The sequence below is a fragment of the Variovorax sp. GW823-FHT04F07 genome, assembly GCF_058795995.1.
In genome coordinates this window covers 1-54,198 of the sequence record NZ_JBXAIG010000011.1, presented here as the reverse complement: position 1 = coordinate 54,198, position 54,198 = coordinate 1, and the positions used below count along the sequence as shown (strand labels likewise).

At 69.2% G+C, this 54,198-nt stretch carries 53 protein-coding genes and 1 pseudogene (1 of these 54 only partly in view); 31 read left to right on the top strand and 23 right to left on the bottom strand.

All coding sequences use genetic code 11. The features are described from left to right. Both boxC and AC1RAA_RS30380 read right to left on the bottom strand, forming a co-directional pair. Positions 1-862, bottom strand: partial view of a 2,3-epoxybenzoyl-CoA dihydrolase gene (boxC, locus tag AC1RAA_RS30385; protein ID WP_095743080.1) — the 5' portion only. 812 nt of this gene lie to the left of the window's left edge; only the first 862 of its 1,674 coding nucleotides appear in the window; it begins with the start codon at positions 860-862; the stop codon falls past the left edge of the window. 458 nt (positions 863-1,320) lie between these two features. Next, on the bottom strand, positions 1,321-2,265 hold the full coding sequence (locus AC1RAA_RS30380) for a helix-turn-helix transcriptional regulator (protein WP_062470316.1): 945 nt from the start codon (positions 2,263-2,265) through the stop codon (positions 1,321-1,323). A 168-nt stretch (positions 2,266-2,433) separates the two neighbouring features. On the opposite strand from AC1RAA_RS30380, the gene AC1RAA_RS30375 reads away from it, so the two are divergent. The 9 genes from AC1RAA_RS30375 to AC1RAA_RS30335 all read left to right on the top strand — a co-directional run bounded on the left by AC1RAA_RS30375 (position 2,434) and on the right by AC1RAA_RS30335 (position 11,460). Next, complete coding sequence (locus tag AC1RAA_RS30375; protein ID WP_062470313.1) at positions 2,434-2,928, top strand: 4-hydroxylaminobenzoate lyase; 495 nt, start codon at positions 2,434-2,436, stop codon at positions 2,926-2,928. Beyond that, entirely contained in the window at positions 2,925-4,475 is a 1,551-nt protein-coding gene (locus AC1RAA_RS30370) for a 3,4-dehydroadipyl-CoA semialdehyde dehydrogenase (protein ID WP_492729951.1), read from the top strand. Before AC1RAA_RS30375 ends, AC1RAA_RS30370 begins: the two co-directional genes overlap by 4 nt. Positions 4,476-4,505: 30 nt before the next feature. After that, complete coding sequence (locus tag AC1RAA_RS30365) at positions 4,506-6,059, top strand: benzoate-CoA ligase family protein (RefSeq protein WP_492729953.1); 1,554 nt, start codon at positions 4,506-4,508, stop codon at positions 6,057-6,059. Further along, the gene (locus AC1RAA_RS30360; protein WP_492729955.1) at positions 6,056-6,880 is read left to right on the top strand and encodes an alpha/beta fold hydrolase; all 825 of its coding nucleotides are present in this window, start codon (positions 6,056-6,058) and stop codon (positions 6,878-6,880) included. Before AC1RAA_RS30365 ends, AC1RAA_RS30360 begins: the two co-directional genes overlap by 4 nt. After that, positions 6,877-8,052 (top strand): ABC transporter substrate-binding protein, encoded by a 1,176-nt coding sequence (locus tag AC1RAA_RS30355; RefSeq protein ID WP_070061398.1) that lies wholly within the window; start codon positions 6,877-6,879, stop codon positions 8,050-8,052. Before AC1RAA_RS30360 ends, AC1RAA_RS30355 begins: the two co-directional genes overlap by 4 nt. A gap of 105 nt (positions 8,053-8,157) precedes the next feature. After that, complete coding sequence (locus AC1RAA_RS30350; RefSeq protein WP_062470301.1) at positions 8,158-9,030, top strand: branched-chain amino acid ABC transporter permease; 873 nt, start codon at positions 8,158-8,160, stop codon at positions 9,028-9,030. Beyond that, positions 9,027-10,010 carry a branched-chain amino acid ABC transporter permease gene (locus tag AC1RAA_RS30345; RefSeq protein WP_095743074.1) on the top strand — a complete coding sequence of 328 codons (984 nt, stop codon included), beginning with the start codon at positions 9,027-9,029 and terminating at the stop codon, positions 10,008-10,010. The genes AC1RAA_RS30350 and AC1RAA_RS30345 overlap by 4 nt, the downstream gene beginning before the upstream one ends. Further along, positions 10,007-10,759 (top strand): ABC transporter ATP-binding protein, encoded by a 753-nt coding sequence (locus AC1RAA_RS30340; protein WP_492729958.1) that lies wholly within the window; start codon positions 10,007-10,009, stop codon positions 10,757-10,759. The genes AC1RAA_RS30345 and AC1RAA_RS30340 overlap by 4 nt, the downstream gene beginning before the upstream one ends. Then, positions 10,759-11,460 (top strand): ABC transporter ATP-binding protein, encoded by a 702-nt coding sequence (locus AC1RAA_RS30335; protein ID WP_139703457.1) that lies wholly within the window; start codon positions 10,759-10,761, stop codon positions 11,458-11,460. The genes AC1RAA_RS30340 and AC1RAA_RS30335 overlap by 1 nt, the downstream gene beginning before the upstream one ends. Positions 11,461-11,476: 16 nt before the next feature. On the opposite strand, the gene AC1RAA_RS30330 is transcribed toward AC1RAA_RS30335, so the two are convergent. Next, positions 11,477-12,388, bottom strand: a complete 912-nt coding sequence (locus tag AC1RAA_RS30330; protein WP_492729960.1) for a LysR family transcriptional regulator — start codon at positions 12,386-12,388, stop codon at positions 11,477-11,479. A 107-nt stretch (positions 12,389-12,495) separates the two neighbouring features. On the opposite strand from AC1RAA_RS30330, the gene AC1RAA_RS30325 reads away from it, so the two are divergent. From AC1RAA_RS30325 to AC1RAA_RS30315, 3 genes are all read left to right on the top strand, one after another. Next, a complete protein-coding gene (locus tag AC1RAA_RS30325) occupies positions 12,496-13,236 on the top strand; it encodes an SDR family NAD(P)-dependent oxidoreductase (RefSeq protein ID WP_492729962.1) in 741 nt (246 codons plus the stop codon). Positions 13,237-13,267: 31 nt separating this feature from the next. Beyond that, positions 13,268-13,492: a tautomerase family protein gene (locus AC1RAA_RS30320; RefSeq protein ID WP_095948466.1), complete on the top strand. Its 225-nt coding sequence runs from the start codon at positions 13,268-13,270 to the stop codon at positions 13,490-13,492. A 161-nt stretch (positions 13,493-13,653) separates the two neighbouring features. Continuing rightward, the gene (locus tag AC1RAA_RS30315; protein WP_492729965.1) at positions 13,654-15,606 is read left to right on the top strand and encodes a sigma-54-dependent Fis family transcriptional regulator; all 1,953 of its coding nucleotides are present in this window, start codon (positions 13,654-13,656) and stop codon (positions 15,604-15,606) included. Positions 15,607-15,612: 6 nt separating this feature from the next. Here the strand turns inward: AC1RAA_RS30315 and AC1RAA_RS30310 are convergent, their stop codons facing one another. Next, the gene (locus AC1RAA_RS30310) at positions 15,613-16,827 is read right to left on the bottom strand and encodes a glycosyltransferase (protein WP_492729967.1); all 1,215 of its coding nucleotides are present in this window, start codon (positions 16,825-16,827) and stop codon (positions 15,613-15,615) included. Continuing rightward, positions 16,824-17,471 (bottom strand): TetR/AcrR family transcriptional regulator, encoded by a 648-nt coding sequence (locus tag AC1RAA_RS30305; protein ID WP_492729969.1) that lies wholly within the window; start codon positions 17,469-17,471, stop codon positions 16,824-16,826. The genes AC1RAA_RS30310 and AC1RAA_RS30305 overlap by 4 nt, the downstream gene beginning before the upstream one ends. A gap of 226 nt (positions 17,472-17,697) precedes the next feature. Between AC1RAA_RS30305 and AC1RAA_RS30300 the strand changes: the two genes are divergently transcribed. Continuing rightward, on the top strand, positions 17,698-19,512 hold the full coding sequence (locus AC1RAA_RS30300; RefSeq protein ID WP_492729972.1) for an NAD(P)-binding domain-containing protein: 1,815 nt from the start codon (positions 17,698-17,700) through the stop codon (positions 19,510-19,512). A gap of 40 nt (positions 19,513-19,552) precedes the next feature. Here the strand turns inward: AC1RAA_RS30300 and AC1RAA_RS30295 are convergent, their stop codons facing one another. Together AC1RAA_RS30295 and AC1RAA_RS30290 are read right to left on the bottom strand one after the other, a co-directional pair. Further along, complete coding sequence (locus AC1RAA_RS30295; protein WP_070061409.1) at positions 19,553-20,263, bottom strand: Crp/Fnr family transcriptional regulator; 711 nt, start codon at positions 20,261-20,263, stop codon at positions 19,553-19,555. Positions 20,264-20,277: 14 nt separating this feature from the next. Continuing rightward, positions 20,278-20,658 carry a DUF1090 domain-containing protein gene (locus AC1RAA_RS30290; protein WP_070061410.1) on the bottom strand — a complete coding sequence of 127 codons (381 nt, stop codon included), beginning with the start codon at positions 20,656-20,658 and terminating at the stop codon, positions 20,278-20,280. 165 nt (positions 20,659-20,823) lie between these two features. Here AC1RAA_RS30290 and AC1RAA_RS30285 point away from each other — a divergent pair, with 165 nt between their 5' ends. From AC1RAA_RS30285 to AC1RAA_RS30265, 5 genes are all read left to right on the top strand, one after another. Beyond that, the gene (locus AC1RAA_RS30285; protein WP_307582554.1) at positions 20,824-21,744 is read left to right on the top strand and encodes a beta-keto acid cleavage family enzyme; all 921 of its coding nucleotides are present in this window, start codon (positions 20,824-20,826) and stop codon (positions 21,742-21,744) included. Positions 21,745-21,777: 33 nt separating this feature from the next. After that, on the top strand, positions 21,778-22,986 hold the full coding sequence (locus AC1RAA_RS30280; RefSeq protein WP_492729976.1) for an ABC transporter substrate-binding protein: 1,209 nt from the start codon (positions 21,778-21,780) through the stop codon (positions 22,984-22,986). Beyond that, the gene (locus AC1RAA_RS30275) at positions 22,983-23,930 is read left to right on the top strand and encodes a 3-hydroxyacyl-CoA dehydrogenase NAD-binding domain-containing protein (protein ID WP_492729978.1); all 948 of its coding nucleotides are present in this window, start codon (positions 22,983-22,985) and stop codon (positions 23,928-23,930) included. The genes AC1RAA_RS30280 and AC1RAA_RS30275 overlap by 4 nt, the downstream gene beginning before the upstream one ends. Before the next feature lies 1 nt (position 23,931). Continuing rightward, a complete protein-coding gene (locus AC1RAA_RS30270; RefSeq protein ID WP_492729980.1) occupies positions 23,932-25,740 on the top strand; it encodes a feruloyl-CoA synthase in 1,809 nt (602 codons plus the stop codon). 82 nt (positions 25,741-25,822) lie between these two features. Then, positions 25,823-26,608 (top strand): crotonase/enoyl-CoA hydratase family protein, encoded by a 786-nt coding sequence (locus tag AC1RAA_RS30265; protein ID WP_492729984.1) that lies wholly within the window; start codon positions 25,823-25,825, stop codon positions 26,606-26,608. A gap of 1 nt (position 26,609) precedes the next feature. Here AC1RAA_RS30265 and AC1RAA_RS30260 read toward each other — a convergent pair whose 3' ends face one another. Continuing rightward, complete coding sequence (locus tag AC1RAA_RS30260) at positions 26,610-27,998, bottom strand: aminotransferase-like domain-containing protein (protein WP_062481803.1); 1,389 nt, start codon at positions 27,996-27,998, stop codon at positions 26,610-26,612. A gap of 137 nt (positions 27,999-28,135) precedes the next feature. Between AC1RAA_RS30260 and AC1RAA_RS30255 the strand changes: the two genes are divergently transcribed. From AC1RAA_RS30255 to AC1RAA_RS30245, 3 genes are all read left to right on the top strand, one after another. Beyond that, positions 28,136-29,422, top strand: coding sequence for a hydroxymethylglutaryl-CoA reductase, degradative (locus AC1RAA_RS30255; protein WP_492729988.1), 1,287 nt, complete (start codon positions 28,136-28,138; stop codon positions 29,420-29,422). Positions 29,423-29,515: 93 nt separating this feature from the next. Then, complete coding sequence (locus AC1RAA_RS30250) at positions 29,516-29,971, top strand: hypothetical protein (RefSeq protein WP_095743059.1); 456 nt, start codon at positions 29,516-29,518, stop codon at positions 29,969-29,971. 41 nt (positions 29,972-30,012) lie between these two features. Continuing rightward, entirely contained in the window at positions 30,013-31,356 is a 1,344-nt protein-coding gene (locus AC1RAA_RS30245; protein ID WP_095948533.1) for a tripartite tricarboxylate transporter permease, read from the top strand. A 156-nt stretch (positions 31,357-31,512) separates the two neighbouring features. Here AC1RAA_RS30245 and AC1RAA_RS30240 read toward each other — a convergent pair whose 3' ends face one another. Further along, entirely contained in the window at positions 31,513-32,850 is a 1,338-nt protein-coding gene (locus AC1RAA_RS30240; protein ID WP_492729991.1) for an AsmA family protein, read from the bottom strand. 87 nt (positions 32,851-32,937) lie between these two features. Here AC1RAA_RS30240 and AC1RAA_RS30235 point away from each other — a divergent pair, with 87 nt between their 5' ends. The 5 genes from AC1RAA_RS30235 to minE all read left to right on the top strand — a co-directional run bounded on the left by AC1RAA_RS30235 (position 32,938) and on the right by minE (position 36,872). Then, the gene (locus tag AC1RAA_RS30235; protein ID WP_056574715.1) at positions 32,938-33,360 is read left to right on the top strand and encodes a hotdog fold thioesterase; all 423 of its coding nucleotides are present in this window, start codon (positions 32,938-32,940) and stop codon (positions 33,358-33,360) included. 158 nt (positions 33,361-33,518) lie between these two features. Beyond that, positions 33,519-34,805: a solute carrier family 23 protein gene (locus tag AC1RAA_RS30230; RefSeq protein ID WP_070061419.1), complete on the top strand. Its 1,287-nt coding sequence runs from the start codon at positions 33,519-33,521 to the stop codon at positions 34,803-34,805. A 131-nt stretch (positions 34,806-34,936) separates the two neighbouring features. Then, entirely contained in the window at positions 34,937-35,713 is a 777-nt protein-coding gene (minC, locus tag AC1RAA_RS30225; RefSeq protein ID WP_492729994.1) for a septum site-determining protein MinC, read from the top strand. A gap of 68 nt (positions 35,714-35,781) precedes the next feature. Continuing rightward, positions 35,782-36,597: a septum site-determining protein MinD gene (gene minD, locus AC1RAA_RS30220; protein WP_492729996.1), complete on the top strand. Its 816-nt coding sequence runs from the start codon at positions 35,782-35,784 to the stop codon at positions 36,595-36,597. Between the two features lie 2 nt (positions 36,598-36,599). Next, complete coding sequence (gene minE, locus AC1RAA_RS30215) at positions 36,600-36,872, top strand: cell division topological specificity factor MinE (protein ID WP_056574726.1); 273 nt, start codon at positions 36,600-36,602, stop codon at positions 36,870-36,872. Positions 36,873-36,896: 24 nt separating this feature from the next. Here minE and AC1RAA_RS30210 read toward each other — a convergent pair whose 3' ends face one another. From AC1RAA_RS30210 to AC1RAA_RS30200, 3 genes are all read right to left on the bottom strand, one after another. Further along, a complete protein-coding gene (locus AC1RAA_RS30210; protein ID WP_492729998.1) occupies positions 36,897-39,806 on the bottom strand; it encodes an SEL1-like repeat protein in 2,910 nt (969 codons plus the stop codon). Positions 39,807-39,896: 90 nt separating this feature from the next. Continuing rightward, complete coding sequence (locus AC1RAA_RS30205) at positions 39,897-40,796, bottom strand: alpha/beta fold hydrolase (protein WP_492730000.1); 900 nt, start codon at positions 40,794-40,796, stop codon at positions 39,897-39,899. Between the two features lie 216 nt (positions 40,797-41,012). Then, a complete protein-coding gene (locus tag AC1RAA_RS30200; RefSeq protein WP_062473724.1) occupies positions 41,013-41,615 on the bottom strand; it encodes a TetR/AcrR family transcriptional regulator in 603 nt (200 codons plus the stop codon). Positions 41,616-41,793: 178 nt separating this feature from the next. Here AC1RAA_RS30200 and AC1RAA_RS30195 point away from each other — a divergent pair, with 178 nt between their 5' ends. Both AC1RAA_RS30195 and AC1RAA_RS30190 read left to right on the top strand, forming a co-directional pair. After that, positions 41,794-42,738, top strand: a complete 945-nt coding sequence (locus tag AC1RAA_RS30195; protein ID WP_062473726.1) for a CysB family HTH-type transcriptional regulator — start codon at positions 41,794-41,796, stop codon at positions 42,736-42,738. Between the two features lie 113 nt (positions 42,739-42,851). Beyond that, the gene (locus AC1RAA_RS30190) at positions 42,852-43,121 is read left to right on the top strand and encodes a hypothetical protein (protein WP_070061423.1); all 270 of its coding nucleotides are present in this window, start codon (positions 42,852-42,854) and stop codon (positions 43,119-43,121) included. 81 nt (positions 43,122-43,202) lie between these two features. Here the strand turns inward: AC1RAA_RS30190 and AC1RAA_RS30185 are convergent, their stop codons facing one another. Further along, positions 43,203-43,664, bottom strand: a complete 462-nt coding sequence (locus tag AC1RAA_RS30185) for an RcnB family protein (RefSeq protein WP_492730002.1) — start codon at positions 43,662-43,664, stop codon at positions 43,203-43,205. A gap of 146 nt (positions 43,665-43,810) precedes the next feature. Then, a complete protein-coding gene (locus tag AC1RAA_RS30180; protein WP_492730004.1) occupies positions 43,811-44,401 on the bottom strand; it encodes a dihydrofolate reductase family protein in 591 nt (196 codons plus the stop codon). A gap of 110 nt (positions 44,402-44,511) precedes the next feature. Here AC1RAA_RS30180 and AC1RAA_RS30175 point away from each other — a divergent pair, with 110 nt between their 5' ends. Continuing rightward, positions 44,512-44,934 carry a winged helix-turn-helix transcriptional regulator gene (locus tag AC1RAA_RS30175; protein ID WP_062473733.1) on the top strand — a complete coding sequence of 141 codons (423 nt, stop codon included), beginning with the start codon at positions 44,512-44,514 and terminating at the stop codon, positions 44,932-44,934. A gap of 4 nt (positions 44,935-44,938) precedes the next feature. Here AC1RAA_RS30175 and AC1RAA_RS30170 read toward each other — a convergent pair whose 3' ends face one another. Genes AC1RAA_RS30170 through AC1RAA_RS30145 form a run of 6 tightly spaced genes read right to left on the bottom strand, consistent with a single transcriptional unit; the run spans position 44,939 to position 51,136 of the window. Continuing rightward, positions 44,939-45,832, bottom strand: coding sequence for a VOC family protein (locus AC1RAA_RS30170; RefSeq protein WP_492730006.1), 894 nt, complete (start codon positions 45,830-45,832; stop codon positions 44,939-44,941). Positions 45,833-45,869: 37 nt separating this feature from the next. Continuing rightward, positions 45,870-46,715, bottom strand: coding sequence for an ABC transporter ATP-binding protein (locus tag AC1RAA_RS30165; protein WP_492730008.1), 846 nt, complete (start codon positions 46,713-46,715; stop codon positions 45,870-45,872). Then, positions 46,712-47,560 carry an ABC transporter ATP-binding protein gene (locus AC1RAA_RS30160; RefSeq protein WP_492730010.1) on the bottom strand — a complete coding sequence of 283 codons (849 nt, stop codon included), beginning with the start codon at positions 47,558-47,560 and terminating at the stop codon, positions 46,712-46,714. Before AC1RAA_RS30160 ends, AC1RAA_RS30165 begins: the two co-directional genes overlap by 4 nt. Then, on the bottom strand, positions 47,544-48,101 hold the full coding sequence (locus AC1RAA_RS30155) for an OsmC family protein (protein WP_070061429.1): 558 nt from the start codon (positions 48,099-48,101) through the stop codon (positions 47,544-47,546). Before AC1RAA_RS30155 ends, AC1RAA_RS30160 begins: the two co-directional genes overlap by 17 nt. Positions 48,102-48,118: 17 nt before the next feature. After that, on the bottom strand, positions 48,119-49,948 hold the full coding sequence (locus AC1RAA_RS30150) for an ABC transporter permease (RefSeq protein WP_492730012.1): 1,830 nt from the start codon (positions 49,946-49,948) through the stop codon (positions 48,119-48,121). Beyond that, positions 49,949-51,136: an ABC transporter substrate-binding protein gene (locus AC1RAA_RS30145; protein ID WP_447739812.1), complete on the bottom strand. Its 1,188-nt coding sequence runs from the start codon at positions 51,134-51,136 to the stop codon at positions 49,949-49,951. 161 nt (positions 51,137-51,297) lie between these two features. Between AC1RAA_RS30145 and AC1RAA_RS30140 the strand changes: the two genes are divergently transcribed. Then, the gene (locus tag AC1RAA_RS30140) at positions 51,298-51,939 is read left to right on the top strand and encodes a GDSL-type esterase/lipase family protein (RefSeq protein ID WP_492730014.1); all 642 of its coding nucleotides are present in this window, start codon (positions 51,298-51,300) and stop codon (positions 51,937-51,939) included. On the opposite strand, the gene AC1RAA_RS30135 is transcribed toward AC1RAA_RS30140, so the two are convergent. After that, entirely contained in the window at positions 51,917-52,378 is a 462-nt protein-coding gene (locus tag AC1RAA_RS30135; protein WP_492730016.1) for a hypothetical protein, read from the bottom strand. The two genes, AC1RAA_RS30140 and AC1RAA_RS30135, sit on opposite strands and share 23 nt — an antisense overlap. 96 nt (positions 52,379-52,474) lie before the next feature. On the opposite strand from AC1RAA_RS30135, the gene AC1RAA_RS30130 reads away from it, so the two are divergent. After that, positions 52,475-52,852, top strand: a complete 378-nt coding sequence (locus tag AC1RAA_RS30130; protein ID WP_492730017.1) for a MerR family transcriptional regulator — start codon at positions 52,475-52,477, stop codon at positions 52,850-52,852. Positions 52,853-52,907: 55 nt separating this feature from the next. Here the strand turns inward: AC1RAA_RS30130 and AC1RAA_RS30125 are convergent, their stop codons facing one another. Together AC1RAA_RS30125 and AC1RAA_RS30120 are read right to left on the bottom strand one after the other, a co-directional pair. Further along, positions 52,908-53,546, bottom strand: coding sequence for an SMI1/KNR4 family protein (locus tag AC1RAA_RS30125; protein ID WP_492730581.1), 639 nt, complete (start codon positions 53,544-53,546; stop codon positions 52,908-52,910). Between the two features lie 33 nt (positions 53,547-53,579). Further along, positions 53,580-54,092: pseudogene (locus AC1RAA_RS30120) on the bottom strand (class IV adenylate cyclase); the annotation flags it as partial. Positions 54,093-54,198: the final 106 nt, after the last annotated feature.

Below are 54,198 nucleotides of genomic sequence, written 5' to 3'. Positions count from 1 at the left end.
TGGGTGCCTTCACGGTGATCGTCGCGGTGCGCTTGCTGCGGTCGATCTGCACGTTGACGTTGGCGTACGCGATGCCGTCGGCGCTGTCGGTGCGTTCGACGCGGGTCAGGGCCACGCCCTTGGCGCCGGCGGGGCGGTCGCTGCCGGCGGCGAGTTGGGTGGCGCGTTCCTGCACGGCGGCGGGGAACTGTGCGGGCTTGGCCACGGCATCGACCAGGCGCCAGTCGACCGCGCGCTGGCCGCGCACGCCTTCGACGCTGGTGCAGAAGATGTCGGCGAGGTCGTGGCGCACGTGGCGCTTGTCGGTCACGCGGGTCAGGCCGCCGGTGCCGGGCAGCACGCCGAGCAGCGGCACTTCGGGCAGCGAGACGGACGAGGAGCGGTCGTCGACCAGCAAAATTTCGTCGCAGGCCAATGCCAGCTCGTAGCCGCCGCCGGCGCAGGCGCCGTTCACGGCCGCGAGGAACTTCAGGCCCGAGTGCTTGGAGGTGTCTTCCATGCCGTTGCGCGTCTCGTTGGTGAACTTGCAGAAGTTCACCTTCCAGGCGTGGCTGGAAACGCCGAGCATGAAGATGTTGGCGCCGGAGCAGAAGATGCGGTCCTTGCCGCTGGTGACGATCACGCTGCGCACTTCGGGGTGCTCGAAGCGGATGCGGTTGAGCGCGTCGTTCAGCTCGATGTCCACGCCCAGGTCGTAGCTGTTGAGCTTGAGCTTGTAGCCGGGGCGGATGCCGCCGTCTTCCGCGATGTCGAGCGTGAGGCGCGCAATGGCGCCGTCGAAGCTCAGCGACCAGTGGCGGTACTGGGCGGGTTCGATGCGGTAGTCGACGCGCTGGGGCGCCTGGAGCGTGGTGTCGGTCATGCGGAAGTCTCCTGTGGGGCTGTGTTCAGAAAACCGTGAACAGGAATAATAATGCACTTCCTTGTTCCGATGACATGCATCATGCTGCATGCAAACAGGCAAGTCAATGCCTGTTGTGCTTTTTTTCAGATTTCAGGATCGGGCAGGGCTTGTGCGGGGCGCACGACGGATCAGGGGGTGTGCGCAGGACACCGGGTACTTCCCTCCGCGAATGTCCCCCGGGCTTCGCCCTCCTCCTTGATTTCGCTGCGGGAAGCACCCAGTGCCCTGCGCACGGGGGCACGCGGTCGGTTCACGGCCGATCAACAACTGCTCTGAAACGCTCACGCCGATGGGGTGCCTTGCGCAGCGAAATTAAGGGGGAGGCCGCAGGCCGGAGGACATTCGCGGAGCAAGGTACCCCGTCGGCGGGAGCGTCGCCCTGAACAGCGAACGCCCCAACGCCAGCAAGCGAAAACTCAGGCCAACCCCATCGACTGCCGGGCAACCGCGCGCAGTGCCTGGAAGCTCTGCGGCAACGTCTTCCCACTGGTATCGACCGACAGATCGGCCTTCGAATAAAAGGCGGCGCGCCCATTCAGGATGCGCCGCAGGTCTTCCATCGCTTCCTTGCTGGCGGCCATCGGGCGGGTGTCGCCCTGCGCGGCCACGCGGCCCATGTGCTCCTCGGGCGCGGCCTGCAGCCACACGGTGGTGCAGTGGGCGAGCAGCTCGTTGAAGGTGGCCGGGTCGGACACGATGCCGCCGGGCGTGGCGATGACCACCTCACTGTAGATCTGCACCGCTTCTTCCAGCGCGCGGCGCTCGTAGCGGCGGTAGGCGTTGGTGCCGTACAGGTCGTGGATTTCTCGCACGCTGCAGCCCGCGAGCTTCTCGATCTCGCGGCTCAGTTCGATGAACGGAATTTCGAGGTCTTCGGCCAGCATCTGCCCCAGCGTCGACTTGCCCGCGCCGCGCAGCCCCACGAGCGCGATGCGCCGGTGGCGCGCCGGGTCGACCGAGGCCGTGCCCAGCATCTCGCCGAGCGCCACGCGCACGCGGCGCAGGTCGGCCTCGCTGCGGTGCTCGAGCAATTCGCGGATCAGCAGCCACTCGGGCGAGCTGGTCGTCACGTCGCCCACCAGCTCGGCCAGCGAGCAGTGCAGCGCCCCGGCCACCTGCTGCAGCACCAGGATCGATGCATTGCCGATGCCGTATTCCAGGTTCGCCAGGTGGCGCTCCGACACGTCGGCCGACAGGGCCACCGCCTTGCGCGTGAGGCCGCGCTGCGCGCGCAGGTTGCGCACGCGGTCGCCCAGTGCCACCAGCAATGGGTTCTTGGCCTCCCCGGCCACGGCGGCGCCGTGGTTGCCGGTGCCGCCCTCGGGCGCGGTGGCCAGCACCGCGTCTACATGCTCGTTCATGCCATTCCTCGTTCTTCGCCGGGATTGTGCGCGCTCAGGGTAAACACCATAGATGCACTATATTGCTTGACACCTGTTGTCTCGCTGCTTATTGTTCGATCACACGCAAGATACTGCACACACAGACTTCCTGCAAGAAGACGATAGTTCATCCGTTCGAGGCCCACGATGTCCGACACCCCCACGCCCGCCACCGGCAAGGCGGCATTTCACCAGCTGATCGCCGACCTGACCGCCGAGATCGCCGGCCAGCCGCTGGACGCCACACTCGACCAGTGGCTCAACGCCACCCACGGCGCCGGCAGCGCCCGTTTTGCGCAACTGCGCCAGGCCTGCATCGGCGGCGTCGCCGAAGGCTGGCTGTGCGATCGCGAAGGCGGCGGCATCAAGTACGGCCGCGTCTTCAAGGCCGAAGACGCGCTGCACCGCTTCTCGGTCGACGTGGTCGACATGCAGGACCTCGCCGGCCCGCACCACACGCACCCCAACGGCGAGATCGACCTGATCATGCCGCTGGACGACACCCCCGCCGCCACCTTCGACGGACGGCCCGCGGGCTGGTGCGTCTACGGGCCCGGCACCGCACACCGCCCGACCGTGGCCCAGGGCCGCGCACTCGTCCTCTACCTGCTGCCCGAAGGGCAGATCAAGTTCACCCCATGACCGACCTTCTCGCCAACCACGTCGCCGGCCGCTGGCAAAGCGGCACGGGCGCCGGCACGCCCCTGTTCGACCCGGTGCTCGGCACCGAACTCGCGCGCGTCGACGCCACTGGCCTCGACCTGCCCGAGGCCTTTGCCTTTGCACGCGAACAAGGCGGCCGCGCGCTGCGCGCCCTCACCTACCGCCAGCGCGCCGGCCTCCTCGCCGCGCTCGTGAAGGTGCTGCAGGCCAACCGCGACGCGTACTACGAGATCGCCACCGCGAACTGCGGCACGGTGAAGAACGACTCGGCCGTCGACATCGACGGCGCGATCTTCACGCTGGGCCAGTACGCGAAGTGGGGCGATGCGCTCGGCGACGTGCGCGCGCTGCGCGACGGCGAGGCCGTGAAGCTCGGCAAGGAGCCCGTGTTCCAGTCGCAGCACCTGCAGGTGCCGACGCACGGCGTGGCGCTGTTCATCAACGCCTTCAACTTCCCCTCGTGGGGCCTGTGGGAAAAGGCCGCGCCCGCGCTGCTGTCGGGCGTGCCCGTGATCGTCAAGCCCGCCACGGCCACCGCCTGGCTCACGCAACGCATGGTGAAAGACGTGGTCGATGCGGGCGTGCTGCCGGCCGGCGCGCTGTCGGTCATCTGCGGCAGTTCGGCCGGCCTGATGGACCAGCTGCAGCCCTTCGACGTGGTCTCGTTCACCGGCTCGGCCGAGACGGCCGCCGTGATCCGTTCGCACCCGGCCGTGGCCGAGCGCTCGGTGCGCGTGAACATCGAGGCCGACAGCCTCAACAGCGCCCTGCTGCTGCCCGGCGCCGCGCCCGGCAGCGAGGCCTTCAACCTCCTCGTGCGCGAAGTGGTGCGCGAGATGACGGTCAAGTCGGGCCAGAAGTGCACCGCCATCCGCCGCATCCTGGTGCCGGCCGAGGTGTACGACGCCGCCGCCGAAGCCATCGGCGCGAAGCTCGCGGGCGTGACCGTCGGCAACCCGCGCAACGAGAGCGTGCGCATGGGTTCGCTCGTGAGCCGCGCGCAACTGAACGCGGTGCGCGACGGCCTCGACGCCCTGGCCACGCAGACCACCGTGCTGCACGACAGCAGTAACAAGCCCCTCATCGACGCCGACCCCGCCGTGGCCGCCTGCATCGGCCCCGTGCTGCTGGGCGCGCGCGACGCCGATGCGGCGCAGCGCGTGCACGACGTGGAGGTGTTCGGCCCGGTCGCCACGCTGCTGCCCTACAACGACTTGGCGCACGGCATCGCGCTCGCGCACCGGGGCCAGGGCTCGCTCGTCACCTCGCTGTACGGCAGCGACGACGCCGCGCTGGCGCAGGCCGCGCTGTCGGTCGCGCCGAGCCACGGGCGCGTGCACGTCATCACGCCCGAGGTGGCGCAGGCCCACACCGGTCACGGCAACGTGATGCCGATGTCGCTGCACGGCGGCCCCGGCCGCGCGGGCGGCGGCGCCGAACTGGGCGGCCTGCGCGCGCTCGATTTCTATCACCGCAGGAGCGCGGTGCAGGCGAGCCCCGGCGTGCTCGCCGCCCTCGGCCTCTAGCGCCACGCACAGGCCCCAAGGAGACACACGATGAACAGCAGCCTGCCCGCACGATTCAACTTTGCCGAACACCTGTTCGCCCTCAACCGCGGCCGCGCCGCACGCACAGCCTACATCGACGACCGCGGCACGCTGGGCTACGGCCAGCTCGAAGACCGCGCGCGCCGCCTGGCCGCCGCGCTGAAGGCCGCGGGCATCCGCCGCGAAGAGCGCGTGCTGCTGCTCATGCTCGACGGCAACGACTGGCCCGTGAGCTTCCTGGGCTGCCTCTACGCGGGCATCGTGCCGGTGGCCGTGAACACGCTGCTCACGCCCGACGACTACGCCTACATGCTCGACCACAGCCGCGCGCAGGCGGTGCTGGTGTCGGGTGCGCTGCTGCCGACCCTGCAAGATGCGATGGCGCGCGGCGGCCATGAAGTGCAGACGCTGTTCGTGTCGCAACCGACGGGCACATTGCCCGAGGGCGCGCAGGAATTCGAAGCCGCGCTCGCCACCGTCGAGCCCTTGGCCGCACCCGCGCCCACCGCGTCGGACGACCCGGGCTTCTGGCTCTATTCCTCCGGCTCCACCGGCAAGCCCAAGGGCACGGTGCACACGCACGCCAACCTGTGGTGGACCGCCGAGCTCTACGGCAAGCCCGTGCTCGGCCTCACCGAAGGCGACGTGTGCTTCTCGGCCGCCAAGATGTACTTCGCGTACGGCCTGGGCAATGCGCTGACCTTCCCGTTGTCGGTAGGCGCCACCGTCGTGCTGATGGCCGAGCGCCCCACGCCCGACGCCACCTTCCGCCGCTGGACCGAGCACAAGCCCACCGTGTTCTTCGGCGCGCCCACGGGCTTTGCCGGCATGCTCGCCTCGCCGAAGCTGCCCGCGCGCGAGGCGGTCGCGCTGCGCATGTGCTCGTCGGCCGGCGAGGCCTTGCCCGGCGAGATCGCGCAGCGCTTCAAGGCGCACTTCGGCTGCGAGATCATCGACGGCATCGGCTCCACCGAGATGCTGCACATCTTCATCTCCAACCGCCCCGGCGACGTGCGCTACGGCACCACGGGCAAGCCGGTGGACGGCTACGAGGTCGAGCTGCGCGGCGAAGACGGCCGCCCCGTGCCCGACGGCGAGGTGGGCGACCTGTACATCCGCGGCCCGAGCTCGGCGCTCATGTACTGGTGCAACCGCGAGAAGTCGCGCGACACCTTCCAGGGCGGCTGGACCAAGAGCGGCGACAAGTACACGCGCGACGCCGACGGCTACTTCACCTACGCGGGCCGCAGCGACGACATGCTCAAGGTCAGCGGCATCTACGTCTCGCCCTTCGAGGTCGAGGCCACGCTGATGCAGCACCCCGCCGTGCTCGAGGCCGCCGTCATCGGCAAGGACGACGCCGACGGGCTCACGAAGACCAAGGCCTTCGTCGTGCTGAAGGACGGCGCCGCGGCCACCGAGGACGAGCTCAAGGCCTTCGTGAAGGAGCGCCTGGCGCCGTACAAGTACCCGCGCTTCCTGGAGTTCGTGAACGAGTTGCCGAAGACGGCCACCGGCAAGATCCAGCGCTTCCGGCTGCGCGAACGCGAGAAGCAGGCATGAGCACGCCCACGGTTGCCACCGACTTCGCCACCATCGACTGGCGCGGGCGCACCGTGCGCATCGAGTGCCAATGGATCGCCCCCGAGCGCGGCGCCGATGCCCCCCTCATCGTGTTCCTGCACGAAGGCCTGGGCTCCGTCGCCATGTGGAAGGACTTCCCCGCCCAGGTCTGCGAAGCTGCCGGCGCGCGCGGACTCGTGTTCTCGCGCCCCGGCTATGGGCGCTCCACGCCGCGCGCCGAAGACGAGATCTGGGACGTCGACTTCATGCACCGCCAGGCGCACGAGGTGCTGCCCGCGCTGTTCGCCGCGCTGAAGCTCGGCGACGAGAAACCCTGGCTCTTCGGCCACAGCGACGGCGGCTCGATCTCGCTGCTGTACGCCTCGCGCTTCTCCGACAAGGTCGCGGGCCTCGTGGTGCTCGCGCCGCACATCTTCGTGGAGGACAAGACCGTCGCGAACATCGAGATCGCGCGCGACGCCTACCGAACGACCGACCTGCCCGGCAAGCTCGGCCGCTACCACGACAGCGCCGACTCGGCCTTCTGGGGCTGGAACCGCATCTGGCTGCACCCGCCCTTTCGCGACTGGAACATCGAGGCCGAGCTGGCCACCATCCGCTGCCCCGTGCTCGCGGTGCAGGGCATCGACGACGAGTACGGCACGCTCGCGCAGATCCGCGACATCGCACCGCGCGTCGGTGGGATTTGCGAGCTGCTCGAAATCCCTGAATGCGGGCATTCCCCGCATCGCGATCAGCCGGATCGTGTCATCGTCGCGACCGCTTCTTTCATCACCAACAACAGGAGACAGACACCATGACGAACCTTCGCACCGCGCGCCTGGCGCTCACGGCCATCGCCTTCGCCGCCCTGGCCTCCGCGGCCGGCGCACAGGGCACGGCAAAGCTCAAGGTCGGCCTCATGCTGCCCTACAGCGGTACCTACACCGCCCTGGGCGTGGCCATTGAAAACGGCTTCAAGCTCTACGTGGAACAGCAGGGCGGCAAGCTCGCCGGCCGCGAGATCGAATACTTCAAGGTCGACGACGAGTCCGACCCCGCCAAGGCCACCGACAACGTCAACAAGCTCATCAAGCGCGACAACGTCGACGTGATCGTGGGCACCGTGCACTCGGGCGTGGCCATGGCCATGGCCAAGGCCGCCAAGGAAAGCGGCACCGTGCTGATCGTGCCCAACGCCGGCGCCGATGCGGTGACGGGCCCCATGTGCGCGCCCAACATCTTCCGCAGCTCGTTCAGCAACTGGCAGCCGGCCTACGCCATGGGCGAGGTGGCGGCCAAGCAGCAGGGCAAGAAGAAGGTCATGACCATCACCTGGAAGTACGCGGCCGGCGAAGAGTCGGTCAACGGCTTCAAGGAAGGCTTCGAGAAGAATGGCGGCAAGGTCGACAAGCAGCTCACGCTGCCCTTCCCCAACGTGGAGTTCCAGGCCCTGCTGACCGAGATCGCGGCGGCCAAGCCCGATGCGGTGTACGCCTTCTTCGCGGGCGGCGGCGCGGTGAAGTTCGTCAAGGACTACCAGGCCGCCGGCCTGAACAAGACCATCCCGCTGTACGGCCCCGGCTTCCTGACCGACGGCACGCTCGACGCGCAAGGCGAGTCGGCGCAAGGCATGCTCACCACGCTGCACTACGCCGACGGCCTGAACACCCCGCGCGACAACGCCTTCCGCGTGGCCTATGCCAAGTCGTTCAAGCTGCAGCCCGACGTGTACGCGGTGCAGGGCTACGACGCCGCGCAGATGCTGGGCGTGGGCCTGAATGCCACCAAGGGCGACATCTCGAAGAAGGCCGAGTTCACGGGCGCGATCGAGAAGGCCAAGATCGACAGCCCGCGCGGCACCTTCACGGTGAGCAAGTCGCACAACCCGGTGCAGGACATCTACCTGCGCAAGGTGGAAGGCAAGGAAAACAAGCTCGTCAGCACGGCCATCAAGGGCCTGTCCGATCCGGCGCGCGGCTGCCGGATGTAAGCAGGGCCACGGGCCTTCGGTTCTCTCTCGTTCCCTCGCGGCCCCGATCCATTTCACGGGGCTGCGAGCCGCCTTGCGGCAACCACAACCAACTGGGATCTCACGGTGGATTTCGGAACCTTTCTCGTGCAGTGCCTGAACTCCGTTCAATACGGCCTGCTGCTCTTTCTCGTGGCCTCGGGGCTGACGCTGATCTTCGGGATCATGGGCGTCATCAACCTCGCCCACGGGAGCTTCTACATGATCGGCGCCTACATGGCGTTCTCGCTGGCGCCGCTGTTCGGCGACCAGTTTCTGCTGATGCTGGTGGCCGGCGTGGTGCTGGCCGCGATCTTCGGCTACGTGCTGGAGTGGGCCTTCTTCAGCTACCTCTACCAGCGCGACCACCTGCAGCAGGTGCTCATGACCTACGGGCTCATCCTGGTGTTCGAGGAACTGCGCTCCATCTTCGTGGGCAACGACGTGCACGGCGTGAAGGTGCCCGCGTGGCTGGACGGCAGCTTTGCGCTGGGCAACGTCATGAGCTACCCGTGGTATCGCCTCTTTGCCTCGGCCGCCTGCATCGTGCTGGCCGTGGGCCTGTACTACGTGGTGAACCGCACGCGCCTGGGCATGATGATCCGCGCCGGCGCGAGCAACCGCGACATGGTGCGCGGCTTGGGCATCGACGTGAAGCGGCTGTACCGCATCGTGTTCGCGGCCGGCGTGGCGCTGGCGGCGCTGGCCGGCATGATCGCCGCGCCGATGTCCTCGGTGTACCCGAACATGGGCGCGAGCGTGCTCATCATCTGCTTCGTGCTGGTGGTGATCGGCGGCATCGGCTCGATCACCGGCGCGCTCGTGGCCTCGCTGCTGGTGGGTTTCGTCGACACCTTCGGCAAGGTGTTCTTCGCCGACCTGGCGGGCATCGGCATCTACCTCTTGATGGCCATCGTGCTGATATGGAAGCCCGAAGGCTTGATGGGGAGGCGGCCATGAGCCCCGTGGTTGCATCCGCACCTTCGTCGCCGCGGCGCGGTGCCTTCATCGTGCCCGTGCTGTGCGCCATCGCGCTCGGCGTGGCCGGCCCGCTGCTGGGCAACTACGCGTCGGACTTCATCGTCAAGGTGATGATCCTGTCGATCTTCGCGCTCAGCCTGGAGCTGCTCGTGGGCATGACCGGGCTCGTGAGCCTGGGCCATGCGGCCTTCTACGGCATCGGCGCGTACGTCACGGTGCTGGCCTCGGGCAACGAGGGCGGCAACTTCGCGGTGCTGCTCGTGCTGTCGATGGGCGCGGCGGCGCTGTATGCGCTGTTCGTGGGCGCGCTGAGCCTGCGCACGCGCGGCGTGTACTTCATCATGGTCACGCTGGCCTTTGCGCAGATGGCCTTCTTCGTGTTCCACGACACCAAGGTCGGTGGCGGCAGCGACGGCATCTACCTGTACGTGCGCCCCGCCCTCGGCGCGCTCGACATGGAGAACCGCACGGTGCTGTTCTACGTGGTGCTGGCGGCGCTGGTGTTCACCTACGGCCTGCTGGCGCTCATCCGCCGCTCGCGCTTCGGCGCCGCGCTCGCGGGCATCCGCGTGAACGAGCAGCGCATGCGCGCGGCGGGTTTCGCGGTGTACGGCTACAAGCTCGCGGCCTTCGTGCTCGCGGGCGCGCTGGCCGGGCTCGCGGGCTTTCTGCTGGCCTCGCGCGACGGCGTGGTCAACCCCGAGCTGATGGCCTGGCACAACTCCGGCGAGGTGCTGCTGATGGTGATCCTGGGCGGCCTCGGCCACCTGCGCGGCGCGGTGATCGGCGCCGTGGCCTTCACGCTGCTGAAGGAAATCTTCTCCACCCACGCCGTGATGGGCCCGCTGGCCGACCACTGGCAGCTCACGCTGGGCATTGCCATCATCGTGTTCGTGGCGCTGCTGCCCAAGGGCCTGATCGGCCTGGTGCAGCGCCTGTCGCCGAAGGGAGGCGCATGACCACCGCACTGCTGTCCGTGGACAAGCTCACGCGCCGCTTCGGCGGCCTCACGGCCGTCAACGCCGTCACGCTCGACCTGCACATCGGCGAGGTGCATGCGGTGATCGGCACCAACGGCGCCGGCAAGTCGACACTCATCAACATGCTCTCGGGCGAGATCGAAGCCTCCGAAGGCCGCATCGCGCTGGACGGCGTGGACATCACCGCGCGCGCGCAATCGCGCCGCGCCCGCGACGGCGTGGGCCGCAGCTACCAGCGCACCACCATCTTCCCGGAGTTCACGGTGCACGAGAACTGCCGCCTCGCCGCGCAGGCCGCCACGGCAAGACCGTGGGCGATCTGGCAGTCGTCGCAGCGCTGCGCCACCAGCAACGCCTCGGCCGACGCCGCGCTCGAAGCCGCCGGCCTCACCGCCGAAGCCCGGCGCGTCGCCGGCACGCTGAGCCACGGCGCGCAGCGCCAGCTCGAAGTGGCGATGTGCCTGGCCACCCACCCGCGCGTGCTGCTGCTGGACGAACCGCTCGCCGGCATGGGCGCGGAAGAGACCGACCGCATGCTCACGCTGCTCGCGCGGCTGAAGGCCACGCACGCCATCCTGCTGGTCGAGCACGACATGGACGCCGTGTTCCGCATCGCCGACCGCATCACGGTGATGGTGAACGGCACCGTCATCGCGACCGGCGACCCGACGTCGATCCGCGAGAACCCCGAGGTCCGCACCGCCTACCTCGGCGAGGAGCAACACTGATGCTGATCGTTCGCGACCTCAACACCTACTACGGCAACAGCCACATCCTGCGCGGCGTGCACGCCGGCATTCCGGCGGCGACCTCGGTCGGCCTGCTCGGGCGCAACGGCATGGGCAAGACCACGCTGATCCGCACCATCATGGGCTACGTGCGCCCCGCGTCAGGCGAAGTGCAGGTCGACGGCCGCACCGTCACCGGCCTGCCGCCCGAGAAGATGGCACGCCTGGGCATCGGCTACGTGCCCGAGGGGCGCGGCATCTTCCCGAACCTGTCGGTGCGCGAGAACCTCGTGATGAGCGAACGCGCCGGCATCGACGGCCAGCGCGCCTGGACCTTCGACCGCGTGATGGCCACCTTCCCGCGCCTGTCGGAACGGCTCTCGCACGGCGGCCAGCAGCTGTCGGGCGGTGAGCAGCAGATGCTCTCCATCGGCCGCGCGCTCATGACCAACCCGCGCCTGCTGATCCTCGACGAAGCCACCGAAGGCCTCGCGCCGCTGATCGTGGCCGAGATCTGGCGCGTGATCAGCGAAATCCGTGCGACGGGCATCGCCACGCTGATCGTCGACCGCGACTACCGCAAGGTGCTCGCGCACACGGACCTGGCGGTGGTGATGGAGAAGGGGCAGATCGTGCGGCATGGGGCGTCGGCCGATCTGCTGGCCGAGCCGCAGGTGCTGGAGGAACTGCTGGGGGTTTGAGCATGCGTGGCGGGCGTCACCCGGTCCGCTGTGCCATCAGGAAATCGATGAACACCCGCATGCGCAGCGGCACGTGGCGCCCGTCCGGGTACAGCAGCGTGTAGGGCCGCGAACGACCCGCGAAGGGCTTCAGCACCTCGACGAGCGAGCCGTCCGCCAATTCCTTCTCCACGACGAAGCGGTAGGTCTGGAACAACCCGGCGCCGCTTTTCGCGAGCGTGACGCCGCCAAGCACATCGTCGGAACAGCTGTAGGCGCTGTCCGCGAAGACTTCGCGGTCCTTGCCGTTCTCCTTGAAGAGCCACGAAATGCGGCGGCCGCTGCTGGGCAGCTCGAACTGGATGCACTCGTGCGCAGCGAGATCGTCCAGCGTGCGCGGCGTGCCGGCCTTCCGCAGGTATTTGCGCGTGGCGACCACGACCAGGTCCGCATCCTCGAGGTGCCGCGCAATCAGCGTGGAGTCGGGCTGGGCCCGCACGCGCACGGCCATGTCGTAGCCCTCTTCCACGAAATCGATGTTGCGGTTGCTCAAGTGCACGTGCAGCCGGATGTCGGGAAAGCGTTCGCGAAACGCCGGCAGCAAGGGCAGGATGCGGTGGTGGCCGTAGGTGGTCGGCACGCTGATGCGCAGCGTGCCCGAAGGCAGCACCTGCTGGCCCGTCACCTCGCGCTCGGCCTCGGCGAGCTGCGCCAGCGCCTGTCGGCACTGTACAAAGTAGGAGCGGCCCGCGTCGGTGAGCCGCACGCTGCGCGTGGTACGCACGAAAAGCCGCAATCCCAGCCGCTTCTCGAGCCGGGAGATCGATCGGCTCACGGCCGCCGGCGTCACACCAGCCGCGAGTGCCGCCGAGGTGAAGCCGCCGCTCTCCGCAGCGAGGCAGAACAACTCGATGCTGCCCAGAAGGATGTCGCCGAACTGCCGCTGCATGGATTGATTACCTTGTGTATCAAGTGAAGTTCGAGTCTAGTGATTTATCTGTTTCGCTGTCATCAATACAGTTCTCCCCACGTCATCAACTTCCCTGGAGAACCGACATGCAGGACAACTCTTCCCCCACCGTGGTCATCACCGGCGCCTCGAGCGGCATCGGCCTGGGCCTTGCGCAGGCGTACCTCGCGCGCGGCTTCAACGTGGTCGCGAATGCCCGCACCGCCGAGCGGCTCGCAGCCGCCGCGAAGCAGCTCGGCAACCCGGCGCGTCTTCTCGGCGTCGCGGGCGACATCGGCCACCGCGACACGGCGCAGCAGCTCGTCGACCGCGCCGTGGCGCGCTTCGGCCAGGTGGACGTGCTCATCAACAACGCGGGCATCTTCAACGCCAAGCCCTTCGTCGACTACACCGAAGACGAACTCGACCAACTGGTCGCCACGAACCTCAAGGGCTTCGTCTATGCCTCGCAGGCCGCGGCAAAGCACATGGTCGCGCGCCGCCAGGGACACATCGTCAACATCACGGCGAGCATCGCGCTGCAGCCGAACCAGCAGGTGCCGGCCGTGTTGCCGGTGCTGATCAAGGGCGGAATCAATGCCGCGACGCGCGCGCTGGCGCTCGAACTTGCACCGCACAACGTCAAGGTGAATGCGGTGGCACCCGGCATCGTGGACACGCCGCTGTACACGCCCGAGCAGCACGGCTTCCTCAACGGCCTGGCACCCGCCGGCCGCATCGCGACCGTGCAGGAGATCGCCGATGCGGTGCTCTACCTCACGAGCGCCGATTTCACGACCGGCGTCGTGCTGCCCGTGGATGGCGGCATGAGCACCGGCAAGTGGTAATCACCTCAGTCATTCAGCCAAGGAACACACCATGCCTTTCATCAACCTGAAGATCACCCGCGACGGCGTCACGCGCGAACAGAAAACCCAGGTCATTGCCGAGTTCACGGAAACGCTCGAACGGGTGCTGAAGAAGCCGCCGGAATGGACGCACATCGTGATCGAGGAGATCGACACCAACGACTGGGGCTTCGCGGGCCTGACGACCACCGAGTACCGCAAGCGGCTGGCCGACCGTGCGAAGCCGCCGCAGTGACGGAATGGCGCCGGATCGGGCCGCATTGCCCTCGATGTGAGGGGGAGTAACACGTCCGTTCCACCGGGTTTCACCTCTGTCCTGCGACAGCGCGACAGCCGAATCATGTCCGGCTGCGCAGCCCCTCCCCGTGCCGCGCCCACCCACGCACGAGGCTGCGCATGACGTCCCTGCAATCGCGCCACATCGACAACGTCTATTCGATCGCCACCGGCACGGCGCTGCGGGCCGATCCGGCGGCGAGCCTGGTGCACAAGTCGTGGGCGCGCTGCGTGCGCGACCATGGGCTCGACCCGTCGCGGCCGACGCCCGCGCGCATCCTGCCGGCGCAGGAGGTGCGCGTACACCAGCAGCAGCTCGAGCACTTCCTGCGCGCCGCGCGCGCGGGCATGGAAGACATCTACCGCCGCGTGGCCGAGCTGGGCTACATGGTGCTGCTGACCGACGCCGAGGGCATCACGGTCGACTACATCGGCAACCCGGCCTGGGACGACCAGCTGCGCCGCGCCGGCCTGTACCTGGGCGCCGACTGGAACGAGGCGCACGCCGGCACCTGCGGCGTGGGCACCTGCCTCATCGAGCGCCAGCCGATGACCTGCCACCAGACCGAGCACTTCGACGCCACGCACATCGCGCTCACCTGCACGACGGCGCCGCTGTTCGACCACAGCGGCAAGCTCACGGCGATCCTCGACGTGTCGGCGCTGCGCTCGCCCGAGGCGCGCGAGAGCCAGCACCTGGTGCGGCACCTGGTGTCGATGTACGCGCGGATGATCGAGGACGCCGACTTTCTGCGGCACTTTCGCGGCCACTGGATCTTGCGGCTGGGCAGTGCCTTCGGGCTGGTCGACGTGGCGGGCGAAGTCATGCTGGCCTTCGACGAAGGCGGCACGGTGGTGGGCGCCAACGGGGGCGCGCGCGAGGTCTTCCCGGGGCGCCAGCAACAACTGTTGGGCGGCGCGGTGTCGGAGCTGCTGCACCTGCCGATGGACGCGATCTGGCGCCTGGGCAACGGCGGCGCGTCGGCCCTGCCGTTTGCGCACACGGTGCTGCTGCCCGGCGGCGGCGAGTACCACGCCTCGCTGATCGCGCCGCGCCTGCGGCGCTCGCCGGTCACCGCGCCCTCATCGCCGGCACCCCAACCTTCGGACCGTTTGCCGCCACTCGAACGCATCGCGGGCGACGACGACCCCGCGATGCAGCAGCTGATCGCGCAGGCGCGCCGGCTCGTGGACCGCGGCATCCATGTGCTGGTCGAGGGCGAGACCGGCAGCGGCAAGGAGGTGCTGGCGCGCGCACTGCACGGCGCGAGCCGGCGTGCGGCGCTGCCCTTCGTGGCGGTGAACTGCGCGGCCATTCCCGATTCGCTGATCGAGAGCGAGCTCTTCGGCTACACGCCCGGCAGCTTCACGGGCGGCCGTGCCAAGGGCATGAAGGGGCTGATCGCGCAGGCCGACCGCGGCACGCTGTTTCTCGACGAGATCGGCGACATGCCGATGGCGCTGCAGACGCGGCTGCTGCGCGTGCTGTCCGAAGGCGAGGTGCTGCCGCTGGGCGCCGAGTCGCCCCAGCGCGTGGACCTTGCGGTGGTGGCGGCCACGCACCGTGACCTGTCGGCGCTGGTCGCGGCCGGGCGCTTTCGCGAGGACCTGTACTACCGGCTGTGCGGCGCGGTGCTGAAGCTGCCGCCGCTGCGCGCGCGACGCGACCGGCGCTACCTGATCGAGGCGATGTTCCATGAAGAGGCGGCGGCGATGGGCTCGACGGCGCGGCTGTCGGAGGCGGCGATGCTGCGGCTGATGGCGCACGACTGGCCGGGCAATCTGCGCGAGTTGCGCAATGTGCTGCGGTTGGCGCTGGCGCTCTGCACGGGCGCGAGCATCACGCCCGAGGAGCTGCGCCTGGCGCCGCATCGTCCGTCGCTCGACCACCGCGACGCCATGCCTTCCACGGTCGACGGGGAAGACAGCGCCGCCGACGCCACGCGCCTGCTCGACGCGCTTGAGCGCCACCGCTGGCATGTAGCGCGGGCCGCGCAGGCGCTCGGCATCAGCCGCGCCACCGCGTACCGCCACATGAAGCGCTTCGGCATCGTGGCGCCGCAGCGCGGCTGATCTGATCTAGCACGCCAATATCTGCTCGATGGCGCGCACGGCCGTGCCCAGGCCGTCTTCCGCGCGCATGCGTTCGCCCAACGCCCGGGCCCGCGCGCGCACCTGCGGGTCGTGCGCGAAGGCGATCCCGCGCGCCAGGTCGTCGGCGCCGAACCGGCCGCCGGCCACCGCGGGCGCCGCCACGCCCGCCTGTGCGAGGTGGTGCGCCCAGAACGCCTGGTCGCCCGCGAAGGGCACGACCACCGAGGGCACGCCCGCGCGCGCGGCCGAGTGGCTGGTGCCCGAGCCGCCGTGGTGCACCACCAGCGCCATCTGCGGAAAGAGCCAGTCGTGTGGCGTGTCGCCGATCACGTGGAAGTTCGGTGGCAGCTGCCCCACTTCGAGGCCGCTCCATCCGGGGTGCAGCACCGCGCGCCGGCCGGCCATGCCATCGACGAGGGCCGCGAGCAGCCGCGCCTTGTCGAAGCCCGTCATGCTGCCGAAGCCGATGTAGACGGGCGCCTCGCCGGCCGCGAGGAAGTCGCGCAGCGCCGCCGGCGGCTGCCAGTCGGGCGCGGGCGCGAGCCACTGGCCGCACACGGCAGCGTTGGCGGGCCAGTCGGCGGGGCGCGGCAGCAGGCTCGGCGAGTAGCCGTAGAGCACGGGGTGCGTGGTCCACAGGCGGCGGCGCGGCGGCAGGCCGCAGACCTCGGCGCGCGCGGCGTTCACGGCCGGCCGGAAGGCGCGCCAGAGCAGCCCGTTGACGAGGTGGTGGCTCGCGCGGTTCAAAAAGCGCGGCACGCGGGCGGGCGGCAGAAAGGGCGAGGCGAAGGCGGCCGTCGGCGTGAGCGGGAACATGCCCGCGCCGATGGCGGGCACGCCCAGCGCCTCGGCCGCCGACAGGCCCACGAAGGCCGCGAGCCCCGCGCAGACGATCGCGTCGCAACCCTGCGCGGTCTCGACGGTCTGGCGCAGCCAGGGCGTGGCGTTGGCATTGGCGATGTCCGCGAGCGCCTTCGCGGCGGCGGCCGGCTTGTCGCCCTGCGCGATGACGCCGCCGAGTGCCTGCCGGATGTCGCCGGCCAGCGCCTGCGAGCGCACGCCGAGCCGTTCGGCCGCGCCGAGCGTGGTCGCGTCCGCCAGCAGCACCGACGCATGGCCCGCGTCGTCCAGCGCGCGGCACAGCGCGGCGAGCGGGCGGGCGTCGCCCTCGGTGCCGTAGGTGAGCACGGCGAGTTTCATGGGGCGCGCCTCCTTGCAGCGGATGGCTTCGGGGCCGTGCGCGCGCCGCCGACGAAGAGGTCGACGACCACCGCGAACTCGTCGCGCAGCACGAGGCCGGGCAGCGTGAGCCAACGCATCAGCGCGCCGAAGTACAGGTGGTGCAGCAGGCTCGCGAGGTGCGCGGCCGAGACGTCGGTGCGCAGCGTGCCGGCCTGCTGGGCGGCGGCGATGAGCGCCTCGAACAGCCCCGACAGGTCGCGCGGCGTGCCGCGGTCGCCGCCGCCGAGTTCGCTTTCGATGTTGAGGAAGCGAAAGCGGAAGTAGTCGAGCAGGTAGGCCCGGTACCGCTCGGACCATTCGGCCGACGCGTCGAGCAGGCCGGTGAGCTGCGCCGTGAAGCCCGCCTTCGGGTCGATGGCCTCGTGCAGGCGCTGCGCATCGACCACGAGCTCGAGGTGCACCCAGTGCGCCAGGATCGCTTCCTTGGTCGGGAAGTGGTTGTAGAGCGTGCCCTTGGCCACGTCGGACTGCTGCGCGATCTGCTCCATGGTGGTCGCGTCGTAGCCCTGGGCTTCGAACAGGCGCATGGCGGTGGCGGCGACGTGGTCGAGCGTCTGGGTGCGGCGGCGCTCACGGCGGCCTGGGGGTTCTGGTTCGGTCACGGTTCGGGGCCCTTGAATTTGAACGTCGTCCAATTTTATACGTCGTTCAGATTCTCATGCATCGTCTCAGTCTCGGTGAGACAGCGACAGGCACCTGCGACAAAACCGCCGCCAACCCCTTGATTCTTCGTCGTTCCCCGCACGGCACGAAAGCTGCGCCACGAACCCTGCGTGCGCCTTGCCGCGCCGCGATTCGATTCGTTCAACGACACAACGGAGACATGCAATGACAGACCCGACCACCGGCCCCACCCGGGCCGCCGCCCAATGGCTGGCCGACTTCGCCGCCGCGCTCGCACGCGGCGACATCGATGCGGCCGTCTCGCTGTTCGAGGCCGACAGCTACTGGCGCGACCTCGTCGCCTTCACCTGGAACCTCCGCACGCAGGAAGGCGCGGGGGCCATCCGCGCGATGCTGCAGGCGCGCCTGGCCGACACGCAGCCCACGGCCTTTGCGCTCGAGGGCGAGGCGACCGAGGCCGACGGCGTGGTCGATGCATGGTTCACCTTCGAGACGCGCGTGGCGCGCGGGCGCGGCCACCTGCGCTTGCGTTCACATGACGGCGGTGGCAAGGCCTGGACGCTGCTCACCACCATGACCGAGCTGAAGGGCTTCGAGGAAAAGACCGGCGACAACCGCATCAAGGGCGCCGAGCACGGCGTGCACAAGGGCCGCAAGAACTGGCTCGAGAAGCGCCGCGACGAAGAGGCCGCGCTGGGCTACACCGAGCAGCCCGAGGTGGTGATCATCGGCGGCGGCCAGGGCGGCATCGCGCTGGGGGCGCGGCTGCGGCGGCTGGGCGTGCCGACGATCATCGTGGAGCGCAACGCCAAGGCCGGCGACTCCTGGCGCAAGCGCTACAAGTCGCTGTGCCTGCACGACCCGGTCTGGTACGACCACCTGCCCTACATGCCCTTCCCCGACGACTGGCCGGTGTTCGCGCCCAAGGACAAGATCGGCGACTGGCTCGAGATGTACACGAAGATCATGGAGCTCAACTACTGGAGCTCGACGAACGCGACCAAGGCGCGCTTCGACGAGGCCACGCAGCGCTGGGAGGTGCAGGTGGAGCGCGAGGGCAAGCCCGTGACGCTGCGCCCGAAGCAGCTGGTGTTCGCGCTCGGCGTGTCGGGCTACCCGAACGTGCCGAAGGTGGCGGGCGCCGAGAACTTCCTGGGCGACCAGCACCACTCCAGCCAGCACCCCGGGCCCGAGGCCTACGCGGGCAAGAAGTGCGTGGTGCTGGGCTCGAACAACTCGGCGCACGACATCTGCGCGGCGCTGTGGGAGCACGGCGCCGACGTGACGATGGTCCAGCGCTCGTCCACGCACATCGCGCCCTCGCAGTCGCTCATGGAGCTGGCGCTGGGCGGGCTGTATTCCGAGCAAGCGGTGAAGAGCGGCATCGACCACCACAAGGGCGACCTGATCTTCGCCTCGGTGCCCTACAAGATCATGCACACCTTCCACATCCCGGTGTACGAGGAGATGAAGAAGCGCGACGCCGACCTGTACGCGCGGCTGGAGAAGGCGGGCTTCCTGCTCGACTTCGGCGTGGACGGCTCGGGCCTGTTCATGAAGTACCTGCGGCGCGGCTCGGGCTACTACATCGACGTGGGCGCCTCGGAGCTGGTGGCCAACGGCAGCATCCACCTCAAGAGCGGCGTGAACATCGAGCGCGTGAACGAACGCTCGGTCACGCTCACCGACGGCACCGAGCTGCCGGCCGACCTGCTGGTGTACGCCACGGGCTACGGCTCGATGAACGGCTGGCTCGCCGACCTGATCTCGCCCGAGATCGCCGACAAGGTCGGCAAGTGCTGGGGCCTGGGCTCCGACACGCCGAAGGACCCGGGTCCGTGGGAAGGCGAGCTGCGCAACATGTGGAAGCCGACGCAGGTGCCCCAGCTGTGGTTCCACGGCGGCAACCTGCACCAGTCGCGCCACTACTCGCAGTTCCTGGCGCTGCAGCTGAAGGCGCGCATGGAAGGGATCGACACGCCGGTGTACGAGCTGGCGGCGTCGCACCACAAGCGCTGAGCGGCTGGCGCTTCCTCTCCCCTCGGGGAGAGGGAGTCGTTCACTCCTGGATGAAGCGGCGCAAGCCTTCGAGGTCGGTCACGGTGATGCCGCCGTACTCGATGTGCAGGAACCCGGCCTCCTTCAGCCGGTTCAACGCCGCGTTGCAGCGCTGGCGCGACACGCCCGACAGGTTGGCGATCTCTTCCTGCGAGGTCTGCAGGTGCGGTTCGCTGCCCGGGTGCAGCCAGGGGTGGAACAGGCCGGCCAGCGCGCGCGCCACCTGGCTGTCGGCGTCGAGCAGCCGGTGCGCGGCGTAGCTGCCCATGAACCAGTGCAGCCGCTCGTTGATCTGCTGCAGCAAAAAGTGATCGAAGCCGCGCTGCGTGCGGTGCAGCCACTCGAAGGTCTCCAGCGGCAGTTGCGCCACGCGGCTGGGCCGCAGCGCAATGATGTCGGCCGAGCGCGGCACGGCGCGCAGCAGCGTGCCTTCGCCGAACCAGCTGCCCACCGACAGTCCGCCCAGCGTGACCGAGCGGCCGTCGCTGGAGGTGATCGACCACTTGAGCAGCCCCTCGAGCGTGCCGTACCAGTGCAGTGGCGTGTCGCCGCGCCGGCACAGCGCGGCGCCGGCGGCCACCTCGACCTCGCGCATCTCGTCGAGCACGCGCTCGCCCGCGCCCACGTCGAGCAGCGGAAACCAGGCCGAGCCCTGCAGCAGCTGGGGAATGGTCAGGGAGGCCGCGGGGATCGCCGGCTTGGTCGGGGGCATGCCGTCTTTTTTGTTTACTGCGCGCCCTTGAGCTGCTGCAGCTCGGCCTGCGCCTCGTGCAGCTTCTTCTCGCGGTCGGCGATCTTGCTGGCCCGCCCCTTCTCCTGCGCCGCGCGCAGGTCACGTTCGCGCTCGGCCACCTTGCGCTCCTGGGCGCGGATGCGCTTCTGGTGTTCGGCCGCCAGCTTGGCGTCGGTGCAGTGGCGGTTCACTTCCGCCAATGCGGTTTCGAGCCCGCGAACCCGCTGCTTCTGGCCCTTGGACTTGGCCATCTCGATGTCGCGGCCGATGGCCTCGCGCTTGGCGTCGCAGGTGGCGGGGCCGGCGGGTTGCGCGGCGGCACCGAGGGCAGTGAACGCGGCCGCGGCGGCCAGCACGATGGGCAGAAATTTCATGGAGAGGTTCCTTGTGTGCGCAACGGCGCAGGGGCGACTTTAGCGGCTGGCGCCGCGTAAACCCTGCCCCGGAATGTCGTCGCGATGACTGAGTACGAACGCATCACAAAAAATAATGGCGCGCCCCCCTGACTGACTGACCGACCGACCCCAGGAGCCCCGAGCATGTCGAAGCGCAAAGTGATCGTGACCATCGCCCCCACCGGCGGCATGGCGCACAAGTCGCAGAACCCCCACCTCCCCACCCAGCCCGCCGAGATCGCCGCCGACGTGTTGCGCTGCTGGAACGCCGGCGCCAGCGTGGTGGCGATCCACGCGCGCCGCCCCGATGACGGTGCCACCTGCAACGCCGAGGTGTACCGCGACATCAACAGCCGCATCCGCGCGCTCGGCAGCGACATCGTGCTGAACAACTCCACCGGCGGCGGCGTGCACGGCGACATGGTGAAGCCGCTGGCCGGCGACCGCTGGGAGATCGCGTGGGAAGAACGCATCAAGGGCATGGACGCCGGCGCCGAGATGTGCACGCTGGACGCCACCACGCTCAACCTGAGCTTCGAAGGCAAGCAGATCCTGATGGACACGCCCATCACGCGCGGGCGCGAGCTCGCCGCCGGCATGAAGGCGCGCGGCATCAAGCCCGAGTGGGAGGTGTTCAGCCCCACGCACATCCTGCAGGACACGACCACGCTGATCGAGGAAGGCCATGACGACGAGCCCTACTTCGTCAACCTGGTGATGAACGTGCACCGCAACTTCCAGAACGCGATGCCGTACTCGCCGCGCAACCTGCAGATGATGGTCGACACGCTGCCCAAGGGCGCCATCTTCGGCGTGAGCGGCATCGGCATGTCGCAGCTCGAGGCCAACGTGGCGGCGCTGTTGCTGGGCGGCCATGCGCGCGTGGGGCTGGAAGACAACCTGTACTTCCGCCACGGCGAACTCGCCACCAACGTGCAGCTCACCGAGCGCATCGTGCGCGTGATCCGCGAGCTCGACATGGAAGTGGCCACGCCGGCCGAGGCGCGCCAGATCATGGGCCTGCCGCGCGTGGGCGGCCCGCGGCCCGAGTTCGCGCTGGGCTGAAGACGCACGAGAACAACGAACGGAGACACGCACATGAACATTCCCCGCACCGCACTGGCCCTCGCGCTCGGCGCCCTCTTCGCATCGAGCGCCTTCGCCCAGGTGTCCGACGACACCATCCGCATCGGCTTCATCAGCGACATGTCGGGCATCTACCGCGACTACGACGGCCCGGCCGGCGCCGAAGCCATCCGCATGGCCATCGCCGACATGGGCGGCGCCATCGACGGCAAGAAGATCGAGCTGGTCACGGCCGACCACCAGAACAAGCCCGACATCGCCGCCGCCAAGGCGCGCGAATGGTTCGACGTGAACAAGGTCGACATGCTGATCGGCGGCGTGAACTCGGGCGCGGCCATTGCCATGGCCGGCGTGGCCGCCGACAAGAAGAAGCCGTACTTCGTGGTGGGCTCGGGCGCGTCGAGCCTCACCAACGAGTATTGCTCGCCCTACACCGTGCACTACGCCTACGACACCGTGGCCATGGCGCGCGGCACCGCGAGCGCGGTGGTCAAGGCCGGCGGCAAGAGCTGGTACTTCGTGGCGGCCGACTACGCCTTCGGCGCCGCGCTGCAAAGCGACGCCACCAAGACCGTGCAGGCCAGCGGCGGCACGGTGGCGGGTTCGGTGAAGCACCCGCTGGGCGCGAGCGACTTCTCGTCGTTCATGCTGCAGGCGCAAAGCTCGAAGGCGCAAGTGCTGGCGCTCGCGAATGCGGGCGGCGACACGGTGAACGCCATCAAGTCGGCGGCGGAGTTCGGCATCAGCAAGAACATGAAACTCGCCGGCATGATCATCACCATCAACGACGTGCACGCGCTGGGCCTGAGGGCCTCGCAGGGCATGTACCTCACCGACAGCTGGTACTGGAACCAGAGCCCCGAGTCGCGCGCCTGGGCGCGGCGCTTCTTCGACAAGCACAAGCGCATGCCCTCCTCCTTCCACGCCGGCGACTACTCCGCCGCACTGCAGTACCTGCAGGCCGTGAAGGCCGCGGGCAGCGACGACGCCGACAAGGTGATGGCGCAGCTGCGCAAGACCAAGTTCAACGACATGTTCGTCAAGGGCGGCTGGCTGCGCGACGACGGCCTCATGGTGCACGACATGCATCTCATGCAGGTGAAGGCGCCGGCCGAGTCGAAAGAGCCGTGGGACTATTACAAGGTGATCGAGAACATCCCCGGCGAAGCCGCGTGGACCACCAAGACGGAGAGCCGCTGCGCGCGGTGGAAATCGGCATGAACCTCACCACCGACGTGAAGCGCGTCGCCGTCGTCGGCACCGGCGTGATCGGCGCGAGCTGGGCCGCGCACTTCCTCGCGCACGGGCTCGACGTGAACGCGACCGACCCCTCGCCCGGCGCCGAAGACCGGCTGCGCGCCGCCGTGGCGCAGCACTGGCCGACGCTGGAACGCTTCGGCCTCGCCGAGGGCGCCTCGGTCGATCGCCTGCGCTTTCACGACAGCCTGGAAGACGCCGTGGCCGTGGCCGACTTCGTGCAGGAGAACGGCCCCGAGCGCATGGACTTCAAGATCGACCTGTTCCGCCGCATGGACGCCGCCGCGCCGCCCGAGACGATCCTCGCGTCGAGCTCCTCGGGCCTGGCGATCAGCGGCGTGCAGTCGGGCTGCGCGCACCCGCAGCGCGTGGTGCTGGGGCATCCGTTCAATCCGCCGCACCTGATTCCGCTGGTGGAAGTGATCGGCGGCGAGCAGACCTCGGCCGACGCCATCGCCCGCACGATGGCGTTCTATGCCGCCATCGGCAAGCGGCCGATCCACGTGAAGCGCGAGGTGAAAGGCCACATCGCGAACCGGCTGCAGGCGGCGCTGTGGCGCGAAGCTTTTCATCTCGTCAACGAAGGCGTGGCGAGCGTGGCCGACATCGACACCGCCATCGCGCACGGCCCCGGCCTGCGCTGGGCCGTGATGGGGCCGTTCATGAACCTGCACCTCTCGGGCGGCGCCGGCGGCATCGAGCATTTGCTCGCGCACCTGGGCGGTCCGATCGAAGACTGGTGGAAGGACCTGGGCGCGCCGTCGATGACGGACGCGTTGAAGCAGCAGGTGGTGCAAGGCGTGGACGACGCCCTGGGCACGCGCCACACGGCCGACCTCGAAGCCGCGCGCGACACCCTGCTGTTGAACCTGATTCGCGCCAAGGCCGAGACGGGTACGCTGGATTGACATGACCGACTTCCTTCTCGACGACACCCTGGTCGCCCCACCCCGCACGGTGCGCATCGACTTCGACGACGGCTCGTTCGTGCTGCGCTCGCCGACGGCGTTGCAGCCGTATGCGCGCTGCATCGGCGAATGGATCGAGCGCTGGGCGCGCGAGACGCCCGATGCGCTGGCGTTTGCCGAGCGCGATGAGACGGGCGAAGGCTGGCGCACGCTCGACTACCGCGCGCTGCGCGCAGCCGTCGGCGCGGTGGCGCAAGGCCTGCTCGACCTGGACCTGCCGCCGGGCCGGCCGGTCGTGATCCTCTCGGACAACGCGATCGACCACGCCGTGCTGATGCTTGCGACGATGCACATCGGCCGCACGGCCTGCTCGCTGTCCAGCGCCTACTCGCGCATGGCGAAAGACCCGTCACGGCTGCACGGCATGTTGAAGGCGCTGCAGCCCGGGCTGATCTACGCCTCCGACGCGAAGGTGTACGGCGCATCGCTCGCCGGCTGCGGCGTCGAGGCCGTGACGGTGTTCAGCCGCAATGCCAACACGCATCCGGGCGCGCTGGCTTTCGACCAGTTGCTCGACGCGAAGGAAACGCCCGCCGTCATGCAGGCCTTCGCCGCCGTGGGCCCCGACACGCACGCCAAGTACCTGCTGACCTCCGGCTCCACCGGCCAGCCCAAGGTGGTGATCAACACGCACCGCATGCTGTGCGCCAACCAGCAGATGATGGCGCAGACCTGGCGCTTCCTCGCGCAGGAGAAGCCGGTGCTGGTCGACTGGCTGCCGTGGAGCCACACCTTCGGCGCGAACCACAACCTGCACATGGTGCTGTGCCACGGCGGCGCGCTCTACATCGACGAGGGCCGGCCCGCGCCGGGCCTCATCGAGAAGACGGTGCGCAACCTGCGCGAGGTGAAGCCCACGTTGTTGTTCAACGTGCCGCGCGGCTTCGACATGCTGCTGCCCTTTCTCGAAGCCGACGACGCGCTCGCCGCCGAAGTGTTCTCGCGGCTGCGCCTGGCCTTCTACGCGGCGGCGGCGCTCGCGCCTTCGACCTGGCAGCGGCTCGAAGCCGTGGCGCGGCGCGTGCGGCCCGCGCGCCCGCTGTGGCTCACGACCTCGTGGGGCGCCACCGAGACCTCGCCCGCCATCACCTCGGCGCACTGGCAGCTCGACGGCGCCGGCTGCATCGGCGCGCCACTGCCGGGGCTGGAGCTGAAGTTCGTGCCCAACGGCGAGAAGCTGGAGATGCGCGTCAAGGGCGTCTCGGTGTTCCCCGGCTACCGCGACGCACCGCGCGAGACCGCCAGTGCCTTCGACGCCGAGGGCTACTACCGCATCGGCGACGCGGGCTACCTCGCGAACCCCGGCGATCCGACGCGGGGCGTGATCTTCAACGGCCGCGTGGCGGAAGACTTCAAGCTCTCGACCGGCACCTGGGTGTCGGTGGGCACGCTGCGCGTGAAGCTGGTGTCGCTGCTGGCGCCGCATGTCCAGGACATCGTGCTCACGGGCCACGACCGCGACGCGATCGGCATGCTGGTGTTCGCCAGCCCGCAAGGTGCAGCCCTCGCGCCGGACGCATTGGCCGCGCGCATCGGCGGGGTGCTGCGCGCCCTGCGCGACGAAGGCGCGGGCTCGTCGCAGTGCCCGGCCTGCGCGCTGGTGCTGGCCGAACCGCCGAGCCTCGATGCGGGCGAGATCACCGACAAGGGCTACATCAACCAGCGCGCGGTGCTCACGCGGCGCGCGGCCGAGGTGGCGCGGCTGCATGCGCCGGCGGCGGGCGATGCGGACGTGATCCGCGCCACCTGAACACGGCGGGGTTGGAGAACCCGGGAATGTTTTCTACGATGGCCGGGCCACCCGCCATTTCAACTTCCCGGAGACGCCGCCCATGTCCACCCCACCCTGCGTGACCTTCGAAGCGGACGGCCCCGTCTGCACGCTCACGCTGAACCGCCCCGACAAACGCAACGCCGTGGACGGCGTGGTGGCCGCCGCGTTGCGCGCGGCCTTCGAACGCTTCGAGGCCGACGACGCGCTGCGCGTGGCCGTGCTGACGGGCGCGGGCGGCCATTTCTGCGCGGGTGCCGACCTGGGCGCGGTCGGTGATCCGGCGCGCCGCAACGAGCTCGACCCCGACGGCGGCGGCGCCGGCCCGATGGGCCCGACGCGCATGGCGCTGTCCAAGCCGCTGATCGCAGCGGTGAACGGCTACGCGGTGGCGGGCGGGCTCGAGCTGGCGCTGCTGGCCGACCTGCGCGTGGCCGACGACGACGCGGTGTTCGGCGTGTTCTGCCGCCGCTGGGGCGTGCCGCTGATCGACGGCGGCACCGTGCGGCTGCCGCGCCTCATCGGCATGGGGCGCGCGCTGGACCTGATCCTCACGGGCCGGCCCGTTTCCGCGGCCGAGGCGCTGGCGATGGGCCTGGTGAACCGCACCACGCCGCCGGGCGGTGCACTCGCCGCCGCGCAGGAGCTGGCGCGGCAGATCGCCGCCTTTCCGCAGCAATGCATGCTGGCCGACCGCCGCTCCGCCTTCGAACAGTGGGACCTCCCGCTGGCCGAGGCGCTGCGCCGCGAAGGCGCGCAGGGCGTGCCGATCGTCGCGGCCGAAGGCGAAGCCGGCGCCGCGCGCTTTGCCGGCGGTGCGGGCCGGCACGGCACCTTCACCGGCTGATTCAAGCGCGCCGCCGCAACGCCGTGCGCAGCGCCTTCGCAAAGCGCGGGTCGGCCATGGCACCCACGTTGAAGCGCGACCAGCGCGAGACCTGCGTCGAGTCGACGCTGAAGATGCGCCCCGGCGCCATCACGATCTTGCGCGGCAGCAGTTCCTTCGCGAAGGCCAGCGAGTCGTCCACGCCGGGCAGCGCGGCCCAGATGTAGAGCGACTGCGGGCTGCGCGCGAAGACCTCGGCGTCCACGGCGTCGAACAGCTTCAGCGCGTCGCGCGTGGCCTCGCCCAGCCGCTGCTGCAGGCGCTTGAGGTGCCGCTGGTAGTGGCCCTCGCTCAGGATCACGTCGACCGTGCGCTCGCTGTACTCCGAGCTGCTCACGTGGATCAGCGCCTTCAGGTCGGCGAGGTCGCTCGCGAGGTCGGCGCCGCAGGCGATGAAGCCCACGCGCAGCGCGGCCGAGAACGACTTCGAGAAGCTGCCGATGTAGATCGTGCGCTCGAGCTGGTCGAGCGCCGAAAGGCGCGGTAGCGCCGTCGGCTTGAAATCGGCCAGCGGGTCGTTCTCGACGATCAGCAGGTCGTACTTCTGCGCCAGCTGCAGCACGCGGAAGGCCTTGGCCGGCGAGATGTCGGAGCCCGTGGGGTTGTGCGCGAGCGACTGCGTGAAGAACAGGCGCGGCCGTTCGGCGATGAGCAGCTGCTCCAGCACCTCGAGGTCGGGCCCGTCGGCCAGGCGCGGCACCGCCAGCATCTGCGCGCCCGCGAGCTTGAGCTTGCCGAACAGGGGGTAGTAGCCCGGGTCGTCGACCAGCACCTTGCCGCCGGGCGGCACGAAGTAGCGGATGACGATGTCCATCGCCTCGTTGGCGCCGTGCGTGAGCACGATCTGCCGCGGCTCGGCGCCGATGCCGAAGTCCGCGAGCTTGCGCACGAGGTGGTCGCGCAGCGGCGCGTAGCCGAAGCGGCTGCCGTAGCGGAACAGCGCGCCGAGCCCCGTGCGCACGACCTTCGGGTGGTACTTGTCCAGCCGCACATCGGCCAACCATTCGACGGGCGGAAAGCCGTCGCCCACCGCCACCGCATCGGGCTGCGTCTTGAGCTGCTCGCGCATGAGCCACACGATGTCCATCGCGCGGCCGAGGCTGCCCGCGTCGTCCTCGGCCGGCTTGGGCGTGGCCGTGGCCTGTGCCAGCACGTAGTAGCCCGACCCGCGCCGCGGCTCGACGAGGCCGCGCGACACCAGCAGCTCGAAGGCGGCCACCACGGTGTTCTTGGCGTAGCCGTGCAGCTGCGCGAGTTCGCGCAGCGAGGGCAGCTTGTCGCCGGCCTTGTAGGCGCCGCTCGCGATCTGGCGCGCGAGGGTGTCGGCGAGCGAATCGGCGATCGTGGTCATGGGTTTGGACTGTGACACAGCGAGGCGTGGCGGCGCACCACTGTCCGCACTGTCCCGCCAAACTGTGCCTTCCGCGGGCGGTACAGCCGGCCTAAATTGCCTGCTCCCGAATTCACCTTCCGAAGAGACACGCACCGATGGCCGCCGATTCCCGCATTCCCAATTTCCGCGCACTCACGCCCGCCCAACGCCTGGCCCACATCGCACAGGCCGCCGCGCTCACCGACGACGAGGTGGCCCTGCTCGCGCAACCCGGCGCGCTGGGCGTGGAGCGCGCCAACGGCATGGTCGAGAACGTGATCGGCACCTTCGAGCTGCCGCTGGGCGTGGCCGGCAACTTCACCGTGAACGGGCGCGACTACCTCGTGCCGATGGCGGTGGAAGAACCCTCGGTGGTCGCCGCCGCCTCCTTCATGGCCAAGCTGGCGCGCGAAGGCGGCGGCTTCGAGGCCTCGAGCACCGGGCCGCTGATGCGCGCGCAGGTGCAGGTGATCGGCATCACCGACCCGTACGGCGCGAGGCTGGCGCTGCTGCGTGCGCGCGACGAGATCCTGGCCGTGGCGAACAGCCGCGACAAGGTGTTGATCGGCCTAGGCGGCGGCTGCCGCGACATCGAAGTGCATGTGTTCGGCGACACGCCGCGCGGCGCGATGGTGGTGATGCACCTGATCGTCGACGTGCGCGACGCGATGGGCGCCAACACCGTCAACACCATGGCCGAGGCGGTGTCGCCGCTGGTCGAGAAGCTCACGGGCGGCACGGTGCGCCTGCGCATCCTGTCGAACCTGGCCGACCTGCGGCTGGCGCGTGCCCGCGTGCGGCTCGCGCCCGCCGTGCTGGCCACGCGCGAGCGCAGCGGCGAAGAAGTGGTCGAGGGCGTGATCGACGCCTACACCTTCGCGGCCATCGACCCCTACCGCGCGGCGACGCACAACAAGGGGATCATGAACGGCATCGATCCGGTGATCGTCGCGACCGGCAACGACTGGCGCGCGGTGGAAGCCGGCGCGCATGCGTACGCCTGCCGCAGCGGACGCTACACCTCGCTCACCACGTGGGAGAAGGACGCGGGCGGCGCGCTGGTCGGCACCATCGAGATGCCGATGCCGGTGGGCCTGGTCGGCGGCGCGACAAAGACGCACCCGCTCGCGCGGCTCGCGCTGAAGATCCTCGGCGTGAAGTCGGCGCAGGAGCTTGGCGAAGTCGCCGTGGCCGTGGGCCTCGCGCAGAACCTCGGCGCGCTGCGCGCGCTCGCCACCGAAGGCATCCAGCGCGGCCACATGGCGCTGCACGCCCGCAACATCGCGCTCGTCGCGGGCGCCACCGGCGACGAGATCGACGCCATCGCCAAACAGATGGCCGCCGAGCACGACGTGCGCACCGACCGCGCCGTGGCCCTGCTCGACGCGCTGCGCAAGAAGTAAGCAACGCGGGAGCCTCCCGCACCACGGTCCGCGGCCGACACCGCGGCGGTCGCGCACGCGGCCGTCACACAACCACAGACGGAGACAACTCGAATGAACGCAGACAGTGCAACGCCCGCCCGCTGGCGGCTGGTGGAGATATGGGGCGACACGGCCGACCTGGGCCACCTCGCGTGGTCGATCGCGATCGGCGTCGCCGTGAGCCTCACGGGCTATCTCGTGGCGAGCCGCGTGCTCGCGAGCGTGGTGAGCACGCCCGAACTGGCGCGCGCCTACGCGATGCTCGCGGGCCTCGGCGGCTGCGTCGTCTCGGGCGTGATCTGCGCGAAGCTCTTCACGCCCAAGCGCGAAGTGGTCGAAGGCACCGCCGCCGATCCGCGCTGGCGCGAGGAGGTGCTGGCCGAGCTGGCCGCCGAGCACGGCGACCTGGGCTCGGTGGACGACCTGCCGCCGGTGGTGGTGCGCGAGATGAAGGAGCTCGAAATCTACGAGCTCTTCGCGTCGTACAAGCCCCAGGCCGCCAAGGCCGCCGAAGGAGCCGCCTCGTGATCGACGCCGCCCTCTTCAACCAGATCCTCGTCGCCACCGGCATGGGCCTCGTGGGGGCCATCGTGTTCGCGGCCATCGGCCTCGTCTCGGGCACCGACGAAACCACCACGCTCGCACCGCTCACCCTGCTGGTAGTGCTGCTGGGCGTGCCGCCCGAAGGCGTGTTCACCTTCTTCCTGGCCGCCGCCGTGGCCAAGCACATGACGCACGCGGTGCCCACCGCGCTGCTGGGCATTCCGGGCGACACCATGGCCACGCCGCTGCTGCAGGACGCCAACGTGCTGCGCAACCTGGGCGTGCCGCACATCGCGCTGCGCAAGATGGTGTCGGGCGCGATCATCGCGGCCTTTCTCGCGGTGCCGCTGGCCGTGCTGTTCGCGGTGCTGCTGGCGCCGTACGGCGCGGCCATCACCAAGGCAGCGCCGTGGATCTTCGTGGTGGCGGCCGTGGCCATTGCCTACTTCTCGAGCGGACGCTGGGCCTCGGTGGCCACGCTGGTGCCGTTCGTGATGGTGATCGTGGCGCTGCAGGCGCTCACCGGCAAGTACGGCGTGAAGCTGAGCATCAGCTACTTCCTGGGCATCGCCATCGGACCGCTGGTGGCCGACCTGTTCTCGGTGATCTCGCCGGCGGCGCGTGCGCGCATGAAGCGCGACAAGGTCCGCACCTTCTCGCTCGCGCCCGACGTGAAGGGCTGGTCGGGCTACTTCCCGAACCCGTTCAAGGTGCTCGACCGCGCGCAGGTGAAATGGACCTTCGCGACCGCCGCGATCTCCAGCGCCACCTTCGTGTTCAGCCCCGTCGCGATGACGGTGGTGCTGGGCGAGCTGGTGGGCTCGCGCATCAAGCATGCGTACCACCGCCTCACGACCACGCTGGCCGCGCGCAACGGCGTGACCGAGGCCACCTACATCGCCGAAGCGCTGATCCCGCTGATCGCCATCGGCCTGCCGCTGAGCCCCGTGGCGGCCGGCCCCGCCGCGCCGCTGTTCAACGCGCCGCCGGTGTTCACCATCGACTCGGCCACGGGCCAGACGCACAACCTGCACAACCTGCTGAACCACTGGGAGTTCCTGGGCTACGGCATGCTGGCCGTGGTGCTCGCGGCGCTGGTGGCCTACCCCTTCACGATGAACTTCGCGCGCCGCGCGGCGCTGTTCGTGTCGCGCAAGGTGAGCCACGAGGCGATCATCGCGACCTTCGTCGGGTTGATCGTGGTGATCAGCGTGTGGGAAGGCCAGCTGCTCGGCCTCCTGGTGATCCTCACGATGGGTTTGCTCGGCGGCCTGCTGTCGCGCGCCATCGGCTTCAACACGGGCGTGCAATTCATGGGCTACTACACGGCAGTGTTGACGGTGCCGGCGGTGATCAAGGCGTTCTCCTGATCGGCCGGCCGCACACCAGCAGCGCGTCCATGTGCCCAGGACACTGGGTGCTTCCCGCAGCGAAATCAAGGAGGAGGCCGCAGGCCGGGGGACATTCGCGGAGGGAAGTACCCGGTGGCCTGGGCACGCGCCCTGAACGCGACGGCAACCAGCGAGTCAGCGCTGCGATGCAGAGGGTTTCGGCGGCGTCTTCTTCTTCGCCGGCTCATCCCCACCGAACAGCTTCTCCACCTGCTGCCCCACACGCGCCCCGATCGCCGTGCCCACCCCCGGCAGCACCGCGCTGCCGACCGCCGCCCCCGCGAGCGCGCCGCCCGTCATCGACACCTCGGGCTCGGCCACGCTGCCGCCGATCTTGAGCGGCACGCCGACCACGCCGTCGACCAGGTCCACCGCCATCTCGCCCGACATCTGGCGGTTGAAGAGGCGCAGGTTGCCGCTCGCGGTGAGCACGCCCGAGCGCGCCTTGAGGTTCGTGTAGCGCATCACGATGCCGTCTTCGGTGCCCTGGGTGTCGAGCGTGCCCGTGAGCTCGTCCAGCGCCGTGGTGCCGCCGCGGCTGATGCCGGCGGTGGTCACGGCCTTGGCCAGGTCGAGCCGGGTCAACGTGGCGGGCTGCACCGAGAAGGTGGTGCGCGTGTGCAGGCTGCGGATCAGCGCGCCCACCTCGCGGGCCTCGGCCACCAGCGAGGTGTGGCCCGAGACCTTGCCCGCCACCGCCGAGCGGCGCCCGAAGGCCTGCACCAGCGCCTCGATGTCGACCTGCCGCGGATCGAGCTCGGCCGACACGCGCAAGCCCCGCCCCTCGGGCAGCACCTCGAGCCGCGCCTGCCCGTTCCACGTGCCGCCGCCCGCGTCGATGCGGGTGCGCCAGCGGTCTTCCGTGCCCTCGCGGTCCAGCCGCAGGCGCACGGGCGATGCGGCGCCGGCGCGCTCCAGACGCAGGTTGCGAGGGCGCCAGTTGTCGTCGAAGGCCACCTCGCCGTCGTAGGCCAGCGCGATGTCGCGGCGGTCGATCCAGACCACGTCGCGCCAGCGCACGCGCTCCACCGGCACGGGCGCCAGGGTCCAGGGCGCGGGCAGCGGCACGATGCGCTCGCTTTCCTGCGGCTCGGGGCCCTTGTCCCGGAAGGCGCGCACCGAGGCGCGCGGCAGCACCAGGCTTTCGAGCGCGATCTCGTCGATCGCCACCTCGCGGCGCAGCAGCAGCGGCCACAGGTGCAGCCGCACGCTCACGCGGCGCAGGGTGATGGGCTGGGGCTGGTCGGTCGCCAGTTCGGACAGCGCCAGCACGGGCACCGGCCACAGCGACCAGTGGGCGCCGCCCACGGTCAGCTCGACGCCGTAGCGCTGCGAGAAGCCGGCGGCGATGCGGGCGGCCACCTCGTCGTCGTCGGGCAGGCGTGCAGCCACCACGAGCGCCAGCGCGCCGATGCCCAGCAGCAGCACCGCCGCCGAGCCCAGAAGCCACCGCCGCACCGAAGGGAAGGTCATCGACCCAAGGTAGCACGCAAAGGCGACTGCGGTTGTCAGCCGTCGTCGCTATAGTGCCCTCGCACCCCCTGTATCGGAGACCCCTGCATGCGTATCTGGAAGAAAGACATCTCGGTCGAATCGCTGACCGCCAACCACGTGGGCACGGCCGTGGCCGCCCTGGGCATCGAATTCCTGGAGGTGGGCGACGACTTCATCCGCGCCCGCGTGCCGGTGGACGAGCGCACCCGCCAGCCCTACGGCATCCTGCACGGCGGCGTGTCGGTGGTGCTGGCCGAGACGCTGGGCTCCTGCGGCGCGCACTACTCGGCCCCCGAAGGCGACCGCGCCGTGGGCCTGGACATCAACGCCAACCACATCCGCTCGGCCACCAGCGGCTGGGTCATCGGCACGGCGCGCCCGGTGCACCGCGGGCGCACCACGCAGGTCTGGCAGATCGACCTGACGAACGAGGCGGGCGAGCTGACCTGCGTCTCGCGCATCACCATGGCGGTGCTGCAGCCGCGCTGAGCGCGGGCGCGCCCCCGGGGCGCTTCTTTTCTTTCTTCTCCCGCTGGTACGCCTCTTGCGGGTGGCACCCGTGTTCAGCACGGGGTGGATCGACCACAATCTCGCCCCAGGGAGCGCGTCGACCCCCCAACACACACCAACCGAGGAGAAGAAAACACATGTTCAACTGGACTGAAAAGCCGGTGTCCACACTGGCCAACGGCGCCGTCATCGCGCCCGACGAGCGGCTGCCCTGGCTGCAGACCGGCGCGATGGGCATCCAGCACGTGATCGCCATGTTCGGCGCCACGGTGCTGGCGCCGATCCTGATGGGCTTCAACCCCAACATCGCGATCCTGATGAGCGGCATCGGCACGCTCATCTTCTACCTCGTGACGGGCGGCAAGGTGCCCAGCTACCTGGGCTCGAGCTTCGCCTTCATCGGCGTGGTGATCGCGGCCAGCGGCTACGCCGGCAAGGGGGCCAACGCCAACATCGCGGTGGCGTTGGGCGGCATCGTGGCCTGCGGGGTGGTCTACATCCTGATCGGCGCCATCGTGCAGGCCGTGGGCACGGGCTGGATCGAGCGCTTCATGCCGCCCGTGGTCACGGGCGCCGTGGTGGCGGTGATCGGGCTGAACCTGGCGGGCATTCCCATCAAGAACATGGCGGCCAGCAACTTCGATTCGTGGATGCAGGCCGTGACCTTCCTGTGCGTGGGCCTGGTGGCGGTGTTCACGCGCGGCATGGTGCAGCGCCTCTTGATCCTCATCGGCCTGATCCTGGCCACGCTGGTCTACGCCGCGCTCACCAACGGCATGGGCCTGGGCAAGCCGGTCGACCTGAGCGGCATCGCCAACGCGGCCTGGTTCGGCCTGCCGACCTTCACGGCGCCGGTGTTCACGGCCAACGCGATGCTGCTGATCGCGCCCGTGGCGATCATCCTGGTGGCGGAAAACCTCGGCCACCTGAAGGCGGTGACGGCCATGACCGGCCGCAACCTCGACCCGTACATGGGCCGCGCCTTCATCGGCGACGGCATTGCCACGGTGGTGAGCGGCGCCGCGGGCGGCACGGGCGTGACCACCTACGCCGAGAACATCGGCGTGATGGCGGCCACCCGCATCTACTCGACGGCAGTGTTCGTGGTGGCGGCCTTCATTGCGCTCATCCTGGGCTTCAGCCCCAAGTTCGGCGCGCTGATCCAGGCCATTCCGCTGCCGGTGATGGGCGGCGTGAGCATCGTGGTGTTCGGCCTGATCGCCATTGCCGGCGCCAAGATCTGGGTCGACAACAAGGTCGATTTCTCGCAGAACAAGAACCTGATCGTGGCCGCCATCACGCTGATCATCGGCACCGGCGACTTCACGCTGAAGTTCGGCGACTTCGCGCTGGGCGGCATCGGAACCGCCACTTTCGGCGCCATCATCCTCTACGCCCTGCTGGGCCGTTCGCGCAACGCCTGAGCGCAGACAAAGTGAAACCTCGTGCAATAACTGTTGTGCGGGGTCAGTGAACGCGGCGCCGGTCACCGGGCTTTGGCCGGCGCCCGTTAGACTCCAACGCTTTTCGCACCGACGTTCACACACGTTTTCCAATGGCCGATGTTTCCGCCGCTCGTACCAAGGCGGTTTTCGAATTCAAGAGCGCCACACTGCCGCTGGTCGCAGTGATCCTCAAGACAGCCGACCTCGACGTGCTGGCCGAGGCGCTCGACGCCCAGTTGGCGGATTCGCCCGACTTCTTCGAGCAGGAGCCGGTGGTGATCGACCTCTCGATGCTGCAGGAACTGGCGGCCGAGGCCGACACTCCCGCCCCCGAGATCGACTTTGCCGCCCTGCGCAGCCTGCTGGCGCGCCACCAGACCCAGCCGATCGCCGTGCGCGGCGGCAGCCCCGAGCAGCATGCCGCGGCACGTGAAGCCGGCCTGTCGGTGGCCGCCATGCCCTCGGCCCCCGCGCCCCGCCCGCCGGCCCCGCCCGCCGAGGCGCCTGCGGCCTCCGAGGCCCCGCAGATCGTGCGCGAGCTGCCGGTGCCGGCCAACGGCACGCTGCTGATCGACAAGCCGCTGCGCTCGGGCCAGCAGATCTACGCGCGCGGCGGCGACGTGGTGGTGACCGCCATCGTGAGCTTCGGCGCCGAAGTCATCGCCGACGGCAACGTGCATGTGTACGCGCCGCTGCGCGGCAAGGCCATTGCCGGCGCGCGCGGAAACACCGAGGCGCGGATCTTCTCGACCTGCATGGAAGCGCAGCTGGTGGCCATTGCGGGCATCTATCGCACGAACGAAGTGCCGCTGCCCGAGCCCGTGCTGGGCAAGCCCGCCCAGGTGCGCCTGGACGGCAAAAAAATAGCGATCGACGCGATTCCCTGATGAAAAACCAGGAACGCGGCAGCGCTGAGCATCAATCGACAACTGAATCGAAACAAGAAGGAATGGCGATGGCCAAAATTGTGGTGGTGACCTCGGGCAAGGGCGGCGTCGGCAAGACGACCACGAGCGCCAGCTTCGCGTCGGGCCTTGCGCTCGCCGGCAAGAAGACGGCCGTGATCGACTTCGACGTGGGCCTGCGCAATCTCGACCTGATCATGGGCTGCGAACGCCGTGTGGTGTACGACCTGATCAACGTGATCCAGGGCGAGGCCAACCTGAGCCAGGCGCTCATCAAGGACAAGCAGTGCGACAACCTGTTCGTGCTGGCCGCCTCGCAGACGCGCGACAAGGAAGCCCTGTCGCAGGAAGGCGTCGAGAAGATCCTGAACGACCTGTCGGCCATGGAGTTCGACTACATCATCTGCGACTCGCCCGCGGGCATCGAGACCGGCGCCATGATGGCGATGCACTTCGCCGACGAGGCGCTGATCGTCACCAACCCCGAAGTCTCTTCGGTGCGCGACTCGGACCGCATCCTGGGCATGCTCAGCAGCAAGACCAAGCGCGCCAAGGACGGCGGCGAGCCGATCAAGGAGCACCTGCTGATCACCCGCTACAACCCGAACCGGGTGGCCGGCGGCCAGATGCTCTCGCTGGAAGACATCCAGGACATCCTGCGCATCAAGCTGATCGGCGTGATCCCCGAGTCGGAAAGCGTGCTGCACGCCTCCAACCAGGGCGTGCCCGCCATCCACGACAAGGACACCGACGTGGCCCAGGCGTACAGCGACGTGGTCGCGCGCTTCCTTGGCGAAGACAAGCCGATGCGCTTCGTCGAAGCCGAGAAGCCGGGCTTCTTCAAACGGATTTTCGGGAGCAAGTAGGCATGTCGTTTCTTTCGTTCCTGCTTGGTGAGAAGAAGAAGACTGCGAGCGTCGCCAAGGAGCGCCTGCAGATCATCCTCGCTCACGAGCGCTCCAGCCTCAGCGGCAAGAAGCGCCCCGATTACCTGCCCGAGCTCCAGCGCGAGCTGGTGGCGGTGATTTCCAAGTACGTGTCGATCAACGCCGACGACATCAAGGTGCACCTGGAAACCCAGGACAACCTCGAAGTGCTGGACATCAAGATCGAACTGCCCGATCCGGTTCCGGCGCGCTGAGCGCCAGAACCCCGATCAACCGGCTCACGCCGGTTGATCCGGGGCCGCAGCGGGCAGCGCCTCCAGCCGCTGCGTCCACGCGCGGGCCTTGTCCTCGTCGAAGAGCGGACTTTCGCGGTCGCCGTAGAACTGCGCCGCCAGAGATTCCACGCAGGCGCGCTGGCTCTCCAGGTTCTCTTCGCAGTCATCGAGCGCGGCGCCGGTGAGCAGCCAGCGCTCGGCGGCCGCCCCGTCTTCCGGCGCGCCCTGACCCTGCATGCGCATCCAGCCCAGCTCGTAGCAGGCCCAGCCCTGCTGGCGCTGCGTACTGTCCTCCGCCACCTTCTGCAGCGCGTAGAGGGCTTCGGCGTACAAGGCCTTCACTTCCGTTTCTCCCTGGCCCTGTTCGGCCAACGCCCCTGCGTGCAGGCACAGCGTGCGACCGAGCTGCATCGTGGCGCTGACGTCGCCGGCTTCGTGGCCACGGCGGAAGTAGCCGATCGCGCGGGCCAGGTCGGGCTCTCCCGGTTCGCCGAGCTTGTACGCCAGGCCGAGGTTGTAGAGCGCCATCGTGTTGTTCTGCTTGGCGGCCCGTTCGTAGTGCCGCATGCCGCCTTCCAGGTCGCGCTCGCCCCCCTCGCCTTCGCTCAGCATGTAGCCGAGATGGGCGTGCGTGGCGGCGTCGTCCTCGCCGCCATGGGCGATGGCGTGCAGCAGCCACGCGCGCGCCAGGGCGGGTTCGGCGCCGAGGCCGGCCGTGTCCCAGCGCAGCATCTTCGAGAGCTCGCACATCGCCACGGGCAGGCCCTCGGGTGAGGCGGTCGCGGGAGCGTCGCCGGGCGCGCGCACGCCGGCGGCGTGCGCCATCCAGCGCAGGGCTTCGCGCGGGTCGGGCTCGATGCCCTCGCCGTCGCGCAGATGGCAGGCCAGCTCGTAGGCGGCCCGCAGGTCGCCGGCGGCATGGCGTGCGGCCATGTGCTCGGCGTGCGCCTGCTCGCGGCCGTCGGCGTGCAGCCAGACGTACAGGCCGGTGTCGTTGCGCGCGGCCTGCACCGGCTCGCCCGCGCTCCAGCGCTTGCACAGGTCCGAGCGGACCACCGTGGACATCCAGCCGTCGGCGACCGACACCGCGGTGGAAATCCACGGATAGGCCTGCGGGTGCAGCACGGCGCCATCGGCGCGCAGCACGCCCACGGCGAGTTGCCCCTTCTCGACCTTCGCGGCGCGCGGCACCGGATCGGCGACCAGCCAGCCGATGTCCTGCGTGCCCCAGGCCAGCGGCTGGAGCGTGCGGTGCCGGCACGGCACCAGCTCGCGGCCGGCGGCCACGTCGTAGATGCCGCGCAGCCACGGCGCGTTCTTCGCCGTGCGCCCGCCCTTGGACGCCACGCGCACCAGGTCGCGCCGGACCATGGCGTGCCCGCGCTCCTCGCCGGTCAGCGGCTCCAGGGTTTCGAAGCGGCCGTAGTCGAAGGGCACGAGCACGCGGCCCTGCCCGTCGACGAGGCCGCACAGGCCGTCGGCGCGTTCCACGGCGAAGCGCTTCGGCCGGGCCGGGGTGCCGCGCTCGTTCGACGGATCGTTGTCTTCGGTCGTCAGGATCTCGATCGGGTATTCCTCGAGCAGGTCGACCTGTTCGTAGACCGGCTCGATCGCGACGCGGCCTTGCGCGTCGAGCAGCCCGCTCTTGCCCTCGCGCTTGGCGTCGAAGCCCTCCCAGTCGTGGCGCCACTGAAGGCTTTCGAAATGCGGCGGCACGGCCCATTCGCCGTCCGCGCGCACCAACCCCCAGCCGCCCTCGTCGCCGCGCGCCGGGGCGAGGCCGAAAGGCGTGAAGTCTTCGGCTTCTTCGAACCGGGGCGAAATCGTCCACTGGCCCTGCAGGTCGATGTACCCGATGCGCTCGCCCGCGCGGGCGCGCACCCGGCCTTCGACAAAGCTCCAGACCTCGTCGACCGAGGGCGCCAGCAGCCAGCTACCGTCGGTGCGCAGCAAGCCGACGTGGTCGCCGACCAGGGCCGTGGCAACGTCGCCCTCGAAGGCCCAGACCTCGTCGAGCTGCGGTTCGAGCAGCACGCGCGGCGCCTCGGCGTCGGCATGCAGCAGGCCGGAGCGCTCGCCCTGCGAGATCCAGAGCAGGCGCGGATCGTCCGCGCCGGCGTAGCGGATGTCGTCCCACGCGGGCTCGACCACGGTGGTGCGCTGGCTGCGCCCGTCGTCGTCGTACACCACGCGCATCACGCCCCAGCGGCCGTCGACCTCGAAGCGCCAGAGGTCCTCGCCCAGGTGGTTGTCGTAGTCGGGGCGTTCGCCGTCGTCTTCCTCCTCGGGCTCGAAGTCGGCAAAGCGCTCGTCGCGCGGCGCCTCGTAGCCGTCGAAGTACGGATGCGACATCCCACCGAAGCCGAACTGCCAGGCCCAGGCCTCCCAGTCCGCGAAGCGCTGGATGCCCAATGCCGCGTCCACGCCCGGGTGGTTGCCGCTGTCGATGCAGCGGCGCACCTCGGCCCACAGTTCATTGCACTCGCGGCGGTTGCGTTCGATGAAGCCCTCGCCTTCCGTGTCTCCGCCCAGCCAGGACAACTCGTCGAGGTTGGCGGAGAAGCGCGGCGCGCTGCCCTCCGGCGTCTCGTCGATCAGCTCGGCCAGGTGCAGCGCCACGGCCTCGAACTGCAGCGCGATCTGCGGCAGCGTGTGCAGCATCGGGTGCCGTTCGACAAAGGCGTGCAGCTGCCGGATGCGCGCGAGCGCGGCGTGCGCGTCGCTGGCGAGGTTGTCGGTGCCCGCATCGCTGAAGACGCGCTGGTGGTCGATGGCATCGCCGGCCGCGCCATCGGCCAGCAGGAGCTGCCAGAGCACGGGGAAGTTGTTGTTGGCTTCGGCGATTTCGTCGGCCGATGCTTCTTCGGTGTCGGGAAGACTGTGTTCGAGATAGAGCCAGGAACGATTGCCCATGTGTGGTCGGTGCGTGTGTCGTCCATGGCGAAGGCCATGGGTGGCGCCCAGTTTAGGGGCGCCGTTTCACGCGCACGTGACCGCCGGCCGCTACGCCAGGAACTGCGTGACCTGCGCGAGCACGGCCTGCTCCTTGAGGATGCGGCGATGGCCCCAGCCCTGCGTGGGAAAGAGCCGCGCGCCGACGATCGCATCGCGAAAGGCCTCGGCGTCGGCGAAGCGGTTCACGCGGTCGTCGCGGTCATGCACGATGAGCGTCGGCTGCGCGATGCGCGGGCCCACGGCGGCGGGCTCCAGCTGCTGCATCAGGATGCCCTCGCGCGCCTCGATCAGGCGCTGCATGCCGGCGCGCGTGCGCTCGCTGAGGCCGAACACCTGCGCGAAGTAGCGCGTGTACTCGCGCGGCGACGCGGGGGGTGCCAGCAGCACCAGCCGCTGCGCCGGCAACCCGCGCCCCGCCGCATAGGCCAGTGCATTGGCCCCCAGCGAATGCGCGACCGCCGCGCGCAGCACATGCCCGTCGGCACCGAGCCGCGCCGCCACGTAGTCGATGGCGCGCGCGAACTGCGGCAGGTTGCTGGCCGTGCCCGCGCTGCGGCCGTGCGCCGGCATCTCCAGCAGCACGGGCCGCAGGCCTTGCGCAGCCACGGCCTGCGCCAGCGGCAGCATCTGGCCCGCGTGGCCGCCCCAGCCGTGCACCAGCAGCACGACCGGCGCCGACTCGGCGCCCGAGTCCTGTGCGGCCAGGTGGTAGATGCCCAGGTTCGCGTCTTCGAAGGACCAGGCCTCGCGGCGCCAGTCGGTACCGGGCTGCTGGCCGCGGTACAGCCATTTGGGCGGCAGCGGCGTGCCGAACACGCGGTAGGCCGCGCGCACGCCGAGCGCGGGCCACAGGCGCTGCGAGGCGCCGAGGCCGAAGCGCATCGCGCGCATCAGCGGGCTGGCGCTGTAGTAGCCCACGGGGGCGGTGGTGTGGGTGGTGGTGGTCATGGGGAAGGCTTTCGTTCAGGGGCTCAGTACCAGACCCAGTCCTGGTTGCTGCGCGGCAGGCTGCGCAACGTGTCCTGCACGCCGCGCACACCGAGGAGCACCGCGTAGGCGGCGAGAAAGAGGGCAATGATCAGCATGGTGCTTCTCCTTTTTATCGCACGGTGGTGCGAAATTGAGGCAAACGAAGAGGCGGTGGCCGTCGTCTGCGGGTGCGCCTCAGGCGCGGTAGCTGGAAAGAAGGCGCTGCCAGGTCTGGCCCGCGCGCTCGGCCGCATGCCCGTCGCGCAGGAAACGCGCGTCGTGCAGCTGGTTCATCATGATCCCGTTGATCTCGCTCACGAGCTGGGCCGGGTCGGTGTCGGCCTGGAGCTCGCCCGTCTCGACCGCCTGCAGCACCGTGCGGCGCAGCGCGGCACGCCAGCGCGTGATCTCGTCGAAGAGCAGGTCGCGCAGCTCGCCTTCGCGGTCGTCGAACTCGAAGGCGCCGGCCACGTAGAGGCAACCGTTCTGCGCTTCGACGTCGCGCGTGCGGGCGATCCAGCGCGCGACGATGTCGTTCAGGCGGGGCAGGCCCTTGGGCTTCTGCATGGCGGGCACGAACACCTCGGCCAGGAAGCCGCGGCCGTACTCCTCGATGACGGCCTTCTGCAGCGCCTCGCGCGACCCCACGCGCGAGAACACACCGCTCTTGGACAGCCCCAGCCGGCTCGCCACGGCCTGCAGCGAGATCGCCTCCAGCCCCTCGGCCAGCGCGAGGTGCATCGCCGCGCCGACGATGGCGGCGCGGGTGAGTTCGCTTTTCTGGGTCTTGGCGTCCATGCGGCGAACTTTAGCACAGTCGTGCGAAATATCAACCTTCCCACGCAGAAGGGCCTCATAGATGTTTTGCTCATGTGAAACCAACAAACGCATCGTTCCCCGCATAAGCGCTTCTGCCGAGAATCGCCGGTCGGCCCCGACCCGGGGTCCGGACCTCTTTTCACCTCCTGCGCGCCCGATGAACTTTCAACAACTGCGCTCGGTACGCGAGGCCGTTCGTTGCGGCTTCAACCTGACCGAGGTCGCCCACACCCTTCACACCTCGCAGCCCGGCGTGAGCCGGCAGATCCGCGAACTCGAGGAAGAACTCGGCATCGAGCTCTTCGTGCGGGCCGGCAAGCGGCTCACGGGCCTCACCGAGCCCGGCGGGCACGTGCTGCCGATCATCGAACGCATGCTGATGGAAAGCAGCAACCTCAAGCACGCGGGCCAGGAGTTCGTGGCGCAGCAAAGCGGCCTGCTCTCGGTGGCGGCCACGCACTCGCAGGCGCGCTATGCGATGCCGGTGGCGGTGCAGGAATTCCGCGCGCAGTTTCCGAACGTGAAACTGCACCTGCACCAGGGCTCGCCCAAGCAGATCGCGCAGATGCTGCTCGACGGCGAGGCCGACGTGGGCATTGCCACCGAGGCGCTGGGCGACTACCCGCAGCTGGTCGCCCTGCCCTGCTACCGCTGGACGCACTCGGTGATCGTGCCGCCCGGGCATCCGCTGCTCGACGCGCCGCTCACGCTGGAGGCGCTCACGCAACACCCGCTGATCACCTACGACACCGGCTTCACGGGCCGCTCGCGCATCGACGAGGCCTTCGAGCAGCGCGGCCTGCAGCCCAACATCGTGCTGGCCGCGATGGACGCCGACGTCATCAAGACCTATGTGCAGCTGGGCTTGGGCGTGGGCATCGTCGCCGGCGTGGCCTACGAGGCCGAGCGCGACACGCAGCTGCGCGCGCTCGATGCGGGGCGGCTGTTCGGCATCAACCTCACCAAGCTGGCGGTGCGACGCGGCACCTACCTGCGCAAATATGTCTACGCGTTCATCGAGTCGTTTGCGCCGACATTGACGCGCGCGATTGTCGAGAAGGCCTTGGGCGACGAGGTCAAGGTGTCTCACTACGAGATTTAGCTCAAGCGCAACGAAATCGACACTTCCGGCTCCAGGGTTGAAAAGAATGCGCGCAGCTTCACACAAGCGGCGTACATTCGGGTTAATTCCTTGGCTCCCGGAACGGATCAGCAATGGCATCGACTTCGCAGCAGCAGCAGCAACTACAGGCCACCCGGGCCGCCCAAAAGGCGGCCGATGCAGCGGAGAAACGCGAACGCCTGAAACGTGCCCTGCCCGCCACGGTCGAGCTGCTGCAAAGCCGCCAGGCCGATCGCATCGACGATCGCGACATCGACGCGTACGTCGATCTCAACTGGCTCGAATGGCATGGCGGCGGTTTGCGCCTCACCATCACCGGGCGCAACGTGTGCGCCCAGTCGGCCGCCACCGCGGTGGCCTGACACCCTCCTCCCCAAAGAAAAACCGCCACAGTCCCCTGTGGCGGTTTTTGCATGTGCGTGACGTGAACGCGGTGCGAAGGCTTACTGACCCGCAATGATCTGCGCGATGAGGCCGGTGGCAATGGCCGCGAGCACATAGTCGCCGCCCACACCCACCCACTGGTAGCCGCGCGGCGGCTGCTGCAGGCGGTAGGCGCGCCAGTCGTTCACCACGTAGTTGCGGCCCCGGTACTCGGTCGGCACGCGGCCGCCGCGACGCCACTCGGTGTGCGGCTGCGGGAAGCCCCGGCGGTCGAACTGGCGGCCGTCGCGGAAGTCCTGGTCGCCGCGGTAGCCGGCGTGGGGGCCGCGGTGCGAACGGTGATCGTCGCGCTGGTCATAACGACCGCCGCCAGGACGGTGGTCATCGCGCTGCTCGTAGCGCCCGCCGCCCGGGCGTTGGTCGTCGCCCCGGCGATCTTGCGCCAGCGCGCTGCCTGCTGCCAGGGACATTGCGAGCGCCGCAACGGCGGCAGTGGTGAAGCGCTTGGTACGGAAGATCATCTGGAACTCCTTTGGTGTGTCTGTGATGACGCTTCCATTCTGGGCAGCGCGTGTGTCTGCTTCGGGTGCGTCAGGTCACCGTCAGATGAAATCCGGTAAGCGCAGGTATCTCCGCGGCGTGTTGTCCTGCACGCGCGTGACGTACTTCACGCGGGCGCGTAGCGGTTCACCACCATGCCGCAGTCGTAGGCCCTCGATCCGAGCAGGCGCAGCGCGTGGCCATGGCGCGTGTCGTGGAACACCGAGCGGCCCGCGCCGACGGCCGTGGGGTTCACGAAGAACTGGAACTCGTCGACCAGCCCTGCCGACGTGAGCGACGACGCGAAACCAACACCGCCGATGGTGAGGATGTCCTGGCCCGGCTGGTGCTTGAGCGCATTCACTTCGTCGGCCATGGCACCGCGTGCGATGTCGGTGCGCTCCCAGCGCGAGGCCTGCAGCTTGTTGGTGAGCACGACCTTGCGTGCGTCAACCACCCGCTGGGCAAAGGCGTAGTCGGGGTTCGCCGGAAAGCGCGTCGCGGCGCGGCCCCAGTGGTCGAGGTAGCCCTCTTCGATGATCTTGCGGCTCAGCAGGAGCGTGTCGACGCCCGCGAACACGGCGTTGAAGTCACGCTTGAGCGCCGCGTCCCAGCGCCACCGGTCGCCCCAGCCCCACAGCTGCCAGTCGAGGTCGCCGTTGGCCGGCGAGACGAACCCGTCGACCGACATCTGCATTTGCACGATGAGCTTTCGCATCGGAGTCTCCTTCAGGTCGCTTGCGCAAACCGATCTCGAAATGCAAGCAGTTTCAGTATTCTCAAACCGATGCGAAAATACAAGCAGTTTCTTGAACCCGCGGAATCCCGATGGCCATCCAGCAGAAGTCCCTGTGCCCGATCAACCTCGCGCTCGAAGTCGTCGGCGACCGCTGGAGCCTGCTGATCGTTCGCGACCTGATGTTTGCGGACAAGCGGCACTTCCGCGAGTTCCTGCAGTCCGAGGAAGGCATCTCCTCGAACATCCTCACCGAGCGGCTGAACACGCTGGTCGAACACGGCGTGCTCAGCAAGACCGACGACCCCACGCACAAGCAGAAGGCGCTCTACAGCCTCACGCCGGTGGGCATCGACCTGCTGCCGGTGATCACGCAGCTCGGCATCTGGGGGCGCAAGCACCGGCCGGTGACGGCCGAGAGCGGCGCGCCCGCGGCCGCGCTGGAAAAAGGCGGGCCGGCGCTGCAGAAGAAGATGCGGGCCGCGCTGCGCAAGGCGCACCTGGGCGGCAGGTAAGGCCCTACCCGCCCACCGTGCTGTTCGCCGCGTCGGCACGCACGCGGCCCTGCGCCTCCAGCGCATCCACCGGCGGCAGGTCGAGTTCGATCCACGCGCCGTGTGCGCGTGCGAGGTCGAAGGTGCCGGTCGATTGCGGCCGGTCGGTGTGCAGCACCAGCGCGTAAGGGCCCTCGCCGCGCACGGCGAGGCGCTGCGCGAGCGCGTCGCCGCCCAGCTCCGCCGCCGGGGCGCGGTCGCGCGGTGACGACAGCACGAGCACGCTGCTTCCCAATGCGATCACCGCCACGCGCACCTGGCTGGCGGGCACGGCCACGGGCTCGCCGATGTGCGTGGCCGTGTCGTCGGACACGGTGCCCAGCAAGGCGCGGTAGCGCGCCAGCGTGGCGTCGAGGTCGCGCACGGCAATGGCCAGGCTGGCCACGCCGAGCACGCCGTTGGGATGCACGCGCGCGGCGCCCTCGGGCACGCGCAGGGCGCGCCGCGTGAGGTCGCCGCACAGGAACGGCAGGTCGGCTGACGGCGCCCGCGCGGTCTGCCAGCGCAGGTGTTCGCCGTCGGGGCGCACGCGCCCGCCGTCAAGCGGGCCTTCGAGCACGAGGCCGCGTGCCTTCGCATCGGCCACGGTGACGGCGGTGTCGCGCGGCAGCAAGGCGAAATCGACGATGCCTTCGCCGTGCCGCTGCAGCAGCTGCCACCAGCGCTCGGCGGGCGCGGGTTCGCGCCACGCGATGAGTTCGAAGTAGCTGCCATCGCTGAACACGACGAGTGCGTTGTGCGTGCTGCGACCCGGATGGTCGCCGCCGCGCAGCACGTGGAAGCCGAGCGCGGCGTAGTCGGCGATGGCGCGTTCGAGGTCGTGCACGGCGATCACGACGTGGTCGAGGGTCAGGGGCATGGTGAAGGTCTTCCTCGCGGCAAAGGAGTCGTCGTGGTCAGGAGGCGGTGCGGGCAGCGCCCTCGCCGCCCAGGTAGGCATCGCGGATGCGCGCGTCGGCCAGCAGCGCACGCGCCGGGCCCGAGAGCACGATGCGGCCCGTCTGCAGCACGTAGCCGTGGTGCGCGATCTGCAGCGCGAGGCTGGCGTTCTGCTCGACCATGAAGACCGAGACGCCCTGCGCGTTGATGCGCGCGATGAGCTCGAGCACCTTGTCGACGTACAGCGGCGACAGGCCCATGGTGGGCTCGTCCATGCACAGCAGCTGCGGCCGGCCCATGAGCGCGCGCGCCATGGCCACCATCTGCTGCTCGCCGCCCGAGAGCGTGCCGGCCAGGAAGCCCAGGCGCTGCGCCACGCGCGGGAACAGCTCGAGCATGCGTTCCAGGTCGTCGGCCACGGCCGCGCGGTCGCGGCGCGCATAGGCGCCCATGAGCAGGTTCTCGCGCACGGTCATCGCGGGGAACAGGCGACGTGCCTCGGGCACCGAGCCGATGCCCTTGCGGATGATCTGCGGCGTGCTCAGGCCCAGCGTCGATTCGCCGTTGAAGCGGACCTCGCCCGAACGCGGCTTGAGCAGGCCGAGCACGATCTTCATCGTGGTCGACTTGCCGCTGGCGTTGCCGCCGAGCAGGCTGACGATCTGGCCCTTGCGCACCTCGATGTCGAGATCGAAGTGCGCCTGCACGGGGCCGTAGAAGCTGTTGACCTTCTGGAGCTGCAGCAGAGGCGCAACCGCACTCGCCGGCGCCTGCGTGACGGCGCGTTCAGGCAGATCGTCGTTTCTCCCTTCTCCCCAGAGGGAGGAAGGCGACAGGCCGGTGCGCGCGACGGTGGCGATCATGCGGGCACCGCTTCTTCCTGCGCTTCGCCGACCTGGCGATGGCCGAGGTAGGCCTCGATCACCGCGGGGTCGTTGCGCACGTCGTCGGGCAGGCCTTCGGCGATCTTGCGGCCATCGTCGAGCACGGCCACGCGGTCGGACAGCTGCATCACGAGGTCGAGCTTGTGCTCGATCAGCAGGATGGTCTGGCCGCGCGCCTTGAGGCCGCGAATGATCTCCAGCATCTCGGCCGTCTCGCTCTCGTTCATGCCGGCCGTGGGCTCGTCGAGCAGCAGCAGGCGCGGCCGCAGCGCGAGGGCACGCGCGATCTCCACGCGGCGGCGGTTGGCGTACGAGAGGCTGTAGGCCGGATGGTCGGTGCGCGGCGTGAGGCGTTCGCCGAAGAGCGCGATGATCTCGCGCGCCCCGTCGCGCAGGGCTTCTTCCTCGCGCCGCACCGCCCCTGGCTGCACCAGCGCGAGCGCCAGCTCGGCCAGCGCCCCGAGGCCCGGCACACCGCCCACACGTGGTTTCACGGCGCGCAGCCGCGTGTGCGCGCCGACCAGCACGTTGTCGAGCACCGAGAGGTTCGCGAACACGCGCCCGTGCTGGAAGGTACGCGCCAGGCCGCGCTGTGCGAGCTCTTGCGCGGGCAGGCCGGTGATATCGTGGCCGTCGAAGCGCACCTGCCCGGCGTCGGGCTTGTCGAGGCCGGTGACGAGGTTGAACAGCGTGGTCTTGCCGGCACCGTTCGGGCCGATCACGCTCAGCAGTTCGCCCTCGCCCACCTGCAGGTCGACGGCGTTGACGGCCGTGAGCCCGCCGAAGCGGCGCACGAGGCCGCGGACCTCAAGCAGCGACGGCATCGGCGACCTTCGCCTTCGAGTTCACGAGCTTCACCTCGGCGCGAATGGCCTGCGGGTTGCGCAGCAGATTGAGGATGGGGCAGTTGCGCTCCACCGCCTCGAACAGCGCGTCGATCTCTTCGCGGCTGGCGGGCGAATCGATGTGCACGGTGTAGCCGATCTCGTGCGGCCAGATGGGCGTCTGCTCGTGGCCCGGCTTGCCGCCGCGCGGGTCGATGACACCCGTCACCTCGACCTCGAGGCTTTCGAGCGGCACCTGGCGTTCGGCCGCCTGGATCAGGAAGATGTGCGTCACGCAGGTGCCGAGCACGCCCAGCTGCAACTCGGGCGAACTCGGGCCGAGGTTGTAGCCCGCGAAATCGGGCGGGCTGTCGCTGATCACCTGGTGCTCGCGGATGCGCAGGCGGCGCACGCCGCTGCGGCCTTCGGCGCGCACGCTGGCCTTGAGCTGCGAGGGCTGTGCGGTGCCGGCCGCGACGGCGGCGTTGCGGGCCAGCACGGCGGCGCGTTTCTCGGCGAGGTAGTCGTTGAGGTGGCTCATGGTGTTTGGTGGTTCTTTCAGACGGTGCCGAGCAGGCCTTGGGGACGGAAGCGGATCAACAGAAGCAGTGCCACGCCGTAGATCAACATGCGGTACTCGGCCGTCACGCGGAACAGCTCGGGCAGGCTCACGAGCGCGACCGCGCCGAGCAATGCGCCGCTGATGTTCCCGAGCCCGCCGAGGATCACCATGGTGAGCGCGAGGATCGAGATCTGCGAGCCGAAGGTCTCGTGGTTGATGTACGAGTACATGTGCGCGGTGAAGGCGCCGCTCACGCCCGCCGCGAAGCCGCCGAAGCCGAAGGCCAGCGCCTTGTAGCGGTCGGGGCTCACGCCGTAGGCGCGCGCGGCCACTTCGTCCTCGCGCACCGCGCGGAAGGTGCGGCCCAGGTGCGAGCGCAAGAGGCGCCACTGCAGCAGGGCCAGCAGCACCAGCGCACCGAACGAGGCCCAGTAGATCGCCTCGTTCGACGACGCATCGCGACCGAACAGCGACAGCGGCGGAATCCCCGAGACACCGATGGGCCCGCGCGTGAGGCTTTCCCAGTTGAGGATGGTGAGCGCCACGATCTCGCCGATGCCCAGCGTGGCGATCGACACGTAGTGCCCGCGCAGCCGGAAGGCCGGAAAGATCAGCGCCGTGCCGATCAGCGAGGTGAGCACGCCCGCGGCCACGATGCCCGTGCCCACCGGCAGGTGCAGGTCGAGCACCAGCAGCGACGAGGCATACGCACCGATGGCCAGCAGCCCCGCGTGGCCCAGTGAGATCTGGCCAATGGTGCCGGCCACCAGCGTGAGGCTCAATGCGAGCGCACCGTAGAGCCACGCGTTGGTGAGCGTCTGCAGCACATAGGGCGACGGATCGAACAACGGCAGCAGCACGGCCGCGGCGAACAGCGCGAGCAACAGGCGCGGCGGCACGCGCCACGGCTTGCTCGGTGCGATGAAGGTGCCGGTGAGCGGCTCGGGCGGCAGCGCGCGCTGGCGACCGAACAGGCCGTTGGGCTTCCACACCAGGATGACCAGCAACAGCGCGAACGCAAACAGGTTGCGGTACGGCGTGCCGAGAATGGCCACGCCATAGCTTTCGATGAGCCCCAGCAGCAGGCTGCCGACGATGGCGCCCGGCACGTTGCCCACGCCGCCGACCACGGTGGCCACCACGCCCTTGAGCGTGGCCTGGAAGCTCATCGCCGGGCTGATGTTGTTGTAGTACATGCCCACCAGCAGGCCCGAGAGCCCGCCCAGCGCGGCGGCGATGGCGAACACAGTCTGGTTCACGCGGTTCACGTCCACGCCCATCTGCTGCGCGGCGTCGCGGTCCTGCGCGGTGGCGCGCACGGCCCAGCCGAGCTTCGTGAAACGCAGGAAGCCGAACAGCACGGCCGCGCTCGCGATGCCGATGCCCGCAATCAAGAGGTCGAGCGCGCCGATGGTGCCGGTGCCGATCTGCAGGCGCCAGTCGGGCAGCTGCGTGGGCAGCGCGCGCGGGTCGGGGCTGAACACCAGCTGCACGAGGATGTCGAGCACGAAGCTGATGCCGATGGTGGCCAGCAGCGGCGCGATGCGCGCGGCGCCCTGCAGCGGCCGCAGGCCCACGCGCTCGATGAGCATGCCGAGCGCGCCCGAGCCGATCACCACCAGCGCGATGGTGATGGGCAGCGGCGTGTGCAGGTAGGTGATGCTCGCCCAGCCGATGTACGCGCCCACGGTGTAGACCGAGCCGTGCGCGAAGTTGATGAGGTGCGAGACGCCGAAGATCAGCGCGAGCCCGACCGCCAGCAATGCATAGATGTTGCCGATGATCAGGCCGTTGACCGTGTGGTCGAAGAAGGAGGTGAAGCTCATCTACTTGGCCGATGCCAGCGCCGCCGCCTTCTCGTCGATCTGCGCCCACTTGCCGTCCTTCACCACCAGGTTGACGCTCTTCACGCCGATCACGCGGCGCGTCTGCGCGTCGAAGGTGGCCTTGCCGAAGATGACGCTGGGCACGTCCTTGATCTTGTAGAACGCGTCGCGCACGGCCTTGCGGTCGGCCTTGGGGCCGGCTTCGCGCAGCGCGGCGGCCGCATACACCACGGCGTCGTAGGCATAGGCGTTGAAGGCGTCGGGTTCCTTGCTGTACTTGGCGCGGAAGCTCTTCACGAAGGCCTGCACTTCGGTGCGCGGCTCCTCGGGGAAGAAGGCGGTGTTGGTGTGGATGCCGTTCACGGCCGCGCCGCCGAGCTCGATGAACTTGGGCGAGTAGACCGAGCCCACGGCGGCGATCGGCTGCTTCAGGCCCACGCTGCGCACCTGGCCCGCGATGAGCGCGCCGTCGGGGTAGTACGAGATGAGCACCACGCCGTCGGGGTTGGCGTCGCGCACGCGCACCAGGGTCGAGCGGAAGTCCTTCTCGTCGGGCTGGTAGCCCTCGGCAATGGCGAGCTGCGCGCCGCGCTCCTGCGCGGCCTTCACGAGCACGTCCTTGCTGGTGCGGCCCCAGTCGGTGTTCAGGAAGAGCACGGCGATGCGCTTGAAGCCCAGCGTCTTCACGGCGAGGTCGGCCAGCAGCGGCTGCGCGTCGGCCTGGCTGATCGAGGGGCTCCAGATGTAGTCGCCGCCCTTGGTGAAGTCGGGGTGCGAGTTGGTGAAGCCCAGCTGCACGAGGCCCGCGCGCTGGTAGATGGGCGAGGCGGCCATCGAGGCGGGGCTGGAGAAGTCGCCCAGTTCGATGAGCACGCGCTTGTCGTTCACGAGCTTCTGCGCAATGGCGACGGACTGGCGCGGGTCGCTCTGGCTGTCCTCGAAGTTGTAGGCCAGCGGCCGGCCGTGGATGCCGCCCTGCGCGTTGATGTGCTCGAGCGCAAGGTCGAAGCCGGCCTTCCACTGCGCGCCGTACTGCGCGTTCTGTCCGGTGAGCGGACCGCTCACGCCGAACCACACGGGCTCGCCGCTGGCGGGTGCGGCCCAGGCCGCGAGCGGCGCGGTGAGCAAGGCGGCGGACAGTGCGACCGCATGGCGCAGGAAACGATGGCGGGTGAACAGCGGCGGCATGGGGCGGACCTCGGTGGCAGTGAAGGGATGTGCAGGGCCGCGATTCTTCGCCGCTGTCCCGGCGCCGGGAAGGAACGAAAACGGAGAGGCTTATGCGCTTTCCGAGCAAGCGAAGGGGCAAGCGCCAACGGCCGCACGGCCTCGTTTAAGCTGCGCGCCACATGAAGCGACGCCACCTCCTCCAGATGCTCGCCGGCGTGCCGGCCACCGCCCTGCTGCTCTCCGCGTGCGGCAAACGAAAGGCCTCAGCCAACGCGTTGAAGCCCGATGCCCGCGTGCTGGCGCTGGGCGACAGCCTGACCTTCGGCTACGGCGCGTCGCCCGAGACGGCGTGGCCCGCGAAGCTGGGCGAGCTCACGGGCTGGCAGGTCGAGAACGCGGGCGTCAACGGCGACACCTCGGCGGGTGCGCTGGAGCGCCTGCCCGCACTGCTGGCCGCCGGCAGCTACGACGCGATCCTGATCGGCATCGGCGGCAACGACATGCTGCGCGGCGTGTCGCCCGCCAGCACGCGCGAGAACCTCGCGACGTTGATCGAGCAGGCGCGCGCGCACACCTCGCACGTGGCGGTGCTCGCCACGCCGGCGCCCGATGCGATGCGCGCGGTGGTCGGCTCGCTCAGCGATGCGCCGTTCTACGAAGAGGTCGCGAAGTCGGGGCAGGCGTTGCTGGTCGCCGGTGTGTATTCGGGCGTGCTGTCGGATGCGGCCCTGCGCTCGGACCGCATCCATGCGAACGCGAAGGGCTACGCCCAGGTGGCGGAGCAGCTCGCCGCGCAGCTCAAGACTGCGGGCTGGCGCTGAGGCCTGTGGCGCGGTCGTCGGCGCGCATCGATGCGCGCGCCGTGGCACCACGCACCGGCAGGCTCTCCAGCACGCCGAACAACAGCTCCATCGCGGTGAAGCCGAGGATGATCAGGCTGGCGCCCTGCGTCACGGCGTAGACCTGCCAGGTCGCGAACAGGAAACGCGCCACGGCGTCGTAGCGGCCATAGCGCAGGCGCGGATCGCGGATGCGCAGCACGGCCCACACGGTAACCACCGAACCGAGCAGGTTGGCCATCAGCATGTGCACGGGGTCGAAGGCCGGAAAGCTGCCCGGCAGCTGCAGCGTCTGGATGGTCCACAGCAGCAGGGTGTGCACGGCGGCGAAGGTCCACGGCGTGGCGAAGCCGATGGTCACCACGAGGTCGTACCAGGCGCTGGCGCGGACGATGCGTTGGTAGGTGGGAAGCGCGACCATGAAGAAGAGCCCTGCAGGGAGTGAAGAAGCCCCGGAAGCTAAAGCCTCGGGTACGCTCCAGGGTCAAGCACATTCTTCGGCGAAGGAACCACGACCATGCAGATCGGCCAGCTGGCTTCGGCGACGGGCTTGAGCCGCGACACGCTGCGCTTCTACGAAGAGCGCGGCCTGATCCGCGCGCAACGTGGCAGCAACGGCTACCGGGTCTATGCGAAGGAAACCGTGCAGATGGTGGGCTACATCCGCACTGCGCAGAAGCTCGGCTTCAGCCTCCACGAGATCGGCGACAACCTGCCCGCGGTGTGGGAATCGGCCGCGCCCGACGATGCGATCGCGGCGCTGCTGGCCGACAAGGTCGCGGTCATCGACCAGAAGATCGCCGAGCTGAATGCGCTGCGGCAAGACCTGCTGGCGCGCGTACCCTCCGGCTGCCCGATGGCTCAGGCGGCCTGCGCGCGCAACAGGTCGACGTAGGCGCCCTGCACCAGCTGGTCTTTCGGCTTGCTCAGCGCAGCGTGTCTCCAGTCGTTCAGGCACCACGCTGTGAAGCAAAGAGAATCTTGATGGCGTCCAGGAAATGAGACATCTCGGGCTCCTTCGTGTTGAGGCTTCGTCCGCCATCGTCTTCGAGTCTGACCGTTGAGTTGCCCGATTCCAATTGGTCCACCAGCCACTCCAGAAAGGCCGCAACAGAACTCGCGACGACGAACTTCTCGTCTTCGTCTCGCCCGAAGTTGATGACTTGCCCGATCGTTCCACGTGGTCCCGGGTCCAGATCAACTCCGAGGTAGTTGCCACCGTGGTCGTACGCGAACGGAATCCAGTACGCGTTCGCGTAGATCTCCTTGACGGTGCCCGCCGATGCCGACTTCGAGAACATGCTTGCTCCCTCCATGACCTCAGGCGAGGTCTCGTCGGCGATCTTCTTCCAGTCGATCCAGTGGCCCTTCGCCTGCGCCATCGACAAGAACGACAAGCCATAGAACGGCCCGGTGTTGGCAGTCCCTGCCTGCCCGTCGTGTGCTCTGTACAAGTCTTTCAGCGACGCGGGAAAGCTCCTGCCGACTTCGCGCTCGAACTCAGCGATGGCCGCCTCTGTGCATCCTGGTGCCAGGTCTGCGTGCACCTCCTGGAGATTGATTTCGAGCCATTTCTCGAGACGCTCCATCGCAGTTGCTCCCGCCTTGGAAGGCGCGGCCTGCGCGCGCAACAGGTCGACGTAGGCGCCCTGCACCAGTTGGTCTTCAGCGACGCCGAGCCGGGCCATGAGCGCATGGGCTTCGGCCACGCCGGCGTCCGCGGGCTCGCCGTCTTGCAGCACCACTTCGAGTTCGAGGAATTCACCGAGGCCTTCGACGCGGTCGAGGTGCACGCGCGTGCGGCCCACGAGGAACAGGCGGCGCTGCTTGCGCACGCGGCCGGCCTGGCCCCAGGCGAGCGTGAGCGATTCGCGCAACGCGTCGGGCGTGGTAACGGGCGTGATCAGGTAGAACGATTCCTTCGGGCCGGTGCTGTCGGCGCGGCGGTAGAAGATGAGTTCGCCGCGGTCGGGCGCGAAGGTGCGCAGCTTGAGGCGATCGGCGCTGTGTTCGCAGCGGAAGAAGGTGTCGTCCTGGGCGATCTCGATGGGGCCCTGGTCGGCGAGCGTTGCGGCGATTTCTGCGATGCGGTCCACGCTGTCGATGCGGGCCTTGATCTCTATGTTTCTGGCCATGTCTTCTCGTTTTCTTGAGGCTGGGTTCGGGGCGCGTGCACAGGCCACCGGGTACTTCCCTCCGCGAATGTCCCCCGGGCTTCGCCCTCCTCCTTGATTTCGCTGC

What these genes read in the sequence shown, in the direction of transcription:
- AC1RAA_RS30280 (WP_492729976.1), top strand. Translation starts at nt 21,778, where the DNA reads ATGAACATTCCCCGCACCGCACTGGCCCTCGCGCTCGGCGCCCTCTTC.
- AC1RAA_RS30125 (WP_492730581.1), bottom strand. Translation starts at nt 53,546, where the DNA reads ATGGAGCGTCTCGAGAAATGGCTCGAAATCAATCTCCAGGAGGTGCAC.
- AC1RAA_RS30250 (WP_095743059.1), top strand. Translation starts at nt 29,516, where the DNA reads ATGAACGCAGACAGTGCAACGCCCGCCCGCTGGCGGCTGGTGGAGATA.
- minC (WP_492729994.1), top strand. Translation starts at nt 34,937, where the DNA reads ATGGCCGATGTTTCCGCCGCTCGTACCAAGGCGGTTTTCGAATTCAAG.
- AC1RAA_RS30340 (WP_492729958.1), top strand. Translation starts at nt 10,007, where the DNA reads ATGACCACCGCACTGCTGTCCGTGGACAAGCTCACGCGCCGCTTCGGC.
- AC1RAA_RS30265 (WP_492729984.1), top strand. Translation starts at nt 25,823, where the DNA reads ATGTCCACCCCACCCTGCGTGACCTTCGAAGCGGACGGCCCCGTCTGC.
- AC1RAA_RS30300 (WP_492729972.1), top strand. Translation starts at nt 17,698, where the DNA reads ATGACAGACCCGACCACCGGCCCCACCCGGGCCGCCGCCCAATGGCTG.
- AC1RAA_RS30160 (WP_492730010.1), bottom strand. Translation starts at nt 47,560, where the DNA reads ATGCCGTCGCTGCTTGAGGTCCGCGGCCTCGTGCGCCGCTTCGGCGGG.
- AC1RAA_RS30150 (WP_492730012.1), bottom strand. Translation starts at nt 49,948, where the DNA reads ATGAGCTTCACCTCCTTCTTCGACCACACGGTCAACGGCCTGATCATC.
- AC1RAA_RS30195 (WP_062473726.1), top strand. Translation starts at nt 41,794, where the DNA reads ATGAACTTTCAACAACTGCGCTCGGTACGCGAGGCCGTTCGTTGCGGC.
- AC1RAA_RS30185 (WP_492730002.1), bottom strand. Translation starts at nt 43,664, where the DNA reads ATGATCTTCCGTACCAAGCGCTTCACCACTGCCGCCGTTGCGGCGCTC.
- AC1RAA_RS30155 (WP_070061429.1), bottom strand. Translation starts at nt 48,101, where the DNA reads ATGAGCCACCTCAACGACTACCTCGCCGAGAAACGCGCCGCCGTGCTG.
- AC1RAA_RS30210 (WP_492729998.1), bottom strand. Translation starts at nt 39,806, where the DNA reads ATGGGCAATCGTTCCTGGCTCTATCTCGAACACAGTCTTCCCGACACC.
- AC1RAA_RS30165 (WP_492730008.1), bottom strand. Translation starts at nt 46,715, where the DNA reads ATGATCGCCACCGTCGCGCGCACCGGCCTGTCGCCTTCCTCCCTCTGG.
- AC1RAA_RS30260 (WP_062481803.1), bottom strand. Translation starts at nt 27,998, where the DNA reads ATGACCACGATCGCCGATTCGCTCGCCGACACCCTCGCGCGCCAGATC.
- AC1RAA_RS30360 (WP_492729955.1), top strand. Translation starts at nt 6,056, where the DNA reads ATGAGCACGCCCACGGTTGCCACCGACTTCGCCACCATCGACTGGCGC.
- AC1RAA_RS30245 (WP_095948533.1), top strand. Translation starts at nt 30,013, where the DNA reads ATGGGCCTCGTGGGGGCCATCGTGTTCGCGGCCATCGGCCTCGTCTCG.
- AC1RAA_RS30175 (WP_062473733.1), top strand. Translation starts at nt 44,512, where the DNA reads ATGGCCATCCAGCAGAAGTCCCTGTGCCCGATCAACCTCGCGCTCGAA.
- minE (WP_056574726.1), top strand. Translation starts at nt 36,600, where the DNA reads ATGTCGTTTCTTTCGTTCCTGCTTGGTGAGAAGAAGAAGACTGCGAGC.
- AC1RAA_RS30330 (WP_492729960.1), bottom strand. Translation starts at nt 12,388, where the DNA reads ATGCAGCGGCAGTTCGGCGACATCCTTCTGGGCAGCATCGAGTTGTTC.
- AC1RAA_RS30290 (WP_070061410.1), bottom strand. Translation starts at nt 20,658, where the DNA reads ATGAAATTTCTGCCCATCGTGCTGGCCGCCGCGGCCGCGTTCACTGCC.
- minD (WP_492729996.1), top strand. Translation starts at nt 35,782, where the DNA reads ATGGCCAAAATTGTGGTGGTGACCTCGGGCAAGGGCGGCGTCGGCAAG.
- AC1RAA_RS30320 (WP_095948466.1), top strand. Translation starts at nt 13,268, where the DNA reads ATGCCTTTCATCAACCTGAAGATCACCCGCGACGGCGTCACGCGCGAA.
- AC1RAA_RS30240 (WP_492729991.1), bottom strand. Translation starts at nt 32,850, where the DNA reads ATGACCTTCCCTTCGGTGCGGCGGTGGCTTCTGGGCTCGGCGGCGGTG.
- AC1RAA_RS30270 (WP_492729980.1), top strand. Translation starts at nt 23,932, where the DNA reads ATGACCGACTTCCTTCTCGACGACACCCTGGTCGCCCCACCCCGCACG.
- AC1RAA_RS30140 (WP_492730014.1), top strand. Translation starts at nt 51,298, where the DNA reads ATGAAGCGACGCCACCTCCTCCAGATGCTCGCCGGCGTGCCGGCCACC.
- AC1RAA_RS30295 (WP_070061409.1), bottom strand. Translation starts at nt 20,263, where the DNA reads ATGCCCCCGACCAAGCCGGCGATCCCCGCGGCCTCCCTGACCATTCCC.
- AC1RAA_RS30370 (WP_492729951.1), top strand. Translation starts at nt 2,925, where the DNA reads ATGACCGACCTTCTCGCCAACCACGTCGCCGGCCGCTGGCAAAGCGGC.
- AC1RAA_RS30135 (WP_492730016.1), bottom strand. Translation starts at nt 52,378, where the DNA reads ATGGTCGCGCTTCCCACCTACCAACGCATCGTCCGCGCCAGCGCCTGG.
- AC1RAA_RS30355 (WP_070061398.1), top strand. Translation starts at nt 6,877, where the DNA reads ATGACGAACCTTCGCACCGCGCGCCTGGCGCTCACGGCCATCGCCTTC.
- AC1RAA_RS30275 (WP_492729978.1), top strand. Translation starts at nt 22,983, where the DNA reads ATGAACCTCACCACCGACGTGAAGCGCGTCGCCGTCGTCGGCACCGGC.
- AC1RAA_RS30315 (WP_492729965.1), top strand. Translation starts at nt 13,654, where the DNA reads ATGACGTCCCTGCAATCGCGCCACATCGACAACGTCTATTCGATCGCC.
- AC1RAA_RS30285 (WP_307582554.1), top strand. Translation starts at nt 20,824, where the DNA reads ATGTCGAAGCGCAAAGTGATCGTGACCATCGCCCCCACCGGCGGCATG.
- AC1RAA_RS30130 (WP_492730017.1), top strand. Translation starts at nt 52,475, where the DNA reads ATGCAGATCGGCCAGCTGGCTTCGGCGACGGGCTTGAGCCGCGACACG.
- AC1RAA_RS30380 (WP_062470316.1), bottom strand. Translation starts at nt 2,265, where the DNA reads ATGAACGAGCATGTAGACGCGGTGCTGGCCACCGCGCCCGAGGGCGGC.
- AC1RAA_RS30235 (WP_056574715.1), top strand. Translation starts at nt 32,938, where the DNA reads ATGCGTATCTGGAAGAAAGACATCTCGGTCGAATCGCTGACCGCCAAC.
- AC1RAA_RS30375 (WP_062470313.1), top strand. Translation starts at nt 2,434, where the DNA reads ATGTCCGACACCCCCACGCCCGCCACCGGCAAGGCGGCATTTCACCAG.
- AC1RAA_RS30205 (WP_492730000.1), bottom strand. Translation starts at nt 40,796, where the DNA reads ATGACCACCACCACCCACACCACCGCCCCCGTGGGCTACTACAGCGCC.
- AC1RAA_RS30255 (WP_492729988.1), top strand. Translation starts at nt 28,136, where the DNA reads ATGGCCGCCGATTCCCGCATTCCCAATTTCCGCGCACTCACGCCCGCC.
- AC1RAA_RS30365 (WP_492729953.1), top strand. Translation starts at nt 4,506, where the DNA reads ATGAACAGCAGCCTGCCCGCACGATTCAACTTTGCCGAACACCTGTTC.
- AC1RAA_RS30310 (WP_492729967.1), bottom strand. Translation starts at nt 16,827, where the DNA reads ATGAAACTCGCCGTGCTCACCTACGGCACCGAGGGCGACGCCCGCCCG.
- AC1RAA_RS30145 (WP_447739812.1), bottom strand. Translation starts at nt 51,136, where the DNA reads ATGCCGCCGCTGTTCACCCGCCATCGTTTCCTGCGCCATGCGGTCGCA.
- AC1RAA_RS30190 (WP_070061423.1), top strand. Translation starts at nt 42,852, where the DNA reads ATGGCATCGACTTCGCAGCAGCAGCAGCAACTACAGGCCACCCGGGCC.
- AC1RAA_RS30335 (WP_139703457.1), top strand. Translation starts at nt 10,759, where the DNA reads ATGCTGATCGTTCGCGACCTCAACACCTACTACGGCAACAGCCACATC.
- AC1RAA_RS30170 (WP_492730006.1), bottom strand. Translation starts at nt 45,832, where the DNA reads ATGCCCCTGACCCTCGACCACGTCGTGATCGCCGTGCACGACCTCGAA.
- AC1RAA_RS30230 (WP_070061419.1), top strand. Translation starts at nt 33,519, where the DNA reads ATGTTCAACTGGACTGAAAAGCCGGTGTCCACACTGGCCAACGGCGCC.
- AC1RAA_RS30345 (WP_095743074.1), top strand. Translation starts at nt 9,027, where the DNA reads ATGAGCCCCGTGGTTGCATCCGCACCTTCGTCGCCGCGGCGCGGTGCC.
- AC1RAA_RS30200 (WP_062473724.1), bottom strand. Translation starts at nt 41,615, where the DNA reads ATGGACGCCAAGACCCAGAAAAGCGAACTCACCCGCGCCGCCATCGTC.
- AC1RAA_RS30180 (WP_492730004.1), bottom strand. Translation starts at nt 44,401, where the DNA reads ATGCGAAAGCTCATCGTGCAAATGCAGATGTCGGTCGACGGGTTCGTC.
- AC1RAA_RS30325 (WP_492729962.1), top strand. Translation starts at nt 12,496, where the DNA reads ATGCAGGACAACTCTTCCCCCACCGTGGTCATCACCGGCGCCTCGAGC.